This window comes from Priestia sp. 179-F W1.4 NHS (assembly GCF_045369295.1).
In the GTDB taxonomy this organism is placed as follows: Bacteria; Bacillota; Bacilli; order Bacillales; family Bacillaceae_H; genus Priestia; species Priestia zanthoxyli.
Genome location: NZ_JBIQFF010000006.1, coordinates 115343 through 172695, shown reverse-complemented (window position 1 = coordinate 172695; position 57353 = coordinate 115343). Strand labels below are relative to the sequence as shown.

Genomic DNA, 57353 nt, shown 5'->3' with positions numbered 1-57353 from the left:
CATTTTCAACGTGCCATCTTCAATCATTTGAGATACGCGAAGACTTTGAGCACCGGCGTACGAAAAATCAATTTTTTCAGCAATTCCTTTCTCAAATATGTCGAGGTGTTCCGGGCGTGAAATACTAGACATAATCATATGAAGACCGTTTATTTTATCAGCGCTTACTTCATTCAGCGCCTTTGATAAAAAAGATGCTTGCTTTTGATTGTCTCCTTCAAGCACTACTTTATCTCCGGGTGATATAAGCAATTCTAACGCTTCAATAATGTGTTCATTATCCAATAACTTTCCTTTAAGAAGTTGGTCTATTTTCGCAAGGCGAGCTGCTTTTTGATCTCGGCGGGTTGTCCATGATTTTGAAGTTTTTTTTATTCCACTCATGTTCTAGCTCCTTTCTTCTACTCCTAAATTAATGCGCTTACATTTTTTCTTTCTCCATTAAAATTAACACAGATTTCATAGTAGATTCGGCTGCAGAAATAGCCCTTGCTTCCGGAAAGCTCTTAGCAGTCAAATCCGTTAGTACTCTTCCTGGAGCCATTTCAATATATAATCTTGTACCCATTTCATACATAACTTCCGTCATATCATGCCAACGGACGGGCAGGGCAACACTCGCTGCCAGATCTTCCTTAATATCAGCAGCTTTCCATAATTTCCGAGCTTTACAATTACCTATAAAAGGAACGATCGGGTCTTTTCCTTTCACTTCCGTTATTATTTTTCGTAATTCGCTCGAAACTCCTTCCATAAGAGGACAGTGAGAAGGCACCGTTACATGAAGCAATTTGGTTTTCCTAGCCCCTTTTTTAGATGCTTTTTCAAGAACTTCCTCAATTGCTTTTAAGGTGCCAGAAAGCGTTATTTGATCAGGAGCATTTAGATTCGCTACGTAAACAGGAGCTGCATCGGTGGATATTTCATGTACAATAGAGAGAAGCTGATGTTCGCGCAGTCCCATTACGACCCCCATACCATAACCATCAGGATAGGCATTTCCCATCAGTTCCCCTCTTTTTCCCACAAGAAAAAGAGCTTCTTTAAAAGATAACACTTCAGATATAACTGCTGCTCCAAACGCCCCTATTGAATGCCCTCCTACCACGTCTGGCGAGTAACCTTTGTTTTTAAACGATCTAGCCGTAGCCACTCCTGCAATAAAAAGACATATCTGAACATTTTTATTATATTTTAATTTTTCTGACGAATCTAACGATAATACGTCTTGATTTAAAGCCTCACTTGCTTCTTCAAACGTAGTCGTTAATCCCCATTTATTTTTTATATCATGAAGCATACCAGCATATTGTGCACCTTGTCCTGGAAATAGAAATGCAACACTCATCGTGTTTCTCCTTTCGACTTTATATCACCCAAGGAGATAATGGATACTTTTATTATAAAGAACATAGAATCAATAACTCTAATACATATTTCTTATATATCCTATAACTTGAAATCTATATAAAAAGAGAGTTAGACATAACGAAATCAATGGAATCTGGAATCTAAAGATGAGCGAATTGGATAAATGAAAAAATCCGAACGATTCATCGTTCGGATTTTCCTTTAAGTAAACTGCTTTTGTCTCAGCCTCTTTTTGTTTGCTACATATGAGACGGGAAATGCGGAAGCACTTCTTCACCAAGCTCATGTATGACTTCTTCAGCCGGACGCTTACTATCAAAAAGAGCAAAAAAGAGATGGTTAACTCCTATTTCTTTATAAATAGAAAGAAGCTCAATTAATGTATTACGCCCTGCTCGAAATCCTAAACGAATTGGCGTTGGCATTTCATTTGGATCTTCTGCCAAATCTAGATGCATAGGTTGTGTAAAAGGTTTAAAAACGCCTGGATGATAGATATCAACCAGTTCTCTCCACTGTTTAATGGCTTCTGCTTGAAAATGCGGATGACGAGGATAATACATCCAGCCGTCTCCATGCTGTGCAAACCACTCCATATTTTGCTGGCTGTATCCCGTGATCATCGTTGGAATACGTTTCGTTGGCTTAGGAACAACATTTGCTCCTTGAATGGACCCCAAAGCAGACTGGATAGATGGAAATTCTTTATTTAACGCTTCTTCTAAATAATGAAAAGCCTCTGCAAATCGCTTTCCTCTTTCTTCATGAGGAATACCTAACCCTCGAAAATCTGCTTGACGGTCTCCAGAGGATACGCCCATAATCAAACGCTCAGGAAAAAGCTGATCAATGGTTGCCATTTCTTTAGCTACACGAAGCGGATGGCGTAAAGGCAGCACAATAGCAGATGTACTGAGAGCAATTTCTTTTGTTTGACTGGCAAGGTAAGTCAAATAAATAAGCATATCATAAATTTGACCCGTGGCTGGATCGCCAAATGATGGATCTTGAAGAAGGACATCACGGAACCATAAGCTTGTAAATCCATATTGTTCTGCAAGCTGCGTGAGCTCTACTTGTTTCTCCATCGTAGGCGTGGCATACTGATAATTTTCAAGCGGCATATGCAAACCTAACGTTAACTCATTCTCCTTGTACATACGACGATACGCCTTATGATATTGAAATGCAGTCATTTGCTTCCTCTCCTTTTATAGCTAAGAGATCATCGCAAAAGGCGATGATCTCTGTTTTATTTTGCTTTTGCTTCTATTGAGCGGCTCCATGCGGTTAATAAGACCGCTCCTAAAACCATCACTCCTCCAATCCAAGGAGTATGAACAAGACCAATGGAATCAACAATCAGGCCGCCTACAAAAGAACCAATAGCAATTCCAACGTTAAATGCAGCAATATTCAGCGCAGAGGCTACGTTTACTGCTGAAGGAACATACTTTTCAGCTAAGTTCACGACCAGCACTTGCAGTCCAGGTACGTTCATAAATGCCAATAAGCCCATAGCAAAAATTGTAATTGTTCCCGCTACTTTAAACGATGCAGTAAACGATAAAATAACTAAGATAACGGCTTGAATTAAAAACATCCAAAATAATGCTTTTAACGGATTTTTATTCGCAGCTTTTCCTCCAATCGTATTTCCGATGGCTACTGCTACGCCGTATACTAATAGCAAGATACTAACTGCGCTTGGTGCGTATCCTGTTAACTTTTCAAGAATAGGTGCTAAATACGTATAAGCTACAAACGTTCCGCCATAACCTAAAGCAGTAATAGCAAACGATAGTAAAAGCGGCCCGTTTTTCAAAATTTTTAATTGATCACTAAACTTTGCCGGCGGCGCTTCTTTTAAGTTTTTAGGCACTAAAAGAGCACTGGCAATAATGGCAATAACGCCAAGTAACGCTACCCCCCAAAATGTTGCTCTCCAGCCGAAAGCTTGTCCGATAAATGTACCAAGTGGAACACCTGTAACAGTTGCAACTGTCAAACCTGTAAACATTAAAGCAATGGCACTTGCCCGCTTATCTTCCGGCACCAAATCAGCAGCGATAGTCGCACCGATAGAAAAGAAAATCCCGTGTGAAAATGCAGTAATAATTCGTGCTATAAGCAGCAGCCCAAAGCTTGTTGATAAAGCTGCTACTGAGTTTCCTACGATAAAAATAACCATTAATAGCATCAGCAATGATTTTCTGCTCATTTTACTTGTTAATGCTGTTAATACGGGCGCTCCAAATGCAACTCCCATTGCGTACCCTGAAATTAATAACCCTGCTAGTGTAATAGAAATATTTAAATCCTCTGCAAGCGATGATAATAAACCTACTGGAACAAACTCTGTTGTCCCGATTCCAAAGGCGCTAATAGCTAGCGCTAATAGCGGCAAAGCACCGCTTTTTTTACTTTGTTGTGTTTGTGAAAGTGTATTCACTTCTTAACGCCTCCTGTTCGTTATAATAACTTTTTATAATAGCTTCTCTTACAGCTGATTAGCTTAGGTACCCTTCATATATTCGCTAACCGGCCATCAACAATTGTTATTATGAGCGATGTAAAACCAAAGAAAAAGTACGCACTTTCAAGTGATATAGGTACCCGGAGGTTACAATAAGCGTAAATACTAAAGTCATGAACTATTGGGTATTCTAAAAAAATGCTTACACCTAGAAAATTCTGCGCTATAGTGGTATGATAAACATCAGAAAAAATGCGAAACCATGCATTTAACCGTTATCTCTAGAACAAGGAGAGTTGTTAACGTGAAAAAATATAATATTCCAGTGGAAGCGGCACTAGAAGTCATTGGAGGCAAGTGGAAAGTCGTTATTCTTTGCCACTTAATTAAAGGGACAAAACGTCCTGGAGAATTAAAAAGAATTATGCCGCGCGTTACACAAAAAGTATTAACGCAGCAGCTTCGTGAGCTTGAAGCAGACGGCATCATTGTTAGAAAAATGTACAATGAAATGCCGCCTCGAGTAGAATATTCTTTAACAGATTACGGATGGTCTTTAAAAAGTATTCTTGATTCGCTATGCTCTTGGGGAGAACATCATATTGAAAAAACGTACCCTGATAAAGAAGCTGTACTTATGCAGCCTGTAGAAGAAGTCACTGTTTCTAATTAAAAAAAGCTGACTAGATAGTCAGCTTTTTCATTCCCTTACTTTCTTTGTTTTTTCAGACGATGTACGTATTCAGGAGGAACCTTTATGACAGAACAATCAAAAAAGAAAATTAGTCTTCAAGATGCTATTAAACAGCAGCTTGCTAATAAGAAAAACCAATCTTCAAATAAAGCTAAGAACAGCAGTACTAATCAAGCAACCAAAAAGCTGACAAGTCAACAAACAAAAAAAACGAATAATCAGCGAAAGAGAACAGGTGTATAATGAACGGACAAAATAGAAAAGACGTAGCTCCTGGAATTAAAGTCGACATTGTTTTAAAAGCAGATCAGCGCTCTGGAAAACTGACACATGGAACGGTCAAAGACATTCTGACCAATTCAAGCTTTCACCCTCACGGCATTAAAGTTCGTTTAACAGATGGACAAGTCGGACGTATAAAAGAAATTTACCCAAACTAAAAAAGCATGTATTTTACATGCTTTTTTAATTTATCCTTCAAATAAATCTACTTATCATTTCCTACTTTTGTTAAAATAAAGAAGCACTGTCGTCCCCTTTCTTTCCCTTGGGAATTCACGCAAGGAAAAAAAGGTGGTGGATAGTCTGAGACAAATCCTCAAGTCATTTTTCCTAGATGCTGAGAATGTTCAGCTCCTAACGGCTTACGTCGAGCTTTTAGGAGCCATAGTCGCTCTTATTTTGCTATTTTTCCAGTAGCAAAATAAGTAATCACCCATAAGTATCGTCTAAAGGGTTCTTCATCCATAAGGCTCGTGTGCTGATTGTCTTTAGGGAATGGTGTTTGGCGGCACTTCCCTATAGTAAAAAGACAGCTTCCTTGCAGAAATGGACAAGGTGTAATCAACTACGGCCGATTATGGGTGCAGGACCTTTTTCTTTATTAGTCTATGTCTTTTTTTTACTTCCCATACACAAAAATAAAAAAACCTCCGAGTTGGCGGTCTCGAAGGTTTTTTCTAGTGAATCGTTTTCAACAAATCCTCATCCGGGCTAACAAGGTTCAGATCTAATAAGATTATGTGATGAATTTCTTCACCTTACAAGTTAAACTTGTCAAAGCTAAGAATTCATTCGCTTGTTAAGAATAACTGAACGTGCGCTCCGGATTGTCACTTTTCCTAGCCTTAGTATATCATATTTGTTGAAAATAGGTAAAAAAAGTGTTCGACAAAGCTTGTCAGCAGCTCTTCACCTATTTCATATTTTTCAAAACAAAAAACATTTTACAAATATGAAGGAATTTCATACTATTAGATAAAAGATAGAAGATAGAAGTATTCTGACTTGGAGAGGATTTCAATGAAGCAACCACAGTTAGAAAAAGAAATTCGAGCCTTACAATCAGATATTTACCAATTAGCTAAGAAAACAAGCAGCTATTCTCACGGTGAGATCTTAAAATTAAGTCAAAAGCTAGATCAAAAAATTGTTCGTTACCAAAAGCTTTTTAACCATACCAAATAAGAGCCGCGTAGGACTTTCACTTGCTATCCCCCAAGTACCATAAACCTACAGATAAAACAGATGTGTTTTATTCGCAATAGGTACATCCCTGCTTCCCTAATTAATTAGGGAAGTTTTTCATTTAGAAAATAAGAACCTTCTCCTTTCCTTTGGTTAGTTGTCATACAAATTGGGTATTCAATCAGTAGGCCTTAAAACTTATTTAAGAAACTTAAAGGAGAGAATGCATGATGAGTAATGCTGATACTACCGAAACAAAAAAAGGCGCCGATTTACTAGTAGAAAGTTTGGCAAGTCAGAATGTGCCTTATATTTTTGGCATTCCAGGAGCCAAAATTGATGGCGTATTTGATGTTTTGAAAGAAAAAGGACCGGAAGTAATTGTTTGCCGCCACGAACAAAATGCTGCGTTTATGGCAGCTGCTATGGGAAGATTGACAGGTACGCCGGGCGTTTGCCTTGTCACATCAGGTCCAGGTGCCGCTAATTTAGCCACTGGCCTTGTCACTGCTACTTCTGAAGGTGATCCAGTGGTAGCCCTAGCAGGAGCCGTTCCAAGAGCAGATCGATTAAAAAAGACACATCAATCAATGGACAATGAAGGACTATTTAAATCTATCGCCAAATTCAGCGTTGAGGTAGAAGATGCTGCAAACGTTCCAGAAGTGATAACAGACGCCTTTCGTGAAGCTGTTTCTTCTCCTTCAGGAGCATCTTTTGTCAGCTTGCCGCAGGATGTAATGGATGGCGAAACATCAGCTTCCACTCTATCCTTTCTAAAAACTCCTACGATTGGCGCTGCTAATTTAGACGCTGTTGCCCAAGCTATACACACTATTCGCACAGCAAAACTACCTGTTTTACTTTTAGGTATGAGAGCAAGTAAATCTAAAGCAGTGGAATCAATCCGTCAACTCGTAGCAGAACATGACCTTCCTGTCGTAGAAACGTTCCAAGGTGCGGGAGCTGTTTCACGAGAGCTTGAAACTCACTTTTTTGGACGAGTAGGTCTTTTTCGCAATCAGCCTGGAGACGTCTTATTGAAGCATGCTGACGTCGTCTTAACAATCGGATATGACCCAATTGAATACCCTCCTTCTCTTTGGAACTCAGAAAGTCAAAGAAGCATTATTCATTTAGATGATGTACAAGCACAAGCTGACCACCATTATCAGCCGGAAATTGAGTTAGTAGGGGATATCCCAAGCACCCTCGACATATTAGCGGATAAACTCCCACCTTTAATACGTTCAACAGAAAGTGCTTCTTTTTTAAAAACGCTAAAAAGCAAACTTGAACAACCTGACGATCAGTACGAGTTTTCTAATGACACTCACCTTCATCCCCTACAGTTAATTGAAGCTCTGCAGGACTTTGTTGAAGATGATACTACCATTACATGTGACGTTGGTTCGCATTACATATGGATGGCTCGTTATTTTCGTTCCTATGAACCTCAGCATTTACTATTCAGCAACGGCATGCAAACGCTAGGTGTTGCTTTGCCTTGGGCTATTTCAGCTGCACTCGTTCGCCCCCATAAAAAAGTTCTGTCCATGTCTGGAGACGGCGGGTTTTTATTTTCAGCTATGGAGCTCGAGACAGCCATTCGGTTAAACTTACCAATTGTTCACATTATCTGGAACGATCAAACCTACGATATGGTTGGCTTTCAACAGCAGATTAAATATGGCCGAAAATCTGCAGTGGAGTTTGGCAGTGTAGACTTTGTTACATTTGCTGAAAGTTTTGGTGCCAAAGGATTTAGAGTGAACTCACCAGAAGAATTTTCGGACACTCTAGCAAACGCTTTTCGTGAACAAGGTCCCGTTATCATCGATGTTCCTGTAGATTATAAAGATAATGAAAAATTAAATACACAGCTACTGCCAGATCAAATTAACTGAAAGGACTGAGTAAAGAATGAGCAATAAAGAAAAATTAACGATTCACCAAACTTCCACTATGATTGCTTTATTAGACGGCGTGTTTGACGGTGTTGTCACATACAAGGAATTAGCTAAAAAAGGTGATTTCGGCATCGGTACTTTTAATCAATTGGACGGTGAAATGATTGCCTTTGACGGAGAGTTTTATCATATTGCTGATGGGAAAGCCGCACCTATTAGTGAAGATGCAAAAACACCTTTTGCCATTATGACAACCTTTTATGAAGATATCTCTTATCGTGTAGAAGAGGAAATGAACCGTGAACAACTAGAAACCTTAATGAACGAGCTTATTCCCAGTCCGAATTTATTCTATGCAGTTCGCATTGACGGGAAGTTTAAAGAAGTAAAAACTCGCACTGTTGCAAAGCAAGAGAAACCCTATCCTTCCATGGTAGATGCAGCTGCTGATCAGCCTACATTTACATCTTCAGATGTAAATGGAACACTAGCAGGTTTTTACACGCCGGAATATTCTTCAGGCATCGGTGTTCCCGGGTATCACCTGCACTTTATTGATGAATATAAAAAAGAAGGTGGACATGTTTTAGACGTCTCCGTTCAGGATGTTACCATTCAAATTTGCAAAAAAACGAAATTAAATCTCAATTTATCGGAAACAAGTGAATTTCTAAATGCTAATTTAGAAGACCATGATGTAGAAGAAGAAATTGCGACGGCTGAATAAGCAATGATACTTTTACTGATAAAAAAACTCTCATCGCTGCGCATGACGATGAGAGTTTTTTTATGAACACTTCGTGTATTTTTAAGTTTCCTCCCATTTCTACTAGTAATATAGGTCTCCCATAAAACCACGGTAGAAAGCCTAACACAGAATGATACATAAGAAAGAAAGCGTAGTATCATAATTACCATATTGCAACAGCTTTACGCTGTATATAAAAAAGGAGGTTTTTAAGCAATGTTTTCTAAACGGCCCTTATCTGTACTTCTTATCTCGACTTTATCTATGATTATTGCTTTTTCAGTATGGTCTGTCTTCGCGCCTATCGCCGCAGATATTCAAGTGATGTATTCATTAACCAACGCTGAAAAAAGTATCTTAATTGCCACTCCCGTCTTATTAGGTTCACTCATGCGGATTCCGATGGGAATTTTAACAGATCGCTTCGGCGGAAGAAAAGTGTATTCGTTAACAATGCTTGCTCTTTTACTCCCTACCATTTGTGCAGGCTTTACTCATTCTTACTCCATGCTGCTCTTTTGGGCATTTTTTATCGGCATGGCTGGAACAACATTTGCTATTTCCATTACATATGTCTCTAAATGGTATTCACCTCAAAAGCAAGGTTTTATTTTAGGAATTGCCGGGATGGGCAACTTAGGATCAGCGGTAGCAAGCTTTAGTATTCCACTTATCTTTTCTTCTTTTGGCTTGCCTTGGGTATTTTGGAGTTTAGCAATTGTGGTAGCTTTAATGGCTCTTTTATTATGGGTAGGAACTTCAGACCACCCCTCTGCAGCTTCTCCTAAAACGCTGCAGGAATCTTTATCGGTATTAAAATTTAGAGAAACGTGGTTTTTGTCCGTTTTCTATTTTTTAACATTCGGTGGATTTGTCACATTCAGCATCTATCTCCCTACCATTTTGCACGATCAATTTAATGCATCAACCGTAGACAGCGGGCTGAAAACAGCTATTTTTGTTGTATTAGCAACGTTTGTACGGCCTCTTGGAGGATATTTATCGGATGTATTCGGAGCAAAAAAAGTACTCACCTTTGTCTTTACCGGAATGCTGCTAATAGGATTATTTATCGCCTTTACCATCAGCTCCTTCGCGCTATTCAGCGCAGGTTGCTTACTTGCAGCCATTACCCTTGGTATCGGAAATGGAGCTGTTTTTAAAATGGTTCCATCTGTTTCAACAGGAAATATTGGAGCTGTTACGGGGATCGTAGGAGCATTCGGAGGAGTAGGCGGCTTTTTCCCTCCTATTGTGCTAGGCTTTATAAAAGATACAAGCGGAGATTACGTTGTCGGTTTTTCCTTACTAGCGCTTTTTGCTCTATTCTGTCTCTTACTGAATTATTCTGGATTCAAAAAACAAGATGTACGTATTAACCAAAAGCACCTTGCCTGATTCCACGTAAAAAGCCTCTTTTTGCAAGAGGCTTTTTGCATCAGCATTTTTAATAACTGCTTCTTTTTACAGAAGGGCTAATATTCACGGCACTTACTTTAAAGCCAGGCATCTTACAGGCGGGATCTAATTTCTCAGAAACAAGGTTATTAACATTTTGAGAATCCGCCCAGTGAAAAGGAACAAATACGGTATCTGGCCGAATGCCCTCTGAAAATTTGCTTCTTACCACAATCCTTCCATATGAAGATTCAATTTGTACTAATTCTTGATTCGATATTTCATATTTTTTCGCTGTTGAAGGGTGGATTTCCATAAAAGATTCGAAATTTCTAGCAGATAAAGATGCACTTTTTCGCGTTTGTACACCCGTTAAATAGTGTGACACCACTCTCCCTGTTGTTAAATAGAGAGGATATTTTTTCGTTATTTTTGCTTTAGGAACAATAGCTTGATTCGAGACAGGGACCATCATCGCCTTTCCATCACTATGAGCAAAACGTGTTTCAAACAGGCGCTCGGTTCCTTTATCCGTTAAGCTTCTGCATGGCCATAAAATTCCTTTTTCCGCTCGTAATCGTTCGTACGTAATACCGGAGTAATCCGCGATTCCTCCTTTACTTGCTATTCGCAGTTCATTAAATATTTCTTCAGCTGATGAAAACGAAAAATGTTCCTCTTTCCCTAAAACTTTAGCAATTTCACATAGTATTTCCCAGTCGTGTTTGATTTCGCCACGGCGCGGAAAGCTAGCTTCGCGCAATGTAACTCTTCCCTCTACATTTGTCATCGTTCCTTCATCTTCCAAATAAGAGGATGCTGGTAAAATTAAGTTTGCTAATTTTGCCGTTTCTGATTCAAACATATCTGCTACCACTAGAAATTCAAGCTTTTCAAAAGCCTTCTTAACAAAATTAGCGTTTGGATTTGAAACGGTTGGATTTGAACATACCAGAAACAGCCCTTTAATTTCACCATCATGAATTTTTTCAATCATTTCATATGCAGAAACACCTTTTCTAGGAAGATCTTTCTCCTCTATGTTCCAAACATCTGCTATGTACATACGATGCTCGTGATTTTCGATTGAACGATAGCCTGGAAGCTGATCTGCTTTTTGACCGTGTTCTCGGGCTCCTTGCCCATTTCCTTGACCAGTAATGGCTCCATATCCGCAGCAAGGTTTACCGATTTTCCCGACAGAAAGTAGAATATTCAAAAAGTTCTGCACAGCAGCACTCCCGTCTGTTTGCTGCTCTACCCCTCTAGCAGTAAAAATCATTCCTGTTTCTCTTTGACCAAACATACGGGCAGCTTGATACATTTTCTCAAGCGGCACTCCCGTTATTTCTTCAATGACACTAAATTCTAGAGACGCCACATATTGCATTACCTCTTCAAATCCATTAACACGTTCTTGTAGAAATCGTTCATCTAGATAATTTTCTTCTATAATGACCTTCAAGATTCCATTGGCTAATGCCGCGTCGCTCCCCGGTTTAAGCTTCAGGTGTAAATCAGCTATTTTAGTTGTACCTGTCTCTCTTGGATCAATAGCAATAATAAAAGCTCCGTTTTCTTTTGCTTTTTCAAAATAAGGCATAATCGTTGGCTGACATTCCGCAATATTTGTTCCAGCTAACATAATACATTCAGTAAACGGAATCTCTTGTAAGCTATTCGTAAATCCTCGGTCCATGCCAAATGTTTTACTAGCAGCAGAAGCAGCAGCTGACATACATAAGCGTCCATTGTAATCAATATACTTTGTTTTTAACGCAACTCGAGCAAATTTCCCTAATAAATAAGCTTCTTCATTTGTAATAGAGGCACTTCCATAAACACCTAGCGCATCTGCTCCATTCTTCTCTTGAATCTCTGTAACGTGCTCTTTAATATAGTCAAGAGCTTCCCTCCAAGAAATCTTTACAAACTCTCCGTTTACTTTTAACAAAGGATATTGAATCCGATCTTTATGCAAAGGATGCTGGTGCGCATTCATTCCTTTGATACATAATCTTCCTTGAGAAGTAGGGTTGTCTCTTCCAATTGTTTTATACGTTTTTCTTTTTACATGTGTTTGTTCAACTAACTGCATTTTGCACTGCATGCTGCAGTAAGGACACTGCGTATTATAGATACGCTCGGTTTCAACTTGCTTTTGCTGCTCACGAAAATATTTCAACAGCATCTCAGTCATCGTAGGTCACCCTTCTTTCCTATAATAAATATGTGATTGCACGAGAGCGTTCTGAGCTGAGCTGCTTCATTAAATACTCTCGATTGTCTGCCTCAAACAAAACTTCTCTGACATGAACAATTCCTACTCGCTCGATCCAGCTGCCGACAGCTTCTAAATAGTTCCCCGTTTCACGGTAATATTGAATCAAAGAACAGCTGATTTCTATCGCTTCTTCGTTCGTTTCGGCCACATAAAACAGCTCCCCGCTTCTGGCTTCTGTGCTGCTTCCGCCAGCATATATTTCCCAACCTCTGTCTATTCTTCTTAATCCTATATCACTTTTTGTGACATCCTCTGTAATGTGAAAACAAGAAGCAATACTGATTTTGATATCGCATGGGGTCTTTACGTATTCAAGCTGTTTGTCTAATTCATTTGATAAAGCAAGAGCAGGTTCATACTGACAAATACACGTTCCTTTTCCTATATAAACAGATACATTTTTAACTGTACGTTCATATAACTGCTGAAGTCCTCTATCTATTTCCTCACTTATCAACGAAAGATATTCTTTTTTCACTCCAATAAGTTGAATGCGCTGATCACTTGTTAAACGAATATTCGAGATGTTGTACCTTTCAGCTACATTTGCTATGTTCCTTAATTCCTGTACATTTGTCAGACCACCGTGAATTTGCGGTACCACTGCATAAGTACCGTCATGAAGCAAAACGGCCTGTTCATTCTCCGTAGTAAATAAAGAATGTCGATTATTTTCATAATGAGGATTCATCATATTTAAATAGTAATGAAGACCGCCTTCACATAACGAGCAGCCTTTCATGTCTTTAAACTTTAACATTTCTCTTACTTGCTGAACCGTTTCAAATTGATATTGCTGCATTTCTCTTACCAGCTCATCTTCTGATAGCTGTGTACAAGCACAAAAGGTTTTTTGTTCAATGTTTTCATCAAATTCATTGCTTTGAATATACGTTAAAAGATCTGTTACAAGGGGCTTGCATCCTCCGCATGAACCAGAAGCTTTCGTGCAATTTTTTATTTCTTCTACTGTCGTTAAATCATTTTTCTGTACTGCTTCAATAATAGCTCCCTTGGTTACACCGTTACAGTTACATACGATACCTGTAAGTGGCATAGAAGCTGCTGCATTTTCTTTTTCATATTGAGAAGGAAATAATTGTACTTTTTCCGCTTGCGACAAATCCTTTTTTTCACTAATCATTTGTGATAGCTTTATAGCCTCACTGGTATCCCCAAAAAGAACGGCTCCCACTATTCTCCCTTCGCGAAAAACTACTTTTTTGTATATACCATCTAACATATTCGAAATCGTAATAGCTTTTGCACCTTGATTTTCCTTAAACTCTCCGACCGAATAAACGTCTATTCCTGATATTTTTAACTGAGTGGAAAGAACGGACCCGCCATAACCCTCATTTTTCATTTTGCAAAGGTGTCGCGCTAAGACTTTTCCTTGTTCGTAAAGAGGAGCAACAAGGCCGTATGTCATCCCCCGATGTTCAGCGCATTCACCTACTGCATAGATATCCGGAATGCTCGTTTCTAAATAATCATTTACGATAATTGCTCTATTTGTTGCTATTCCGCTTTTTTTAGCGAGATTCACATTTGGCTTCACTCCTGTAGCCATTACAACTAAATCAGCTGCAACTTTGCTGTTATCGTTAAATCGGACGCCTTCTGCTCGATTTTCCCCTATAATCTCATCCGTATGTTTGTTTAATAGAAAACTCATGCCTTGCTTTTCCAATTCTTCTCTTAACATGGCAGATGCTGCTCTGTCTAGCTGTCGCTCCATTAAAAAACCCGAATGATGAATAACTTGAACATCCATCCCTAAATTTAATAGTCCTCTAGCAGCTTCCAGCCCTAACAGACCCCCTCCAATAACCGCTGCTTTTTTATACCGTTTAGAAATTTCAATCATTTTCCGGCAGTCTTCGATGGTACGAAAACCGAGGACCCCTTCTTTTTCAGCACCTTTAACGGGGAGCATATACGGGCTCGAACCGGTAGCAATAATAAGCTTGTCGTACATCGTCTCTCTGTTTTTATCTGTTTTTATTATTTTTCTCTTGGTGTCTATGTGCGTAACACTTTCTCCTTTAAATAAAGTGATATTATTTTCGTTATACCATGCAAACGAATGAATGTTAATATCTTCAAGCTTTGTACTGCCTTGTAAAACGGTTGATAATAAAATTCGATTATAGTTAACGTGAGGCTCACTTCCAAAAACAGTAATATCAAAACAATCTGGAGAATGAATAAGAATTTCTTCAATACAGCGCATTCCCGCCATTCCGTTTCCGATTACTATCAGCTTTTGTTTCGTCATATAAAAACCTCCAACACATAGATTCAGACCGTAAAATATACATTTTTTATTATTTCATAAACTTCTCTAAAAGAAATGAACCTTGTTATAACTTCTAACATTAAAATCTGTTTAAAGCGTATAAATACGCCGATACCTTTCGCTGAAAGCAGGCTTTTATATAGAAGATTAATCTGCTTTAAAAAGGGGTAGAAAAAAGGATGCTGTGCTTGCATTACCTTTCTCTATGCTTTATAAGTACTCTATATAAAATTTTGTTATCTTCTTTTTGCCTACTATTTATTTATTTTGAAATCAATTATGATAAAAGAAAGAGTCTGAATTGGAGGTTTAAAACATGTCAATAACCGTTCACGCCACTCAGTGGATTCATTTTCAAATTAAATTGTATAACCTTCATTCCAAAACGAGATCGCTTAAAGATCAAAAACTAGAATTACCTCTACCAGAATTCCATCAAAACCTGATCATATTTACATCAGCAGCACGTCATGGCCTTACGTTTGGATATCAAGCCATTCAATGGGATACACCCTATACTTCTTCTCCGATTTACATAGAGCATCAGTCTATTCCATGGTCCACTTTAGAACAACGTTCCCATAAGCGTATAACCGAACATATTACAGCTATTTTCTTAGAGACAATGTTTTATAGACAAAGTCAATTCAAACAATGTCAATTTTGTTTTGAATTTATCATTCCTGAGAGTCTTTTTGACCATACAACCTGCCAAAACTGCGCATCACGACATTTTGGAGTGGTGTATTAACAAACAAAAGCCTGAAGAAGTCAGAGTTTTTCTGACATCTTCAGGCTTTTATTACATGACTAGCTGAACAAAAAGTGGAATAACGGCAACTGTGACGACACCTACAATAACGACTGCAATACTTGCCATGGCTGCCTCTACTTCTCCCATTTCAATCCCTACGGCTACTCCTAGCGCATGCCCGGACGTTCCCAGCGCTAATCCTTTTGAAATTGGATTTTTCACTTTGAATACTTTTAAAAATAATGCGCCCAGCGCATATACAATGACTGCATTAAAAATAACGGCAAAGGAAGTAATAGCAGGAATCCCTCCAATATCTTGAGACAATGGCAGTGCAATCGCTGTTGTAGCTGCTTGTGGGAGCATTGATTTCATCACGACTTCATCCATATGAATACCTTTAGCAATCGCAAAAATAATCGCTACCGAACAAACTGATCCTACTGCAATAGAAGAAAGAATTTGCCACCAGTACTTTTTTAATTTATCGGCTTGCTTATATAAAGGGATGGCAAAAGCAATTGTTGCCGGTTCTAAAAAGAAGCTGATAATTTTTCCGCCGCTACTGTACTCCTCATAAGAAAAGTGACCAAGTTTCAAAAAAGCAATCCCGAGTACCATTGCCACAAATAAAGGAGTAAATAAGAAAAACCCTTTTGACTTTTTAAATAAATACGTTCCAATACCGTACGCAGCTAAAGAAACCACGATTCCAAAATACGGATTCATCTTTCCAACCACCTTGTCTCTTTATAATTGATATTACGCAATGCCCTGTTTTTTTGTTTTTTCACTCATATCTACATCTTTTATTTCTTCTTTTGCTTTATTATCTTTTGTCATGCCAAGTATAAGCTGTGAAAATAAGCCTGTAACGCCTAACAAAATAATCGTTGCCACGATGATAACTAAACAAATTTGAATGCCGTACTGCTGCATAACACCTAATGAATTCATAACAGAAATACCTGCTGGTACAAATAAAAATCCGATCAAAGAAGTTAAAGCCGTTCCCAGTGATTCAACTTGCTCTAGTTTAATAATCTTCAAGCAGAGTGCAAGAAATAACAGCACAAGTCCAATGACTGAAGCTGGCATTGGAAAAGGCAAATGCTCTGCAATAAAATCTGAAATCAACATAATTACGGAAAAAATAAATGCTTGTGTTAAAAAGCCATACACTTTTTTAGCACTCATTTCTTTCACCTCTCTCTGTTTGTTGACTTCATTATATAAAATGAAAACACATCAGAAAGCGTTTTCAAATCAAAGAGTCGAATATTTGTGCTCACTTACAAAAATCGAGCCTTGAAATGCAAAAAACAGCCTGCTAAAATGCATACGCAAGCTGTCTCTTACTTAAATTCCTAAACGCTTCTTCAATTCTTTAGCATATGTACGGCTGACAGGAACTCGCTTATCGTTTTTCATCACTAAATTATACGTGGAATTAAACCATGGCTGTACTTCGGAAATATGATGTACGTTGACGATATAACCCCGGTGCACACGAACAAACGACTGAGAAGGGAGCTTTTTTTCTAGCATAGCCAGCGTATCTGCAGTATGATAGGATTCGGTTATGGTCTGAATGGTAACTTCTCCTTCTATTAGCCCTACAAACAAGATATCCTCTATATTTACTAACACAATTGAATCGTCTACAGAAATCGCTAACTTTCCCGTTTGAGAAGAAGACTCTCCTATCGGTTCTTCTTCTTTAACAGCGTGATGAGGAACACGCATTTTTTTATATTTATGAATGGCCTGCACCACTCTTTCTTCATCAAAAGGCTTCAAAATATAGTCAATTGCATCTACTTCAAAGGCTTGTAAAGCGTACTGATCGTACGCAGTTGCAAATATAATAGCAGGCGGGGTTTTCATTTTTTTAAGTCTTTTCGCAATATCAAAACCGCTGTCATCTGACAATTGTATATCTAAGAATAATAAATCCGGCTTTTCATCCATCATTTTATCCAACGCCTCTTCGATACTTTCAGCTTCTTCAATGAAGTCTACTTCTTTCGTTCGGTGGAGTAAATATTTTAATTCATCTCGCGCTAACATTTCATCGTCTACTATTAGTACTCGCAGCATATTACATACCCTCGCTTTTTAATTCAATTGGTATAACAAACGAAACTGCTGTTCCTTCTGTTACGTCAAACTCCAGTGTCGTTTCTTTTCCAAACAATCCATGTAAACGTTGTTTAATATTGTAAAGAGCCGTCCCCGTTCCTTTTTCTGAAAAAACAGGCTCATTTCCAATAAGTTCCAATCGCTTTGTGTCTATACCTTGTCCATTGTCTTTTACCTTTACGTATACATATTTATCTTTTGTCTCAATATAAACTTCTACGCGACAGTGTTTTTGTTTGCGCGGAAACGCGTGCCGAATGGCATTTTCCACAAGTACTTGAAGAATAAACGGTGGAAGCAAGACATCATCTAGTCCTTCTTCAATATACATCTCAATTTCATATTTATTAGGGAATCTGGCTTGTTCAAGCGATAAATACGCGTGAACATGATCAAGCTCTTTTGATAACGGAATCAGCAGCTGCCTTGCACCTTGCAAATTGGAACGAAAATAAATGCTTAGCTGCAGTAGCAGTTTTCTAGCTTTTTCTACGTCCTGTCTGCAAAGCGCCGATATCGTATTAATGGCATTAAATAAAAAGTGAGGATTCACCTGTGCCTGTAAAGCTTTAATCTCCGCATCTTTTAGCAATTTACTTCGAAGCTCTGCTTCGCCGAGCTCTAGCTGAGTTGAAAAAAGTTTGGCCAATCCTTCTGCCAGCTCTTCCTCGACCCGACTTAACCCGCTTGCATCTTTAAAGTACATTTTTAGTGTTCCAATGGTAGTACCGTGAGAAGTAAGCGGCATTACAATTGCGGCATGAAGCGGGCAGTCTTTATGCTGACAATCAATTTGTTCTCTCGATTTTGCTTTCATAATTTTTCCCGTCTTCAGCACTTCGTGAGACAGCCCGGTAATTAAACTGTGCGAAGGAACATGGTGATCAATTCCTTCTCCCACATGAGCTAAAATTTTGTGCGTATCCGTTAACGAAACAGCGTCCGTACCTGTGAAGCGATGAATAATATTTGCAACATTTTCACATGATTCACTAGTGAGACCCTGCCGAAAATGCGGAAGAGTTTGATCTGCGATTAATAATACTTTGTGTGTCTGAAGCGCTCTCATTTGTTCTTCTTGCCGTAAAATGGACTGAATAATAGATAAGAAAATATAGCTTCCCGTACCATTTACAATAATCATTGGAATAGCAATAATACTCACTAGCGTCCATGCCGAATCAAACGGTTTAGCAAATAATAAAATAATCAGCATCTGAAGCGTTTCCATCGCTATGCCTACAAGTGCAGCAAAGCGCGGTGTAATCGTTCGATGTTTTTTCCGGTAGGCATAACCGATATATCCAGTTAACACTCCTGCCAAAACGGATGAAACAGCGCAGCTAAATGCCGTACTCCCACCTAACATAAAGCGATGAACGCCGGCAAGTAGTCCTACTCCTAAACCAACAAAAGGACCGCCAAGCAGACCGCCCATTTCCACACCCATAATTCGCGTATTTGCAATCGAGCTTGATGGATCTACTTTTAATAATAAATCTTCATTTCGAATAATCGTTCCTTGAATTTCAATTCCCGTGTAGTTACTAATAATGCTAAAAAGAGAAAAAATAAAAATAAGTACAGCTTTTCCTTTATAACCTTGCTGTTTACGGAGAAATTGCCGAAAAACTTTTGTATGTGCTAGCAAAAAACCTATAATGACAATAACTCCAACTCGTTCTACCATCATAATTAATAAATGAATCATTTCTAGCCACCCTTTGCTGTCTGTTTCTATTTTATATTGTTACATTGATGGTGTCAGAAATCTAGCTGTATAAACAGAAAAAGCTGTTCGAATACGTACTGTATTCGAACAGCTTGACTTTAAGCTTGAACCGTTTTAAAAAATTGAGGCAAGTAATCTTTATGAGCTTCTAACATCTCATCGACAATTTGTTTAGCTAGTTTATCAGAAGCAACAAGAGGATTAATGGTTAATGCTAAAATAGCTTTGTCATAATCTCCTGTCACTGCTGCTTCAGCTGCAATCCGCTCAAATGACTTAATGGTTTGAACAAGACCGCGGACAGGTACGGGAAGATCGCCGACTGAAATTGGCTTTGGACCATCTTTTGTAATGATACAGCTTACTTCTACAGCAGAATCAGCTGGAATGCTTGCAATAGCGCCATTGTTCACTGTGTTTACAGGTTGAATATCGCCTTTATCCGTATAAATGGATGTAATCAATCGAACCGCTGCATCACTATAATAAGCACCTCCGCGCTGTTCTAATTGAGGCGGTTTAATGTCTAGGTTAGGATCTTTGTACAGTTCAAACAGCTCTTTTTCCAACTGTTTCACGACTTCTGCTCTGGTTTCACCTTTTTCATAATTAACAAGCTCTTTTTCTACCATTTCACGCGTTTTGTAATAGTACATGTGATATGGACACGTTAACGCATTTAGCGCTTTTGTGAATTCTGGCTCCCATCCAAGTCCTGCTACATTTTTCACAAAGCTGCTGTTAGTTGGATCACTCAATAAATCAATAACTTGATCTTTGACACTTATACCATCTACATATACATCTAATCCGTAGACCATGTGATTTAAACCAGCAAAATCAATTCGAATGCGAGAGTGGTCTACATCAAGCAGCTTAGCAATCCCCATTTCCATTCCGATTGGCACATTACAAAGTCCTACAATCTTTTTAATGTTACTATAGCGAAGCACAGCTTCTGTTACCATGCCAGCAGGATTTGTGAAGTTAATCAGCCAAGCTTCTGGACATAACTCTTCAATGTCACGGCAGATATCTAAAATAACAGGAATGGTGCGAAGTCCTTTAAATAATCCCCCCGGTCCGTTTGTTTCTTGACCGAGCACCCCGTATTTAAGCGGGATTCTTTCATCTTTCGCTCGTGCATCTAACAAGCCAACGCGAAATTGAGTTGTTACGAAATCCGCATCTTTTAGTGCTTCTCTTCGATTTAACGTTAAATGAACCTCGATTGGCAAACCTGATTTTTTCACCATTCTCTTCGCTAAATTTCCAACAATCTCTAATTTTTCTTTTCCTTCTTCCACGTCTACTAGCCACAGTTCTCGAACTGGAAGTTCATCATATCGTTTAATAAACCCTTCTATTAGTTCAGGCGTATAGCTTGAACCTCCGCCAATCGTTACAATTTTAATACCTTTTGTCATAATGTAATCCCCCCAGAAATTTTGATTGCTTCATATAAATCTACAAATTCAGTAGCCATTTCTTTTACCGTCATCGCATTCATTAAATGATCTTGAGCATGAATCATGAGCAGAGAAATTTCTGTGCTATCCCCTCTAATTTCTCCTTGAATTAACGACGTTTGGATATGATGAGCAGCATTTAATTCTTCCCCAGCTTGTGTAAGCTTTTCACGCGCTTCTGAAAAATCTCCCTTTTTGGCAGCCGCTATCGCTTCCATTGCTGAACTTCTGCCGTTTCCACCGTGTAAGATTAATTTAAAAATATATTCTTGAACGCTTTCCATTCTTTATCCCTCCTCACACAATATCTTTCTGTGTATCACTTGGTACCCCTTCAACTGCAGGTTGTATACCATGTTCTTCAGTGAATTTTTGTTTATCCCACATTCTAAAGAAAGGATAATAAATGCAAACAGAAATGCCGATGTTAATAGCTTGCATAACTGCACCCGATAATTTTCCTCCTGTGGCCAAATAGCCAGAAATAATCGGAGGCATGGTCCAAGGAACCGCAATACCTGCTGGTTTTGCTACCAGTCCTGTCGACATGGCAATATAGGTTGCTACTACCGTCACAAGAGGGGTAATAATAAACGGAATAAGCATCATTGGATTCATCACCATCGGAAGTCCAAAGATAATCGGCTCATTGATATTAAAAAGAGCTGGCCCTATTCCTAATTTACCAAGCTGCTTCATTTGTTGACTGCGCGCTTTTAAAATCATGGCAACGACTAGAGCTAGTGTCGCTCCGCTGCCTCCGATATTAATCCAAATGTCAAAGAACTGCTGTGTGAAAATATTGGGTAATGCTTCATGGTTAGCAAATGCAACTCTGTTTTCATCCATAGCTCCATACCAAATTGGAGCCATAATTCCACCGACAATATTCGCTCCATGAAGTCCACAAGACCACATGAGCATAATAACAAGCTCGGCAACTAGCGTACCCCCTAAACTGCCGCCTAACACACCTAAAGGCTTTCCAAGCAATTCTCCAACGATATTATGCAGACTTCCAAAATGCGTTTGTTCTACTAACAAACGTAAAATCCAAATAAATGCTATTACCGTGAAGCCAGGAATAAGAGCGGCAAACGATTTTCCAACAGCGGGTGGAACTCCATCAGGCATCTTGATGACAATATCTTTTTGAATAAACCATCTGTAAATTTCCGTAGAGAGAATCGCGACAATCATTGCTACGAAAAGTCCTTTACTTCCCATTAAAGCGGTTGGAATTCCGCCGTCTACTAAAATAGCTTCTTTAGCGCCGCTTGGGAGAAACGACACTTTATACGGCGTAGCAAGTAAAAAGGCAGCAAGTGAAATAGCACCTGCGGACAAAGCGTCTACTCCATATTTTTCAGCTAATCGATAGGCTATTCCGAAACAAGCAAGCAGCGCCATAATATCGAATGTAGCTCCAACTGGATACGCCATTTTTGTGGCCCACTCTTTTCCAAAAATCCCTGCCATAAAGTCGTTGTAACCTGGTATCGGTAAATTCGATAGTATTAAAAATACGGAACCGATAATAATGAGCGGCATTGTCAGAACAATACCGTCTCGAAGTGCTTGTAAATGGCGTTGACCTGCCATTTTTCCGGCGATAGGCATTACTTTGCTTTCAAGCATACTATTAAATTTGCTCATGTAGTCCACACTCCTATTTTGAAACTAGTTGAGCTGCAAATTTTAACACTTGTTCTCCATTACACGTTCCGTAGTGAACAGGATTTATAACGTCAACTGGCACTCCTTTTTCTTCACCTAGCTTCTTAAGCTGCGGCAGCAAGTAGCGCACTTGAGGTCCTAATAACAGTACATCTGCTTGATCAATATGGTTGCGAACAGAGTCACCAGGAACTGCCCAAATTTTATACTCCGTGCTTTGGTCCTGAGCACTTTTTTCCATTTTTGTTACTAGTAAACTTGTAGACATTCCAGCTGCACAACATAATAGAATATTCATCTGTCATTCCCCCATTTTTTTATTTTGCTATCTGTTTTGTTGATAGTTTTATCTTAAAATAAAAGCGCTTACATTTATACACAACCTTTTTCCGTTAGTAACGGAAAAATTATGTTTGAACATTCAGATAAAGGAAGAAGCCCCTCTCTTGGACTTCTTTTATCTAATATTTTTCGTAAATACCTCTATAAACTCCTCATAATCCTTGCACTTTACTAAGCGCTGCACGACCTGCTTGTCATCCACAACGCGAACCAACAAACTGTACATCTTCTGCAAATCGCCTTGATTATTCGCTTTTACACTTAAAAGACAAATAAATTGCACAAGATTTCCTTCCCACATAATCGGTTTTTTTAACGTGCAAATAGCCCAAAACGTCGTATCCGTTTGAGGAACCATAGGATGCGGAATCGCAACGAGATTGCCAAAACTTGTTGGGGATGCAGCTTCTCTTTCAAAAACAGATTCTATAAATTGAAAAGGAACTAGTCCTAGATGAGTTAATTTCTCTCCTAAAAAATGAAGCACTTCTTCTCTTGTTTGAAATTCTTGCTGTAAATATACTAATTCTTTTTTCGTGTATTCTAACGAAGACTGCGGTTTATTCTTCATTAAACATTCAATTTTTTTAAAATCATTGTTTCCTAGAATTGTACTTACTTGTACTACAGGAACAGGAAGATCCTCTGGAATTGGAATGGTACTAACAATAAAATCTAAAGAGTGCAGCGACATTTGGTGAAGCTTATAATACTGAGTTGTTCCTAAAATAGTAAGATTTAATCCAAACGTAGCCTGCAGCTTATATGATAATAGCTTGGCACTCCCTACTCCCGATGCGCATACAATCAAACAGCGCTTAGGCTGATTGATAATTTTCCGACGTTCAATGGCCCCTCCAATATGTAAAGCTAAATAGCCAATTTCCGTTTCATGCATGTCAATTTCAAGGCGATTTTTTAAAACCTTCCCGGCAATAATTCCAGCTTCAAAAGCAAGAGGGTAATGACTCTTAATTCCTTCAAGCATCGGGTTTCGCAGATTCATCCCATATTTATAGCGGTTGATAGCCGGTTTCAAATGCAAACTCATGCCAAGAATCAGCTCTGAATCTTCACTAATTCCTAAATGAAGCTCTTTTTCAATTGCTTCTAATATAGCCGCTGTTAATTCATAAATATCTGCGGCAATAAACTGCTTCACTTCTTTGTCTTCATGATTGCTACTGTTGAGCATTTTTGTACCTAGCAAATGAATGGCAATATACGCTGTTTCTGATTTGGGAAAACGAATCTTGAAGGCCTTTTCAATTTCCCTTACAATTTCAGCTGCTACTTCATATTCTTTATGCTCCATAATTTCAAGCAAGTCTTCTGAATACAAAGAGATAAAATTTTCTTCTTGTATTCGCTTACAAGCTATTGCTAAATGAATGATTAAATTGTTTAATCCAATATCTGAAACCATAATATTGTATCGTTTTATTTGATTTAAAATGTGGGCTTTAATCGTTAAGATTGATTCTTGGGGCAGGATGGATATTTCATTGTATACCATATCTACTTCTTTATCTTTTCGGTTAAATATGTACTCAGACATACAAAATCTCATTTTCATTTCGTCCCCTTTAGCTTTCAAGCCGTAGTTAGGACGTTTTTCTAAAAGAACATCATACTTACACAGCTGTTTTTTTACATCTCTTAAATCGTTTTGAACCGTTGATTTGCTAATATACAACTCGTCTGCTAAATCTTCGAGCTTCAAATATTCGTCTGCTAGCAGCAGTCTTTTAATTAAATAATGCACGCGGTCATCAGGAACGGTTGGAATAGAAGTTGAATCAAATAATTGATTAGCCGAAAGTTCTTTTAATAGCTGATGAAATTGTTTTTCATCTAAAACGCTAAGTTCATATCCCGTCCCTCGAGCTGATTTAATTTTGGCCCCGTACTGAGACAAAATGTCATCTAACTGTTTTATATCCGTTCGAATAGTTCGAGAAGATACCTGATTTACTGTTGCTAAATATTCGCTCGTAACGGTTGATAATGTAGACTGTACGGACATTAGTTCTCTTAATATGACGATCATTCTTGAATTAAGCATGTTTGTTTCTCTCCATTCTCAGAAGATTTCCCCTTTATAAAATAAATTAAAAGAGCTGGTTATTTTAAACAAAAGCAAAAAATACCTAAACAGCAACAAACAGAAACTACCTTTTCTGTCCTTGCAGCTTAGGTTTTGCCTGCTTCATCAGTAACAACCCTAAAACAATAGGAATAAATGTCTTTATTTGTAATCTATCATTCTTTCTGTTTTTTTTCAATTTCCATTAAAGCGTTAGGCTTAGTGGCATTAATGAAATTTATGGGGTCTGTTCATACCGGTGTAGCCCCAATACAAACGTACGAATTAAAAAATCTAGTGTCTCATCAGTACTCAACGGCATGTCAAATCCCCCTTTTTGCTCCAAAGAAGAAAACCCATGTAAAATGCTGCGGAGACTTCTAACAGCATGGAGGGCTTCATTTTCCGGAAGGTGATACGGTTTTAACACCTCCAGCACTAAAAACACGATGTTATCAGATGCTTTTTGTACTTCTTCATCCTGTATCCTTGGTGCTACCGTTGCCGTTGCTTCGTATATTCCGGGAGACTTTCTTACAAATGAAACATAAGATTTACTTAGCTGATAAACAGCGTCTTCTGCAGAAGCATGTTCAACAGCACTTTTTAGAAGATAGTGTAGCTGCTGCAGTCCGCTTAAAGCCATTTCTTTGCGCAGCTCTTCTAACCCTTTTATATGGTTATACAAAGACGGAGGGCGAACATCTAATTCCTTGGCTAATGAAGCAATTGTAACAGCATAAAACCCTTCACGATTGGCCAAATTTTCACCTGTTTGAATAACCTTTTTGAAATCTAGTCCTTGTCGTGGCGACATCCCTTCATCTCCTCTTTTCTATTTTTACTTTTGCTTGTTGTATTGCTTTTCCCATCAATTTTAGCGGTTGAGAAAGCATTCTTCCGTGTCCAACAGCAAGAAGTGACGGGTTTAATTCATATAGCTTTTCTGCACTTTTAAGCGCTAGCTCTTTGCTCCATGTTCCAAAGGCAGGAAACGGAAACAGCGGTTTTAACTGACCTGATACGGCAACTCCTCCCCGCACTTGGAAAGAATCTCCCGCAATTAATGCGTTTGTTCTCTGGTCTAAAAAAGACATAGACCCAGGTGTATGTCCAGGTGTAAAAATAGGAGCAAGTGAGCCTATATAAGACTCTTCTTCGATGAAATGATCAATTTTAGTTGAAATCTTTCCTAGTTTTGGTATTCCTCCACGGATTGGGTTTTGAGGTTCTTCAGAATTTAGTGTGAAGTCTCCTGAAAATAATCGATAATCTCTTTGCGACATATAAACAGAAGCATTCGGCAAACTTTTCTTCAAATTATCAATCGCTCCGATGTGATCTTCATGAGTATGAGTAAAAACAATTCGAGTAATCGGTTTTCCAATTTGATCTGCAGCTTTCAAAATACCTGACGCGCTGTAAGGAAGAGCCGCATCAATTAACGTAAGACTGTCTTTCTCTTCGACTAAATAACAATTCACTGGAAAAAATCGAGGCAAAAACGTCAATTGATACAACATTTTCTCACGAACTATTCTCATTTCCTCATCCCCTATTATCAAAATAAAAACTAATGGTATTAGTTTTTATTTTAACTAATGTCATTAGTTTTATCAATCATATATTGGGAAAAACAAAAAAGAGTGTGAGACATAACGAAATAGAGTGAATTTAAAGACGAACAAATGGAATAAAGGAGCTCGTATAGATCACTTGTTACACCGTCCCCACAAAAAAATCCGAACGCGGCTGATTCTTGATAGAGAATCAACCGCGTTCGGATCTTACTTTAACTAAACTACTTTTGCCCTAATTAAACATCTTTTCTTTCTCCCGTAGCAGCCACTACAATCGCACTGCCTTTCTTTAACTCTTCTTCATATTTTTTAGTTTCGTCTTTTGATAAGCCTAGCGAAGCCATTTTTGTTCGAAGCTCATCTTCTCTTGTTAAAAATAAACTCGCTGCTGAATGTAAAGGACCTTCTTCAGACAGTCGAATAATATTTGTATCCGTTACTTCAGTTAAATTTTTAGAATTTTCCTTGTCATAGGTAAACACGTATACTTCATTTTTCTCAAAACCTTTATCTGCAAATTGATTAACTGCTTCGTTAATATTCGCTCCGTTTTCTACTACTTCAACATGTTTCATTATTTATAACCTCCTGTTTCTATCGCACATCTTTCTTTTATACTTAGCAAAAGAATGAACTTCTTACTACTATATATACCCGTTTTCAGAAAGGAAAACCCGCATTTAGCGCTTTACGGAGAGTTTGAATATCATTCCATATTATCCTTTAATCGGATGTACATCTCTTTTGATTAACGTATCTAAAACAATCATTCAGCTTATTTTCAGCTACCATTCATAAAAAATTCATCTGCATTGCTTATTATAATAAAGATAAAAGGCGCTAATCAGGTACTTTCTACGCATAATGAATGTCTGTGTCACAGTAAACCGGATATGAATGCAACCATTCATATCCGGTTTTTTATATGAAAGAACTTCTAACAACATCCTGTCCTTGCACCTTATAACATACTATAATTCTCCGTATTAACTAAAAATTCAGGTTATATAGGGGGTTACAAATGAACAGCCATCCACAGCCACAGTTAAAAAAAGAGTTAAAGATCCGGCATATCACCATGATTTCTCTTGGAGGAATTATTGGCGCTGGATTGTTTATTGGAAGCGGATCACTCATTAACACCGCTGGACCCGGCTCTATTTTTTCGTACGCATTTGCTGGTTTACTCGTTATTTTAGTCATGCGAATGCTTGGAGAAATGTCTACTGCAAATCCTTCCAGCGGTTCGTTTTCCACTTATGCAAAAGAGGCATTAGGCCCTTGGGCCGGCTACACAATTGGCTGGCTCTACTGGTTTTTCTGGGTTATCGTTATTGCTGTTGAAGCCATTGCAGGTGCAAATATTATTCAATACTGGTTCCCGTCTTTACCGTCTTGGGGAGTTAGTCTGACTCTTACTTTTTTATTAACGATGACCAATCTGTACTCTGTTAAATCTTTCGGAGAATTTGAATATTGGTTTTCTCTCATTAAAGTTGTCAGTATCGTTCTTTTTTTACTTTTAGGTATTGCTATTATTTGTGGACTCATTCCAGGAATTGATTCTCCCGGCACTTCCAATCTTTTGCATAAAGGCGGCTTTTTACCGAATGGAATTAGCTCTGTATTTTTAGGAATCGCCCTTGTCATGTTCTCCTTTATGGGAACAGAAATTGTTGCAACCGCGGCAGGTGAATCTTCTCAACCTGAAAAAGCCATTACCATTGCGACCAATACCGTTATTTATCGTATTTTGTTTTTCTATTTAGGATCTATTTTTATTTTAGTAACCGTTCTTCCGTGGAATTCATCAAGCCTAATGAAAAGCCCATTTGTCTCTATTCTTGAATTAGTAAACATACCGGCCGCCGCTCAAATTATGAACTTTATTATTTTAACAGCTGTCCTTTCTTGTCTGAATTCTGGTTTGTATACAAGCTCTCGTATGCTGTTTTCCATGTCTCAAAATGGTAATGCGCCAAAAAGCTTTTCAAAATTAAATAAAAAAGGCGTACCGGTTAGCGCGATATTAGCATGTACAGTTATTTCGTACATCAGCGTCATCTTTAACTATATTTCGCCAGATAAAATCTTTTTGTTCTTAGTGAATGCATCAGGCGGCGTAGCCCTTCTTGTGTACCTCGTTATTGCATTTTCACAAATTAAAATGAGAAAAAAATATGAAAAAGAAAACCCTGAAGCATTAAAAATTAAAATGTGGTTGTTTCCTTACTTAACTTACGCTACAATCCTTGCCATCACTAGTATCTTTATTGCCATGGCATTTATTGATTCATTGCGTTCACAGTTCTTTTTAACTCTTTTAATTGCTGTACTCGTCGTAGGTTCGTTTTTCTTTCAGCGTACCAAAATGACGAGCGGCTTAGCAGCAAAAGAAAACACATCAAAATAAAAGAGGTTGAGACATAACGAAATGAATCCAACCTAAAGATGAACAAGGGAGATAGATGAGCTAGACTGCTTATGACACCGCAGTTGATTTCCATGCAAAGCTTCGCTTTGCCCTCCAATCACCTGCTAGAAGGAACCAAACACATAAAACTATATTTACCATCACAAAAAAACGAACCACCAATCAAACATGTTGATTAGTGGTTCGTTTTTCACTTTGACTAACATACTTTTGTCCCAGCCTCTTTTTATTTAATCCCATAAATCTCCTACAATTTTTGTTCCGTGTAATTCAGTCGCCTGTGTGTCTTTTATAACCCAATCTGCGTTGCCTTCATGAATTCCTCCGCCGGGCAAAATAATAAGACGGTCATTGGCGTATGTGATCAGTTCTCGGATCACCTGCAAGTTTTGCAAAGCAGACCCTTTCCCACCTTTGGTCAAAATGCGGTCTGCTCCCATTTCACTAAGTATATCAATGGCTTTGTATTTATCATTAATCTCATCAAATGCCATATGAAACGTAACGCTTAAAGGACGAGCTTCTGCTATTAATTCCTTAGTGCGTCCGTGATCGATTTCATTTTTTTCTGTCAATATGCCGAATACTACTCCGTTTACTCCAAGGTCTTTACATGCTTTAACGTCTTTTTTCATAATTTGAAATTCTGCTTCCGAATATACAAAGTTCCCGCTTCTTGGGCGAATAATCACGTTGATATCTGTATCAAGATGTTCACTTGCATGTTGAATGGTGCCGTAACTTGGCGTAGTGCCTCCTTGACTGAGATTGTCACATAATTCAATGCGGTCTGCTCCTAGCTTTTCCGCTTTTTTTGCCTGCTCATACCCTTCTACACACGCTTCTTTTATGTACTTCATACTCTCAACTCCTTTATTGGCTGTATAAATAAAGCCCATCTTTAAAAAGATGGACTTCCCTTTATTATTTAATCGCTTTATGAACTTTTAATTTCTTTCCTTTAATTGTTTTGTTTTTCATTGCTTGCAACACTTTGGGACCTTTTCCATTCAGAATCTCTACATACGAGACATTTTCTTGAATCGTAATAATTCCAATATCGTCTGCGGTTACTCCGTCTAATTTTGCGATTGTTCCTACAAAATCGACCGCTCGAATTTTCTTTTTCTTTCCTCCGTTAAAATACAGCTTCATAATGTCTTTATTTAATGACTCGCTTTTATCTTTTTTAACTTCTGGACGCTCATTAATTTTTTCATTAAAAGCGAATGCTGCCTGCTGTACTTCTTCTTTAGAAGGAGGAGTAGATACTGGAATCGAAAAACCAATATATTCTTCAATTTCCGATAGCATTCTCTCTTCATAAGGCGTTACAAATGTGATAGCCTTCCCTTTTTTACCGGCACGTCCCGTTCTTCCCGTACGGTGAACGTAGCTTTCTTTTTCCAACGGAAGGTCATAGTTAATAACGTGCGTGATATTATCAATATCAATTCCTCTCGCAGCTACATCTGTTGCTACTAAATAGCGGAATTTCCCTTTTTTGAAATCATTCATAACCTCAAAACGGTCTTCTTGCACCATTGCCCCGTGAATTTTATCACAAGGATATCCAAGATCATCTAAATCATCTAACAGCGTATTTACCTGCTCTTGCGTGCGGCAAAAAATGATGCAGCTGTCCGGATTTTCTACTGTAATTACGTCTTTCAGCAGTTCGAATTTACGTTCATTTTGTACTGTTATAACAGAATGGTCAATCGTGCTTGTTGTTAATCCGTTCGCTTTGATTTCAACATCAACCGGCTTCTTCATATATTTGCGAGACAGTTCTTCAATATCTTCCGGAAGCGTAGCCGAGAAAAGCATCGTTACACGCTCACTAGGAAGATGTTGAATAATCGCTTCCACTTGGTCAATAAAACCCATATTTAGCATTTCATCTGCCTCATCAATAACCAAATAACGAATTTTCTCTAATGCCAGCGTTTCTTTTTCTATATGATCAAGCACTCGTCCAGGCGTACCTACAACAATATGTGTTTTTTGCTTTAATTCTACTTTTTGCTTGGCAAACGGTGATTTTCCGTAAACAGCTGCTGCTTTAATTCGCTTAAAACGGCCGATATTTGTAATATCTTCTTTTACCTGCGCAGCCAGCTCTCGTGTAGGTGTTAACACTAAGGCTTGGGGCTTATTTTCTTCCCAGTTAACTAATTCACACAGTGGAATGCCGAAGGAAGCCGTTTTTCCACTTCCTGTTTGAGACTTCACGACCACATCTCTTTCTTCTAGCGCAATGGGAAGCACCTTGCTTTGTACTTCCGTAGGATGATTGTATTGCAGGCTAGAAAGCGCCTTAGCTACCTTGTCACTAAGACCATATTGACTAAAACTTCTTTGATTCATTTTGTACCCTCATTTATTTTAAATTAGTGATTATCTTTATCATGACCTGATGCACTATGTTTCATTATACTTTAATTCTTCTATGCGCGCTCAAGATTTAATATAGCATTGGTTTGTTAAGCCAAAGAGAAAAGCCGCTCTCTTATTAATAAGAAAACGGCTTTGGTATGAGCGATGAGGGATTCGAACCCCCGACCCCATCCCTGTCAAGGATGTATTCTCCCACTGAACTAATCGCTCGTGATATGTATTGACTATATTATAGAAAGAGTTATCCAATTTTGTCAACTATTTTTCCACAGTCCCCAAGTTGGAAGAACCGTCTTTACTTTTGATAAACTAAAAACATGCCATAAAGGAACATGACGGGATGAAAGCACACGCTGAATTTTATTTTGATTTTGTCTGTCCACTATGTTTTCTAGCCACTAATCCTTTAAAAGAAGTCAGTAAAGAACAAAAAGCTGAGATTGAAAGAATTTGCTTCCAAAGAACCATTGAAAAAACGCTGTTACATGAATATTCTGCTAAGCTTAAAGACAAAGAGAAATGATTCACTAAGAGGTGTATTTGATGAATATTAATTATTATTTTAGTCGGTTTTTAGCTAAGAAACCGGATAGTCCAACGTATGAAAACTTAGCTGCTTTACAGAACAAGCATATGCTTCATGTTCCGTTTGAGAACTTAGACGTTTTGTCTCAAACTCCTATTATCATTGATTTAGAACGGATCTTTCAAAAAGTAATTGTAAATTTGCGCGGAGGATTTTGCTACGAATTAAACGGTTTATTTGGCTGGCTGTTAAAAGAAAGCGGTTATGAAGTCTCGTACGTTTCAGCTACCGTCAAAAAACCCGATGGCACGTGGACCATTGAAGGAAGTCACGCTACAAACCTTGTGACGGTTGAAAATCAGTCTTACATCGTAGACGTTGGATTTGGAGATTCTGTTCGCAAGCCAATGCCTTTAAATGGCGAAGTAGTAAGAGATGTAAGCGGCTCTTATCGTATGACAAACGTTGCTGAGCATATGTATGATTTGCAGCGATGGGAAGATGATGTATGGAAAACGCTGTACCGTGTGTCTACGCTTCCTAAGAAACTGACAGACTTTACTCCCATGTGTGAGTTCAATCAAACGTCAGCTGATTCTCCGTTTGTACACAAACGCCTTGTTACGATCGCAACACCTACAGGGCGAATTACCCTCTCTGGTGAAACACTAACTGTAACAGACAGCGGAAAAAAGACGAAAAGAAACGTTTCAGAAGAAGAAGTTCCTGATATTTTGCAAAATCATTTTTATATTATTAAAGGGTTTTATTAATATGTCCTTACACAAAAAACCGGCCTCTTATGGGGTCGGTTTTTGTATAGGAGTAATCATCCTGTTTTCTACAGGCGACTTTAAAATAATTGAGGTATTCACATTTCCATAAGGAATCAGTTCATCCACGAGCATTCTAAGTCCATCCATTCCAGACACGGCTGCTTTGATAAAATAAGAAACCGGTCCCGTTACGCGATGACATTCAAGCACATCTTCATTTTGCTCAATAAAGTCTTCAAATTCCTCTGGTTTTCTTTTTAATTCGCTTACTTGAATAAACAGCTGTGTATCTCTCCCTAAAGCTTTCGGAGACACCGTAGCGCTGAAACGCTGTATCACTCCTCGTTCCTGAAGGCGCTGCAGCCTTTCTGATACGCTCGGACGGCTAAGAGCCAGCTTTTTTGATAAATCACTAATCGTCATACGCCCGTCTCTTTGCAAAATAGACAATAATTGTGCATCGATTTGATCCATACAAGCCTTTCCTTTCAAAATGAATATAATAAATAAAATCTTTATTCAAGTTGATAACAGAACAAGTATTATTTCCTTCATTTATACATGTGTTTTCTTTATTTAATATCCTATCATTAAAGTAGATAATTGAAAATGAAAATTCCGAAAAAACAAACAAAGGGGTTTATTTATGAAAAAAGTTTTATGGATTATTCTTGGATGTACGATTGCAAGTATTGGTGTTCTTATCTTGCGGCACTCTCACGTAGTGACGGGGGGAACAGCTGGTCTGTCTCTTAGCTTGTCATATGCCCTTCCTTTGTCGTTTGCGGTGATTTTTTTTCTCATTAATATTCCTTTTTATCTCTTTTCCTTCTTTCAAATGGGATGGAAATTTACCGTCACAACTATAGGATCAGTGTCTTTGCTATCACTTCTCACTTCACTCGATCACTTGCTTCCTGCTTTTACACTTCCCAGCCTGATGGGTGCTGTTACGGGCGGACTAATTGCCGGTCTTGGCTTATCCATTTTATTTATGAACGGAGCTTCTCTTGGGGGTGCTAATATTCTAGCGTTATTCGCGCAGCGAAAATTCGGTTGGGATCCTGGAAAAGTGAATTTTTCATTTGATTTCCTCGTCGTGCTGTCGAGCATGTATTCAATTGGATTTTCAAAAGGAATTTTCTCTGTTATGTCCATTGCGATTACAGGGTTTGTCATCAGCTATTTCAAACAAAAAATTGCTTTACACAATCAATCGACACCCACTGCTGCCACACAGCCTTTAGATAATGTAATCTCTAAATAAAAAACACGATTTAGCTGTGACTAAATCGTGTTTTTCGTTTAAAGCTTTTCTACTTTTATAAAATCAAATTGGGCCTCATATCCTTCTCCTTGAGGACTACAAGCGTAAATCCCAACTTGAACAGGTTCTTTGGATGAGTGCAATAAGTGAGCGAGTCGGAGCTGAGTCCAGGAATCTCCATCACTTGAATAACAAACGGTGTAATCGTCATTTTTGCGCTGAATTTTAAAATAAAGCGCTGATTTGTTTTGAGTAAAATTTTGACTGGACCAATCTGAGAAGCCCTGGTTGGTTACGACTGCTCCTAATTGGTTAGGGCCATCGGGATTGTATTCAACTGACGTTTTGATCCACGTATCTTTTGATACACGAATCATGAGACCTGCTTGATCGTAGCGATTAACTGGATATGTATACACCTTTGTCATGATTTCAAAGTCGCCTTCTACTTCACGGTAAAGAAAGTGTCCATTGTCCGCTTCAAAGCCATAATGAGTACGCTGCCAAAAATCTGTTTTAGCGTCTGTTTTAATCACTAATCGATTCGTTTCCGTATCAATTTGAAATTGAGCTGGTGGACAATACCAAGAAACGTCTGAATCTAATTTTCCTTCTGAAAAGTTTGTGAAAAATACTAGTTGATTACTCACTCTCTGTCATTCCCTTCTTAGAAGCTATTGTTCTTCTATTTCTATTTTGCCATAATTTAACGAATAAATAAAATATTTTGATTATTTTTCTAGTAAATTCTTTTCTTTCATAAAAAATAAGACTCTTTTACATAGAGTAAAAGAGTCTTATTTTTAGATTATTGCATTTAGAATAAGTGCTCCTGCAAAAGCAATAAAGGATAGAAGCGTTTCCAGAACAGTCCATGTTTTGAACGTTTCTTTTACTGTTAATCCTAAATACTCCTTCACCATCCAGAATCCAGCATCATTAACGTGAGAGAACATTAGTGAACCCGCGCCCGTAACGATAACCAGAAGTTCTAAATTAACACCAGACATGTGCTCAATGATCGGTGAAACAATACCCGCCGCTGTTGTTAATGCAACTGTTGCTGAACCCGTAGCGATACGGATTAATCCAGCAATTAAAAATGCAAGTACAAGTGGTGATAGAGATAGATGTTCAGACATTTGACCAATCGTTGTACCTACTCCACTATCGATTAATACTTGTTTGAAGCCACCGCCTGCACCAATAATCAAGACAATAGATCCTACAGGAAGCAAACATTCTTCCGTTAGTTTTTTAATCACATCTTTTGTCATACCTTGACGTTTTCCAAGCAGGTAAAACGCTGCAAAACAAGAAATTAAAAGTGCAATTAATGGACTTCCTATTAATTCTACAAACTTCACTACGCCGCTTGGCAATCCGTTAATAATAGGCGCTATTGCTGCTAAAACCATTAATAAAACAGGAAGTAAAATAACAAAGAATGAAACGCCTGTACCAGGAAGATTTTTAGATGTTGTCGTGATACGAATTAAATCCGGCTCTCCTTCTGGAATTACTCGTTTGTTAACCCATTTTGCAAAAACTGGTCCAGCGATAACTGCTGCTGGAATTGAAATGATTAACGCGTATAAAAGCACTTTCCCCGTATTTGCTCCGTAAATACTAATAGCTGCCATCGCTCCCGGATGAGGAGGAACGAGACCGTGAACAATTGATAATCCTGCAATAACTGGCAGAGCAATCAATAATATATTTTGTTTTGTTGTTTTATGAATCGAAATAACTAAAGGCAGTAAGATTAAAATTCCTACTTCGAAGAAAACAGGAATACCAATAATGAAACCTGCTACTAGCATTGCCCACGGCAATCTTTTCACACCGAATATTCTTACAAAATAATCCGCTACCTGCATGCCAGCGCCTGAATCAGCCATCAGCTTACCTAAAATTGTTCCCAGTGCTAAAATTCCTACTAAGTGTCCTAAAACACCGCCCACTCCCGTTTCGTAAGCGGCAACAATTTTATCCATTGATAACCCAGAAGCAATTGCTAAAAACAAACTCGCAACCGTTAAACTGATAAACGCATGCCATTTAAAAACTGAAACACCTACAATAACAATAACAATTGCGACAACCGTAATAGCTAATAAGTATGCATCCATCTTGCTTTCCACCTTCCCCTTAAGTAAACGCTTTCTTTATGTAGCAAAAAAGCTCTAAACCTGTTAATTTTTTAAAAAATACGTTTTAATTATCGAAATCGTTTACATTAATTAAATCAGAAAACGATTTCATCTTTTTATTACTTAAATTATATGAAAAAAAAATTCTTAAATCAATAAAAAAACTCAAAAAAATTTTATCAATTTTCTTCCAGAGATTTTCAACGCATAAAAAAATCCAATCATGTTAATGATTGGATTTATCTTATTTATTTAGTGATGGTGGGATCAGCGGTTTGACTGTCGATAATTGGTTTTTCGCTTGTTTTTAACGTTATTTCTTCATATTCTCCCGGCGCTAATACACTTTTATCTCCTCTCATGAGATACGTATAGGCGATGATAGAAATGAATAGACCAAATGTCCAGGCATTATCCCATAAAAAGCGCAGTCCAGGAATCAGTAAGCCTAAAACAGGTATGGCCACGCCAATTACTAATGCATAAATACCGTTTTTATTAAAACCAGTTGAATAACTATAGCGACCGTTTACCTCGTATAAATCCTTTAATGCCATCTGTCTCCTTCTTACAAGCCAGTAGTCAGCAATGGCGATGCCGTCTATAGGACCAAGCAGCGCTCCGTATGTTCCAAGCCATCCAAAGATATAATTCCCGAAATTAGACATGATGTACCATGGCTGAAGCAAAATAGCAAAGATACCAGTTACTAGCGCTCCCATCGCAAACGTGATTTTCTTTGGATTCAGATTCTCAATTGCACGGGCCGGCGCCACAATATTTGCTCCCACATTAATCGTTAAAGAAGAAAGCACGATAACGATTGTTCCTAAGAAAATGATAAACGGAGGGAATTTAGCTACTAACGCCACTGGATCCCAAATAGCTTCTCCGAATATAACGATGGTTGCCGAGGTAACAGCAATTCCAATAAATGAAAAAACACTCATCGTCAACGGCAAGGAGAAGGTTTGCGCAACCATTTGGGATTTCTGGCTTCTAGCATATCGACAAAAATCCGGAATGTTCAAAGCGAGCGTCGCCCAAAATGCAATGACTCCGGTTAAAGCAGGGAAAAATACAGCTAGAAATTCTCCGGTGGATGTAAATTTAGAAGGCGTAGATAAAATGGGTCCCCACCCTCCTGAGTTTGTATAAGCCCATATAAAAAGAATAATAGCTGAAATACCAATAACCGGAGCAGCAATCGCTCCTAACACTTTAATTGCTTGCGGTCCTTTATACGCCACTCCTACATTTAAAAGCCAAAAGAGAGCAAATACAATGGCTGTATGACCAGCTAAACCATTCCAAGATGAAAATGAAGCGCTTAGCAGTGTATCAATTGCTTCCGTTCCAATCCATGTATTAATTCCAAACCATCCAGCAGCCACAATAGCCCTAGCCAGTGCTGGGATATGTGCTCCTTTATCTCCAAACCACAGGCGGGCAAATACCGGATAAGGAATGCCAAACTTGGTTCCAGCGTGAGAATTAAGCAAAATAGGAATAAGAACAATTACATTTCCTAAAAAGATTGTACCAATTGCCTGCCACCAGTTCATTCCAAGCGTCATCATTCCGCTCGCCATTGTGTAAGCTGGAATACACAGACACATCCCAATCCAAAGCGTGGCAAAGTTAACTCCTTTCCAAGAATGTTCTTTCATCGTAGTAGGACGTAAATCTTCATTCCAAAGATCGCTGCCGCTCAGCTGATTGTGCGTCTCATCTGTGAGCGTCACAATTCCATCTTGCTCGATTTGTGTTTTCATCCATAAAACCCCTTTTCATAAAATAAGTTCATTTCAAAAAACAAATTTTATTTGAATTTTCTGAAATATAAAGGCGTTTGTGACGATTCCTTCTAGTATGTGATAAATACTAACGTTATTCCTTATTATATTTAATGCGAAACAGGGATACACTGGACAAATTGTAACATTATTTGAGGGAACTTTTATATATTGTGTAGTGTTAACTCTTTTGGTTGTTAGATAACCTAACACACAAAAAATCATCGCCTGAAAGCTTCAAGCGATGATTTTTGAACTTAATGTACGTATTTTTTTTGAAAAGCCGTAATGCTTTCGTATTCTTCTTTAAATAAACGAGCCAAACGAATATAGATAGTCGTTAACTCTTTATATACTTCACTGTTTTCTTTGATTGGATAATGATGATTAGTCGCTCCAACCATATCGGAAACAACGTTTAATGAGTCGACTTCGCCAAGGCTATATAAGCCAAGAATAACTGCTCCTAGACATGAACTTTCAAAGCTTTCCGGCACGGATACTTCTTGGTTAAAAATATCTGCCATCATTTGGCGCCAAAGTGCGGAACGTGCAAATCCGCCTGTTGCCTGAATTTTCGTAGGTTCTCCAATTAACTCTTCAAGTGCCAATAATACCGTATACAAGTTAAAAATAACGCCTTCTAATACGGCGCGAATCATATGTTCTTTTTTATGATGCAAACCTAGGCCAAAGAACGAACCTTTAGCATTTGCATCCCAAAGCGGCGCACGCTCTCCTGACAGGTATGGATGAAACAATAAGCCGTCTGCTCCAGGTTTCACTAAAGCCGCAATATCCGTTAATACTTCATATGGATCTTTTCCAAGACGTTTAGCTGTTTCGACTTCCGACGCTCCAAATTGATCACGAGCCCATCTAAAAATCATGCCTCCGTTATTTACAGGGCCGCCAATTACCCAGTGGTCTTCTGTCAACGCATAACAGAAAATACGACCTTTAGGATCGACTACTGGCTTGTCAGTGACTGCTCGAATAGCTCCGCTTGTCCCAATTGTTACTGCAACAACGCCTGGTTCAATCGCATTTACACCTAAGTTTGATAATACGCCATCGCTTGCACCTACAATAAAGGGCGTATCCGGCAGTAAGTGCATCTCAACTGCAAGCTCTGTGTTTAGCCCTTTCACTTGATGCATAGTTGAAACAGGAGTGGATAGCTGATCTGTCGTCACACCTGCTACTTTTAATGCTTCTTCATCCCACGCAAGATTTTTCAGATTAAATAAACCTGTTGCTGATGCAATCGAATAGTCGATCACATATTCGTTAAACAACTTAAAGAATACATATTCTTTAATTGAAATAAACTTATGTGTTCCCTTCACTAATTCAGGCTGTTCATTAGAAAGCCATGTTAGCTTGGAAAGTGGCGACATCGGGTGAATAGGCGTGCCTGTACGTAAATAAATCTCATGGCCGTTGTATTCATTTTTAATTTTTTCCGTCCATTCTGCACTTCTATTATCGGCCCACGTAATACATTTTGTCAGCGGCTTTCCCTGCTGATCAACGGCAATAACACTGTGCATAGCTGAGCTGAATGAAACGCATAAAATATCCTCAGGTTTTACATCGCTTGTTTTTACAACCGTTTGAATGGTACGTACAACTGCTTGAAAAATTTCTTCAGGATCTTGCTCAGCCATCGCGGGCGTAGGCGAGTATAGTGGATACTCAATCCCATGGTTAGCAATGACTGTACCGTCTACTGAAAATAATACAGACTTTGTACTCGTTGTTCCGATATCTACACCTATTGCATATTTTTTGCTCATGCTGCTGTCCCCCTACTTTACTACTTTACTTATTTACAACACCGTGACCGCCGAATTCATTTCGAAGTGCTGCTACAACTTTTCCTGTAAATGTATCTTCCTCTAATGAACGATAGCGCATCATTAGCGATAAAGCAATAACAGGAGTTGCCGTTTGAAGATCAAGAGCAGTCTCTACGGTCCATTTCCCTTCACCAGAAGACTGCATGACTCCTTTAATACTATCTAGTTTAGGATCTTTTGAAAACGCATTTTCCGTTAGTTCCATTAACCAAGAGCGAACGACAGATCCGTTATTCCAAACGCGCGCTACGGCTTCATAGTCGAAATCAAACTGACTTTTTTCCAGAACTTCAAATCCTTCAGCAATGGATTGCATCATTCCATATTCTACACCATTATGAACCATTTTTAAAAAGTGACCGCTTCCGCTTTTGCCTGCGTACATAAATCCATTTTCTACACAAATATCACTAAAAATTGGTTCAATTGTACGGAATGCTTCTGCATCTCCGCCAATCATTGTACACGCTCCGTTTCTTGCACCTTCCATTCCGCCGCTTGTCCCTACATCAAAGAAGTAAATACCTTTTTCCTGAAGATCCTGAGCACGTCGAACAGATTCTTTATAATTAGAGTTTCCTCCATCTATTACAATATCTCCTTCTGACAGAAGTTCTTTTAGTTCTGTAATCACATTTTCCGTTACTTCTCCAGCCGGAACCATAACCCATACAACTTTAGGTGAAGCAGGCAGTTCGTTGACTAACTCTTCAATAGTAAAGGCACCAGCTGCTCCTTCATTTGAAAGTTTTTCTACCGCTTCTTTATTCACATCATAAGCTACAACTTCATGATGATTGTCCATTAAATTTAATGATAAATTATATCCCATTTTTCCTAAACCGATTAATCCAATTTTCATTTTACAAACTCCCTTTGAAAAAAAATTTCACATTACCTCCATTATACGAATTATTTTTCATTTTGCAATCGTTTACAAGAAAATTTTTTTCACACATATTTTTGTGCTATACTCTTTTTACTACTAAATTCGTGGAAAGGAACATCAGTTATGACGCAAAATTGTTTAGGAAAAATTCGTTCTCACTATGCTAGATTCAGTGAAAAAGAGAAAAAAATTGCAAATTATATTTTAGAACAGCCGGAACAAATTATTCACAGTACCATTAACGAAGTAGCAGACGATTTAAATGTAGCTGATGCAACAGTCTTTCGCTTTTGTAAACGAATTGGCTTCAAGGGCTATCAGGCGATGAAAATAGCGCTGGCTGCTGAAATTATGACGCCTATTCAGCAGATTCACGAGGAAATTGCTGAAACGGATAATGAAAAAACGATTGCTGAAAAAATCTTTCGCTCCAACGTGCGAACGCTTGAGAATACATTACAAATACTAGAGGGCAATGCTATTGAAAAAGCCGTCAAACTTTTAATGAAGGCCGATAAAGTTCAATTTTATGGCACGGGAGGCTCTTCAGTCGTGGCTATGGATGCTTTTCATAAATTTGTGCGAACAGGAATTAAAACGTTTGCATTTATCGATTCCCATTTCCAGCTTATGTCCGCTTCTCAATTGACGAAACAAGATGTAGCGGTAGTGATTTCTCATTCTGGAACAAATAAAGACACGATGAACATTTTAAATACAGCAAAAGCGAACGGTGCCAAAACGATCGGGATCACGGGTTTTCCTAAATCTCCATTAAGTCAAAACGTTGACGTTTCTCTTTATACAAGTTCAGAAGAAACCGAATATCGATCTGAAGCTCTCGCCTCGAGAATTGGACAGCTAAGCCTCATTGATGCTTTGTATGTTAATGTAATGATTGCGAATAAAGACACCTCTAAACACTCGCTTGAAAAAGTACGCGATGCTATTGCTGAAACTAGAATTTAATGTTTCGCCCTTATATATTCTTCAACTACAATATCAAACAGAGCATAAAATATATGCTCTGTTTAGTGCGGTTCTTCACTTAAAATTTTCAGGTTTTCATTCTCATTTAACATTTTCTAAGTTGCTACATATGATAAAGCACAACTTTTAAAAAGTAGGTGAAGTGTGTATGGATATTATCTATCGCACTGCAAAACTAGATGATTATACAGAAGTAAATAAAATATTAGGGGAATCACTAGAACTCCACGCAAATGCGCTTCCTTCTATGTTTGATAACCAAATGGCTGTTTTATCTCCAGAACAATATCAAGCTACCCTTTATTATGCAACCATTGATATTCTTGTAGCTCAATATCGAAATCAAATTATTGGAGCGTCTGTTGTTGAATTAAAATATAACCCTCCCACCACGTTAGCTCCGCTTTCCTACACAGCATACATCCAATATTTTGGTGTAAAAAAAGGCTTTCAAAATTATGGAGTAGGAAAAGGTCTTTTTTCTGCTACAAAACAGTGGGCTGTACAAAAAGGAGCAAATGACCTCCAGCTTACCGTATGGGCATTTAACGAAAAAGCACGTGCTTTTTATGAAAGTCTTGGACTGGAAAACTTAAGCTATCTTATGACTACTTCACTACAGCCATAAATCGTTCCATTAACGGAGGCTAGGCACGTATCTCCTACGTGCCTAGCCTCCGTTATTCAAATAAAAGACTAAATCATTTTAACGCGTTAATTTACGCAGCTTATATACATACTAAAAGAAGTTTATTACGTAGCCGGATTGCCTTCTTGCAGCTGTTCTTGTTCATCACGCTGACGGTGAGCCAAACGACTTGCCGCACTAGAAGCTACGCTCGCTACCAAATCATCTAAAAAGGTATTAACTCCTTTTTCTTTTTTACAGTCCAGCTTTTCAATAATACCTACTTTTACTTTATCTAAATAGCCAAAGGTCGTAACAGCGATACTGCCATAGGTTAAAACGGCACCTAAAGCAATCGTTTCGTCAACGCCAAACAACCCTTCGTCTTGTTCTACAATACTTTGAAGAGGTTCTGATAATTTATTTTGCTCAGCTAACTTATCAAGTTCGATTCCAACTAGAAGGGCATGCTGAATTTCTCGCTTTTGCAGTACTCTCTCTACGCTTTCAGCGCATTCCTGAATGGTTAGAGCTGGATGATAAGGAAGCTGTAAATCATACACAATTTCAGCAATATCCAAAACTGTTACGCCACGCTCTTCCAGCAAATTAAATGTTGCCTTTGCTACTTCTTTGCTCGTTGGGATTTTTTTCGCTGTCATGTCTCTCTCTCCTTTTCAAGTTGTTGTCTCTCTTTATACTAAATTCGATGAGAGCCGCTAAAAACCTTTTTTGTTCATCCGCCTGAGTTCATAAACTCGTCACATATCTCTTTAGGCGCTCATTACATTTACTTGCTATAATAAAATTATCGAATCAGGAGGTTTGTCTACTGTGGAAGAAAAACAAAGTAAATTTAGCAGAGGCTTATTATTATTTTTCATTGGCGCAACAGCCCTTTTCTTTATCATCTTAATCGTTCTGTTTCTCATGTCTACTTTTGGAAAAAGCGAAAAAGAAGCTGTGGCTCTGCTCGCAGGAAATCACTATGCTATCGTTAAAGAAGAGAATTCATATACTCTTTATGATCAAAAAGAAAACAAGCCTATTTTGAAAGATGTAAACGGCTATTTCGGTGCTCGCAATATCCGAAGTTATGTAAAGAATGACACAGAATTGGTTTCGATTGATGAAAAAGAAGAGGAATATACGAAAAAACCGCTAGAAAAAGCCACTCAAGCAGAAAAAGATATGTTTAAAAAGATGAAAAAATTAGATTAACAAAAAAACGAATCATCAATCAAACTGTTTGATTGATGATTCGTTTTTTTCGTTAAAGTGGACGCAGATTTTATCTGTTTCATTCCTTCTATCAGTTGGTTGGAGGGCAAGGCGAAGATTCCTGCGGAAACATGGGAACAGGTGAGACCCCGCAGGAGCACAAGCGACGAGGAGGCTCACCTGCCGCCCGCGGAAAGCGGAGTCTTGCACGGAAATCAACTGCGGCCGAGCAAGCTGCCCAGATTATATATCCAGATTGTTTATGTTTGGATGAAATTCATTTCGTTACGTCCCAACCTCTTTTTTTAGCAACGCATGCCTCTTTCTCGTCATTCGCTAAAAAATTCGTTACAATAAAATAAAGAACGATTTTTAGAAAATGTGTTACAATAAAGGTAACGCTTTCATTCAAATGCATAGGAGTCGATTATTCATGTCAGAAAGTAAGCGGAAGTTAGAAGAAATTTCTTTTTATAGTGACGCACTGCAAGAAGATGTCACGTTACTAGTCTATTTGCCGTCAAACTATTCTACGCTCTATAAGTATTCTCTACTTATCGCCCAAGACGGAAAAGATTATGTTATGTACGGACGTACACCTCGTTTAATCGATGATTTAATGAACGAGTCAGAAATCGATCGTACTATTTTTGTTGGAATTCCATATAAAAGCGTGGAAGACAGACGCAATAAGTATCATCCAGAAGGAAAGCAGGTAGATGCTTACATTCGCTTTTTAGCACATGAACTTGTGCCATTTTTGGATAAAACATATCCTACATATCAAATGGGAAAATCGCGTGTTCTAATTGGTGATTCGCTTGCTGCTACAGTTTCACTGCTGACGGCTATTGCGTATCCTCACACGTTCGGGAAAGTAATTATGCATTCTCCTTTCGTGAACGATGCTGTGTTACAAACGGTCAACTCATTTGCTTCTCCTTCACTTCTGGATTTGTATCATGTTATTGGAACGGAAGAAACGGACGTCAAAACAACACAAGACGGTATATTGAACTTTATTGAGCCTAACCGCCTGTTGCACGAACAAATGAAGCAGCGTGGATATTCTGTTTTCTACGAAGAATTTAATGGAAATCATACGTGGAAATACTGGCAAAAAGACGTAAAGCGGTCGCTTCAATATATGTTGAAGTAGAAAGATATCATATTTTTTGAAAATTTGTTATAATAAGCTCGCTTTATACATATTTTATGATCTTACTTTGGAGGGATTTTTTATGAAATTTGGCGTTGTACTTTTTCCATCTAAAAAATTGCAAGATGTAGCGAATTCTTATCGAAAGCGCTATGATTCTCACTATTCATTAATTCCGCCTCATCTTACATTAAAAGAAGTCTTTGAAGCTACAGAAGACCAAATTGATGAAATTGCGGCTAATTTGCGTAAAATTGCCGAAGAAACAAATCCATTTACATTAAATGTAACGAAAATAAGCTCATTTTCACCAGCCAATAACGTTATTTACTTAAAAGTGGAACAAAAGCCAGAACTGACGTCACTTTACAATAAACTTCATGAAGGCAATCTCGAACAGCCAACTGAGTATTCATTTATTCCACATATTACAATTGGTCAACGACTTTCAGATGATGAGCACTTAGATGTGTATAGCCAGTTGAAGCTTGTAGATGTCGCTCATGAAGAAACAGTTGATCGCTTTCATTTAATGTACCAGCTTGAAAATGAAACATGGACTGTGTTTGAAACATTTCGTCTTGGAAAGGGATAAGATACGTGAACATCAAAGTACTAACGAACAAACAAGATCCTTCTGATGCTTACTTCGTACGTCAAAAAGTATTTGTAGAAGAACAGCAGGTTGATGTAGAGCAAGAAATCGATGAATACGATTCCGAAGCCCTGCATTTAGTTGTATACAAAGGAACTGCACCAATTGGGGCAGGACGCTTCCGTATGGTAGAGGACTATGGAAAAGCCGAACGAATCTGCGTTCTTTCTTCTTATCGAAAAGACGGTGTAGGAAAGCTTTTGATGGATAAGTTAGAAGAGATCGCAGCAGAGCATGAGATTGAAAAGATTAAGCTGCATGCTCAAGCGCATGCGGAAGGATTTTATAAAAAGCTAGGCTACGTAACGGTTTCAGGTGAATTTATGGATGCTGGAATTCCACATGTAGAGATGGTAAAGAAACTAAGTAAAAAACACTAGGAATTGAACCTGGTGTTTTTGCTTTTTTAAAGGATAAGAACCTTTGCTTTGCTTATACTAATACCTAATCATGTGAATTAGGTGAAAATATGGATGAACTTATCGGAATTGCACTAGAACTCTTTATCGGATTTATCTGCTTGTTTATCTTAACTAAATTTTTAGGCAGAGCGACGATCACTCAGCTTACCACTTTTGATTTTATCTCTGCTCTTGTATTAGGAGAGTTAGTAGGAAATGCGTTATATGACTCAGAAGTAGGCATAGGCAAAATTTTATTTGCTGTTATCTTTTGGGGAGCGCTTATTTATGTCACCGAAGTTATTACTCAAAAAAATATTCGCCTGCGCTTGTTTTTAGAAGGACGGCCATCTATTATTATTCGAAAAGGGAAAATTTCGTACAAAGAACTTAGCAAAAATCGATTAGATATCGATCAGCTTCTTCATATGCTGCGTTCAAAAGACATATTTTCTATTCGTGAAGTTGAATATGCAATTTTAGAAACAGATGGCTCGCTAAGCGTACTGCCAAAATCTGATTATGCTAAACCAACAAGAAGCGATCTGCAGCTGCCTCCTTCTGAACCTGTTTTATCTATCGCCTTCGTCAGTGATGGACGTTTGCTTTTGAAAAACTTAATTCAGTCAGGCTTTGATGAAGACTGGCTAAAGAAACAGTTGAAAAAACAGGGATTTACCGATTATAAACAGGTGCTTTATGCTGAATGGCAGCAGGGCCGTACACTTTTTATTGAATCTTACTAAGGTGTTTTTTACTTGTTCATTACTTTGTTAAAAATCGTGAGCGCATTCATTCTGCTGCGTTCACGATTTTTTCTATTATACCCGTGTATTAATCACTAGGCCCTTATTTGTTAGCTTGCTGTATACACGCTCTGCTGCTTGAAGCTTTTTTCGCTTTTGTACGGAACTTGGCGTCAATTCCGATGAGTGAGAACGCGATTCAAACTCTTCGTCAAAGCTTTTTTTCTGGACAGGCCAAATACGATTTGAAAAAGAAGCATTATTTTTTTGAAAGCGATTTGCATATTGAATAGATTGATAAGGTGTGACGGGCAGTATATATCCCATATGAACCCTCCTCTTTTTCAAGATACCTTCTACTCCCGGACCTCAGTATTTTTCGCAAGAAGTATCGACATTGAAACAGCTCACTTACGCCCTCTTCTAGACTTGTTCAAAACAGATAGCACTTTGTATCTATACCGCCTTTTTTTGAACATATGTGATCTCTTACTCAATATATACCCTTTTTTACATCGTATCCCTCCAAAAATATCCGTACTCTTTTTAAAAAAAGATGATTTTGATATGATAGACTTTGATTATAGAATAAAAACTGTGCGTATATACACATCTATATCGATGTAGAACAAGAGCGGCTTCTTGCTTTAACTCCCTCTTATTTACTATTGATTGTTCATGTTTTACAAAGGAGGCCATGTTTTTTGCAACGTGCACTTTATCAAAAACAGATACTTAATCTTGCTATAACGGCTAGAGACCGATTTCAATATTTATATGAAGCTAGTCTCCGAGGAGAAATAACATGTGCTCACTGCGGAGAACCAGTTAAATTATACCTGGGGATTGAACATTCTCCTTACTTTTATCATGCTCAAGTTCCTCATGAAAGAGAAGAGTGTTCAGACACACTATCAGAAACAACAGCTGTACAACAAATAAAAGAAACTCCGGCTGAATACAGAGAAACCAATGGATTTCGTATTCCTAAAGGACGAGCTATTGGTGAGAAAAATTCAACTGTAAAAGAGAAAGCGACATGGAGGTCTTCCGCGCCTTTTTCAAGTGTTCCTGCTTTTCGCTCAAAACCACCTGTTCCTAAACACTCTGACTCTCCTTATTTAAATGAATTTAAAGAGAGCGGTATTGAATTAGATTCGAACCAATGGAAAGCTGTTACACATTCAGAAGGACCTCTTCTTATTCTAGCCGGTGCAGGAAGCGGAAAAACGCGTGTGTTAACAGCTCGCACCGCATATATGATACAAGAAAAACAAATTGATCCAAAATCCATTATGCTGGTGACTTTCACGGCTAAATCAGCTAAAGAAATGAAAGAACGATTGGCTACATATCCAAAGATGTCCGGCTTACATCTTCGTCAAATGCTAGTTGGAACTTTTCACAGCATTTTCTTACGTATGATTGTTCATCACAATCCTCAAGCGTGGCAAATGGATCGCCTGCTGAAATGGGATTGGCAAAAAGAACAGATCGTGAAAGAAGCAGCAAGAGAGCTCCACGTGGATGAAAAAGATTTCCCGTTTGATCAGGCACTTCAGCAAATCGGCTATTGGAAAAACACGCTTGTTGGCGTGAAAGATGTTCGCCCAAAAGACAAATGGGAACAAGATGTGCACTTTTTATATCGTCGCTATGAAGAAGTCAAAAAGCAAAAACAGCTATTCGATTTTGATGACATGCTGTATGGATGTTATGAAATGCTAAAACAAAATCCCGATTTGCTAACTCGTTATCAAAAAAGATTTCGCTATTTTTTAATTGACGAATTTCAAGATATCAATAAAGTTCAATATAAAATTATGAAAATGCTAAGTGAAGACTCTAAAAACTTGTGTGTCGTAGGAGATGATGATCAATCAATTTACGCTTTCCGCGGAAGCGATCCTTCGTTCATCTTAAACTTTGAAAAAGATTTTGCTCATACAACTGTTATTACGTTAAACCAAAATTATCGTTCAGCTCACGCCATCGTTTCTTCCGCTAATAAAGTGATTGCACGAAATACAGCGCGCCGACAAAAAGAAATGGCTGCCCAGTTTGATAATGAGTTAAGACCTACCTTCTTCTTTCCATACGACGAAGAAGAAGAAGCAACAATGATTGTAACGGATATGAAAGAAAAGATTAAGCAAGGAGCTTCTCCAACTGACTTCGCGGTCTTGTACCGAACTCACGCTTCTTCACGCGCCATCTTTGAACGTTTATCGCAGTCAAACCTGCCATTTTCAATCGAACAAGATGCGGATTCGTTTTATAAAAGAAGAATGGTTCGAAGTTTACTTTCATTTCTACGCTTGAGCGTGAATCCAAATGACGCAAGTTCGCTACAAGATTTAGTAAACGCACTCTTTTTAAAGAAAACAGCAGTCAATGACTTAAAAGCAGCAAGTATTCTTCATGACGGTACATTTATTGATGCGCTTGAATATCTTCAAGATTTAAAACCGTTTCAGCAAAAAAAGCTCAAGAAAGTAATTCCTTTATTCAAGTCGCTAAAATCAATGTCTCCTTCTTTGGCACTTGAGACGATTTCTAAGGATATGGGATTCGATGATTTTGTCAAAAAACGCGGAAATGAAGGAAATATGATGGAAAAAGGTTCGGATGACGTGCGGGATTTAAAAGTTGTAGCACGTAAATTCAAAACCGTACCTGAACTGTTAGAGCATGTGGATCATATGATTGCCATGAACACAGAGATGAAAGTTTTAAGCAAGCAATTTAATGAAAGTATTCAGCTAACCACCATTCACCGAGCAAAGGGTCTTGAATATAAGCATGTATACGTACTGAGCAGCGTAGACGGAGGATTGCCTCATGATTATGCACTCGAAGCTTATCGAGGCGGAGATGATGTGCCGCTTCAAGAAGAACGCCGCCTTTTATATGTAGCCATGACGCGTGCACAGAATTCACTTTACTTATCTGTTCCGCAAACTAGAAGAGGTAAAACCGCTTATCCTTCAAGATTTCTGAAGTCTTTTATAAAAAAAGTATAAAGCAAAAAAGGCTGGGACAAAAGTATTTTAGTCAAATTGAAGTACGAACGGTTAATCAAAATTATTGATTAACCGTTCGTACTTTTTATTGTCATGTACATGTAGAGTTAATATATTTAGTTGCTTCTAGCTGTTGATTGGATTGATTTCGCTACGTTTCAACCTCTATTATTAACCAAATATTCCACTAAGAGGTAGATATTCATAAGTAGATGCGTTACACTACGTTATGTACTGCATTACTATATTTTAGGAGGTTCCATTATTGAACGCAAAGCTTATTCATGAAAATGAAAAGATTTTTTTCATTTTGTGTATGGTTATCAGCTTATTAACCTATTTGTTTTTAATTATTTCACTCGTCGGCATTCTCTACATTGCAATCGGTTTTTTCATTACATTTATGCTACACGGTTTCTCTATTGCTCAAATTCGCAATAATGGAGTTAGATTGACAGAGAAGCAGTTCCCGCACACTTATCATCAGGCAAAACATTTATCTTCAGAGCTGGATTTAGAGCTGCCCGATATTTATATTGTTCAATCAGGCGGCTTATTAAACGCGTTTGCTACACGTTTTTTTGGACGTCACTTTGTCGTTTTATACTCCGACATTGTTGAAATGATTGAAGATAATCAAGAAAAAGAACTTTCTTTTATCATTGCCCACGAATTAGTTCATATCAAACGTAAGCACACACTCTACCACTCACTTATTCTACCTGCTCTTTGGGTTCCTTTTTTAGGAAAAGCTTACTCTAGGGCCTGTGAATATACATGTGATCGCATAGCTTCCGTTGCGATTGGTGATGCAAAAGCTGCCACTCAAGCACTCACTATACTTGCGGTTGGTCATTGTCTAAATAAAAAAGTAAATCAGGAAGAATTTGTTCATACGCACTCACAGGAAAAAGGTTTTTTTATGTGGTTGCATCAAGCTACTTCAACTCACCCTCCTATCGCTCATCGTATTAAAGAAATTAATTACTTAGCACAGCATCCAGAACTGTTTGATCTTGATTCTAACGCATTTCAAACAAATGAAATTACATAAATAGAAAAAAGCCCTGACACCTCAGGGCTTTATATAAAAATATTAAATTATTTTTTCTCATTTAGCATTTTAGCGATGGTCGCAAAATCAATGGATTGATTATTGTTTGCAATCGCCTTAACAATTTGTTCTTCTTTTTGTTTTGAAATTGGCTTATTCGCAATTTGTGCTACTCGCTTCACAATATTACGCACCGTTTGCTCATCTTTAAAATTAGCATTTTGTACAGAATTCGCAAGTTCAAAAATATCCTTCATATTAACGCCTGTTTTCTTTTCTATATTTTTAAACATATTATTATCCACTTTGCATGACCTCCTTTATTTATACTTCATCGTATGCACCATGTGCCTAGATGGTGCCCTTTACATTTAATAAAAAAATAAAGTGCGAGTGAAACTTCACCCGCACTTTTCGGTGCCTTATTCATAGAAGGGATTAATTGTAAAAACAAACACAACCAACAATAATTAATAGAATGAATAATACAACGATTAACGCAAAACCACCGCCGTAGCCACCACCGTAACCACAACCACCGTAGCCAAATCCGCAGCCCATAATATTACACCCCCTCTGTTTTACTCTCTATACTGTATGTTCACTCAAATGATTTTGTATGGGCTTTTCAACTGTGTACATTAAATTTCATTGTCCAAACGGATCTTCAGCATCTTGCTCATCAAGTCTTTTTACATTCTGCTGCAGTTTCCTCTCTTGCTGTTCCATCTGATTTTCTGCTTTTTCTACTTCTTTCATTCTCTTTCGATGTTCTCCCATCATATGCTGTTCAAAAAAACGTTCAAATTCATCAAAAAAATCTGGCATCTCTACACCTCTCTCCACTCCATGTAAAAAAGCATTGTCCGAGTGACAATGCTTCTATTGCTTATCGCTTTGGTAACTTTGAACCGCAGCCGCAACCACCTTGTTTTGGAGAAGGGTACTGGACTGGCTTAGGAATAGCCTGCCCTTTCTTCACCGATTGTTGTGTCATGGGTTGTGGATGATAAGTCAGGGGCTGAGGGTATTGATTAGGATTATAATTATAATACATCATGTTTCCCTCCTTTTCACAGCATCCTATCTATAACATTATATTCAGGACTAAAGAAAGACGTTCTATCTTATTTGTCCATTTTGCGCTGTAGGGACAAAAATAAATCCGTGCTGTTTTTTGGTTTCCTCACTCTCGGTCTTTCTCCTCCCTTTTGCTCTGTCACTTCACGCAGCCGATTTTGCAGTTCTTGAATTGTCCCTTGAGCTTGATGATTGTACTGTACAATAGACTGTTCGGTTTTTGATTTTTGTTCATTGACGCATGCTTTAAGCCAATCTATTTTTTCCTCTAGCTTCTTTTTTTCTTCTTCATGCTTTTGCTGTAATTCCAATAACTCTTCCTTCATATCTTCATATTCAAATTCTTGGTGCTTGAATTTTTGATATTCTTCTTTATAAAAAGCCAACTCCGACTTCAATGAAGCAATATATTGTTTTGTTTTTTCCTCGCTCATGCCCTTCACTCCTCCATTATAAATAACCCACAGCTTCTAAAAAATCAGTTAAAGATGAATAACACTTTTTATTAACATGAATATGCTGTAATTGAGTTTATTATTTCCTTCATTTTTTATGCTCGCTCCAACTAGGATTTATTCCGATAAATTCCGCTTTTACTAAGGAACATAAAAGCAGGTCATTCATACACTATAGTAGTCCGATACCTAGTAACGAAAAGCGTAAAGGAAGGACAATTACAATTAGGAGGTTTAAAAATGGCAGAACTTTTTGAATCATTATGTATCCGCGTACCTAAAGTGTACGACTGGGTTAGACGTCAAGTTGTTTTACCACAAATCTTTACGAACGATACTTCATTATTTGAAGAAGAAGCACTTAAAGATTTAGGCCATGACGTAGAAGTGGAAATTGTTTTAACAGATAGTGAAGGTCACCCTGTAGATCCTTCAGATGAAGACGCACTTGATAACGTGATTGAGCTTGTGCCGCACGGTGGTCGCAGACCTAAAAAAATTGTGTTACCAGATGGAGAAGTTGTTGTTCTTCATGAAGTAAAATTATCAATTAGCGGCTTTTACCGAGTTAAGTTAATTGAATTGAATGGACATCACAAACACGATGAGGTTGAATCTAGCGTTATTCCTTGGAAAATACATCAAACATTCTATTTATGCGCCCCGGAAGGAACAGAACCTGTTGTCCACCTTGAATCTTTTGAAGGAACTGACGGTTCTCTCAGATTATCAGATTGTCACTTACAGCAATTAAGCTTTGATCTTATGTTATGCCTAAGTGTTCAAATTGAAAAAGATGTTAAAGTTGAAGTAGAAGGAAGCTTCTGCTACCCTCGCCCTGAAATCATTTCTACAAGCAGCTGCTCACCTATTGAATATCCACCTCAATGTGATGCTATTTTCCCTGGAAGACCACATCACGATGATTTTGATGGAGACGATGTAGAGTCAGGCTTCGACCATCACGAATTTGATTAACAAGATAAAAAGCCAGAGGAGAATATTTCTCCTCTTTTTTCATCCTTTACGCGCTTTCTGCATACATATAAATAAAACTGCTATGGGCAGCTCTAACGACCAGGTTAATTTATAGCTCAGCAGGAAAGGAGACTACTAGATGAGTCGTAACTCCCCTTCCCCTAAAGATGATCTAACTCAATTAAAACAAAAGCTCATACACTATAAATCAGAAATTCGAAACGTGCAAAACCAACTAAAAAGCTATGAACGAGCTTTAGAGCGAGAAAAAGAAAATACATCGTTTTGGAAAAAGAAACACGCTGAGACGCTTTCTACATCTGAAAAAGAAGTAGAAATTGAAGAATTAGAAAAAGAACTGGATCTACTGAGAAACGAGCTTTCCGAACAAAAAATTATTGCCGAAGCGTTTCGAGAAAAAGCTTCAAGGAAACAGCCCGTTATTGAAGAAAAAATCGTGGAGAAAGTAATTGAAAAGATTGTAGAAAAACCCATAGAAAGGTTCGAAAAAAGCGATATCCTCTGTTTCTTCCAACATTCCATACTGCTGCCAGAACAAGATGAAAGCGAGCTGATGATGTTCGGCAACGTAATTATTCAAAATCAAACGAGCAGTACTTTATACTCTCCAACACTTTGCTTAAAAATGAAGCCTACTGCTTCTGCTATGTTAAGCGGGAAGATCATTGATGAAAAAGATATTGAAGCTTCTAGTATCCCCTCTTCTTCTTTAGAATGGCGCTACGCTCATCCAAAATGGAACGAAAAAATTCAAAATGACGGTGAATATTGGATTAAACCCATTAAGCAAACAGTATTAAAGCCCAAAGGCAAATTACTATTTGACTCTTTTCAAGTAGTCATTCCTCTCTCCACTGATACGACTTCGTTTATTCTAGAAGGCTTTTTCTATAGTGAAGAGTGGCAGGAAGGTATTCCTTTTTTAAATAAAGTTGTGCTAAATTTCCCTTAATCATTAAAAGACATATTGACGATCAATATGTCTTTTAACTCGTCCATTTATTTCATAAAAGATTCTATAATTCCTGCACACCCTGCAATAGCTAAGATCGTAATAATGGGAATAGCAATATGTGGAACCGCTACATAACTAAAATAAATCCCTACTGCACACCATATGCCTGTACACCAATAGCAGCTGAGCAGTTCTCCAATCCACCTTTGCAGCCCCTTCCCTTTTATCTCTAGGTACGTTACTGTATTTCCTTGTTCATCTTGATCTTCTACAATTTTGTGAAACGGCTTCCGAATAAAAGCCGTAATTTTATCAAAAACAATTAGACGAGTAAGTCGAAACGTTGCAAAGATAAATAGCGTTAGATAAATCCATGTCATCTTCATTCCTCCGTACATTCACAAACTTATGAAAATAAAAGCTAACGTGCTTTTTCACTGTTAGCTTTTAAAATTACTTAAATTTTAACGATAGATATGGTTTGAATATCATGAAATGTCAATACTGTTTTCTCTTTATTAGGAGGAACGCTTACGTATAAACTTCCTTCTTTTAATTCTAAAATTGTTCCTATATATTTTTGATTTTGGCACGTAATTTCACAAATTGGCTGAGACATATGAGGCGGGAAGCTGCATAGAAATTCAACTTTTTCTTTAATCGTCATAGACTGAAACATTTTATTTGGCTTTTTATTCTCTGATTGCGGTATATCCACGGGAACAATTGAACGCTCTTCCTTTTTTTCATTCTTAATCTCTTCCAATTTTTCTACGTCAGGCTCTTTGACTTCTTGAATAGAAGAAAAGCTGGGCTCTTCTTTTAACACATGCTCTTTCTCTATTCCTTTATTGTCTTGCTGTTTTGAACTAAAATAATATTGCATAGAACGCTGGTTTTGCGTAGCGTTTGGCTGGATAATGTACATTAGCGGCTCATTTTCTTCTGACTTAGATTTTGAGTTAGTCATGAAGCATACCTCCAATTGCTTGTTATCGTTCTTTTAAAAATGTATGCTTGCACACGGAAAAACTTGTTTATTTTTTTGCAGTAGCCTTTTTAGAAATAAAAGCAGCACTATACTTTTTTATATAATTTAGGAAAATACCACAAAAGAAGTTGAGATATAACTAAATTAATTCAATCTAAAGACGCATAAATAGGATACATGAGCTGCCCGCTTGTTACACCGCCGTTGATTTCCGTGCAAGACTTCGCTTTCCGCGGGCGGCCAATGAGCCTCCTCGTCGCTTGCGCTCCTGCGGGGTCTCATCTGTTCCGCTTTTCCCGCAGGAGTCTTCGTCTTGCCCTCCAATCAACTGCTAGAAAGAGCTAAACAGATGAAACTTATTTTCAAAACAACAAAAAAAACGAACCACTAATCAAACATGTTGATCAGTGGTTCGTTTTTCACTTGAGCTAAAATACTTTTGTCTCAGTCTCTTCCTCTCATTCATTCAGGTAGAAAACTAAATCCATCTAAATACCTTTATCTAATTTTATACTCAAGAAGCATACGCAATTCATTCACATACGAACGAGACCCCGTTACAATCAAACGATCATCAAATTCAAGCTCTGTATCGCCATGAGGTACAATAGAATCTTTACCTCTGAAGATTCGAACAAAAATCACATCTCCTGTAAACGGGAACTTACGAAGCTCTACCCCCTCGTATTTAGGGTTACGCATATTAATTTGATAAAGTGCTGTTTCTTGATTCGTTAAGATATTTAAAATATTTGGCGATTCGATTAAAGCTTTTAGCAATGCCGTTGTAGATAACAGCACAGAAAAAACTTCAATGTTATTTTCTTTCATCTTTTCATCTAAGACAGGACTTTCTACGCGGGCAATCACCCGTTCTGTACCATACTCTTTTGCAAATAGAGCAATGTCGCTATTTCTTTCTTCTTCCCCTGTTGTTACAACTAATACATCCGCATCTAAAATCCCCATACTTCTTAACGTTTCCTTACTATATCCATCGATGTCGACGATATTAAAAATGGAATCCGACGTACGGTTTTCAATTTTGTCCTGAGTAGGATGATAAATCGTCACATCATATAAATCAAGATCCATTTCTCGAATAACCGGGAGTGTAAATTGATTTGCACCAAGCATATTAACCTTCAGCTTTCTATCACTGATTTCTGGCTTTGGAAACAGCTTTCTAAAGATAATAGGTGTAATAATACATGTAATAATCGCCACCAAAATCAGCGCACCGGACATTTGTGAATCAATCACACCAATATTTTCACCAACCGTTGCTGCCGCAATAACGAGTGATAAAGTCGATGTTAAAAGAAAACCCGATGCCAAAACGGTTTTCATATCATACCATTTTCTTAAGATTAACGCTGGAACTAGCTTGGATATTAATAATGCAATGAATAATAAAGGCATTAAAATCAGCACTTTTTTATCACTAAACAATGACCAAACGTCAAGCTTCACTCCTACCATCACAAAAAAGATAGGAATTAAAAAACCGTAGCCAAACGAATCTAATTTATGAACTAAGTTTTTATTAGGCGCAAGAAGCGAAACGAGTGATCCCGCTAAAAAAGCGCCTAAAATGTTTTCAACACCAATTGACTCCGAAAGGCCCACTAGAATGATAATGAGTGCAAATACGGCGCGCGTGTCGATTTGAATTGTACCTTTAGACATTGTCTCAAGAAACGATCGGTTTTTAAACTGCTTCCCTATGAAGTATAAAATCACTCCTACTCCAAATAAAATTAAAATCAACCATGTATTGCTATTTCCTGATTTATCATAGACGGAAGCAAATACGGCTAGTAAAATCATCGTGACTAAGTCCGCAATAACCGCAATCAATAAAATGGTTTGTCCAATTGGCTTTTTCATAATCTGTGCATCTTTTAAAGTCGGCACTACTACTCCTAGTGAAATGGTAGAAATAATAAGCGTCATCAAAAAGGCATTATCAATAAAACCGGTCCATACAAAAACATAGGACAAAAATAGTGAAACCGCAAAGATAGCTGCAAACACTAGTATAGAAATGGAAAAAGCATTTGGCACCTTCGCTCCTGATGCCTTTTTGTCTTTTGAATTTCCTCCAGCAAAAGCAGAAAAATCAATTTCCAAACCACTTAAAAACATCAAAAAGATAAAGCCTAAAGTGGAAAGTGTTTCAAGCCACATATCCTGCTCCACAAGGTCAAAACCACTTTTCCCTATAATTAATCCCATAATAATTTCAGCTACGACTACAGGTATAATGTTGAGTTTAAACCGATGCAACAGTATAGGCGTTAAAAAGGCCAAACTAATGACGATAACAAGTGATGTAAAGGACGCGTGCTGTTCCATTAGATTCCCCTCCTTTTACCTTCGCTATTTATAAAACGAAGACGTTAGTATTCAAAATTAAAGGTTAATCATAAAAGCTTGAAGGTTCTCTGTCAACTATATG

61 protein-coding genes and 1 tRNA gene (1 of these 62 cut by a window edge) are annotated in these 57353 nt (G+C 38.0%); 24 read left to right on the top strand and 38 right to left on the bottom strand.

What is annotated here, in order from left to right; all coding sequences use genetic code 11:
• The 4 genes from mdcA to ACH0CI_RS22805 form a co-directional block, all read right to left on the bottom strand.
• Nucleotides 1–384, bottom strand: partial view of a malonate decarboxylase subunit alpha gene (gene mdcA / locus ACH0CI_RS22820; protein WP_406902308.1) — the start only. Its footprint begins 1269 nt before the window's first position; only the first 384 of its 1653 coding nucleotides appear in the window; it begins with the start codon at nucleotides 382–384; its stop codon lies off the left edge, out of view.
• Between the two features lie 37 nt (nucleotides 385–421).
• Entirely contained in the window at nucleotides 422–1348 is a 927-nt protein-coding gene (locus tag ACH0CI_RS22815) for an ACP S-malonyltransferase (protein ID WP_406902307.1), read from the bottom strand.
• A 262-nt stretch (nucleotides 1349–1610) separates the two neighbouring features.
• Nucleotides 1611–2567, bottom strand: coding sequence for an LLM class oxidoreductase (locus ACH0CI_RS22810; RefSeq protein ID WP_033578094.1), 957 nt, complete (start codon nucleotides 2565–2567; stop codon nucleotides 1611–1613).
• 56 nt (nucleotides 2568–2623) lie between these two features.
• Nucleotides 2624–3823 (bottom strand): MFS transporter, encoded by a 1200-nt coding sequence (locus tag ACH0CI_RS22805; protein WP_406902306.1) that lies wholly within the window; start codon nucleotides 3821–3823, stop codon nucleotides 2624–2626.
• Nucleotides 3824–4151: 328 nt separating this feature from the next.
• On the opposite strand from ACH0CI_RS22805, the gene ACH0CI_RS22800 reads away from it, so the two are divergent.
• The 7 genes from ACH0CI_RS22800 (at nucleotide 4152) to ACH0CI_RS22770 (ending at nucleotide 10064) form a co-directional block, all read left to right on the top strand.
• On the top strand, nucleotides 4152–4520 hold the full coding sequence (locus ACH0CI_RS22800; RefSeq protein WP_013055500.1) for a winged helix-turn-helix transcriptional regulator: 369 nt from the start codon (nucleotides 4152–4154) through the stop codon (nucleotides 4518–4520).
• A gap of 84 nt (nucleotides 4521–4604) precedes the next feature.
• Nucleotides 4605–4784, top strand: a complete 180-nt coding sequence (locus tag ACH0CI_RS22795; protein ID WP_060744848.1) for a hypothetical protein — start codon at nucleotides 4605–4607, stop codon at nucleotides 4782–4784.
• Nucleotides 4784–4981 (top strand): YwbE family protein, encoded by a 198-nt coding sequence (locus ACH0CI_RS22790; RefSeq protein ID WP_028407531.1) that lies wholly within the window; start codon nucleotides 4784–4786, stop codon nucleotides 4979–4981. The genes ACH0CI_RS22795 and ACH0CI_RS22790 overlap by 1 nt, the downstream gene beginning before the upstream one ends.
• 862 nt (nucleotides 4982–5843) lie before the next feature.
• Complete coding sequence (locus ACH0CI_RS22785; RefSeq protein WP_080754377.1) at nucleotides 5844–6008, top strand: aspartyl-phosphate phosphatase Spo0E family protein; 165 nt, start codon at nucleotides 5844–5846, stop codon at nucleotides 6006–6008.
• A gap of 227 nt (nucleotides 6009–6235) precedes the next feature.
• On the top strand, nucleotides 6236–7915 hold the full coding sequence (alsS, locus tag ACH0CI_RS22780; protein WP_406902305.1) for an acetolactate synthase AlsS: 1680 nt from the start codon (nucleotides 6236–6238) through the stop codon (nucleotides 7913–7915).
• A gap of 16 nt (nucleotides 7916–7931) precedes the next feature.
• Nucleotides 7932–8645, top strand: coding sequence for an acetolactate decarboxylase (gene budA, locus ACH0CI_RS22775; RefSeq protein WP_335707101.1), 714 nt, complete (start codon nucleotides 7932–7934; stop codon nucleotides 8643–8645).
• Nucleotides 8646–8882: 237 nt separating this feature from the next.
• A complete protein-coding gene (locus ACH0CI_RS22770) occupies nucleotides 8883–10064 on the top strand; it encodes an MFS transporter (protein ID WP_335707100.1) in 1182 nt (393 codons plus the stop codon).
• 49 nt (nucleotides 10065–10113) lie between these two features.
• On the opposite strand, the gene nasC is transcribed toward ACH0CI_RS22770, so the two are convergent.
• Nucleotides 10114–12264, bottom strand: a complete 2151-nt coding sequence (gene nasC / locus ACH0CI_RS22765) for an assimilatory nitrate reductase catalytic subunit NasC (protein ID WP_406902304.1) — start codon at nucleotides 12262–12264, stop codon at nucleotides 10114–10116.
• Between the two features lie 19 nt (nucleotides 12265–12283).
• Nucleotides 12284–14629, bottom strand: coding sequence for a nitrite reductase large subunit NirB (gene nirB, locus ACH0CI_RS22760; protein ID WP_406902303.1), 2346 nt, complete (start codon nucleotides 14627–14629; stop codon nucleotides 12284–12286).
• A gap of 337 nt (nucleotides 14630–14966) precedes the next feature.
• Here nirB and ACH0CI_RS22755 point away from each other — a divergent pair, with 337 nt between their 5' ends.
• Nucleotides 14967–15401: a hypothetical protein gene (locus ACH0CI_RS22755; protein WP_033578088.1), complete on the top strand. Its 435-nt coding sequence runs from the start codon at nucleotides 14967–14969 to the stop codon at nucleotides 15399–15401.
• 51 nt (nucleotides 15402–15452) lie between these two features.
• On the opposite strand, the gene lrgB is transcribed toward ACH0CI_RS22755, so the two are convergent.
• The 12 genes from lrgB to ACH0CI_RS22695 form a co-directional block, all read right to left on the bottom strand.
• Entirely contained in the window at nucleotides 15453–16133 is a 681-nt protein-coding gene (gene lrgB, locus ACH0CI_RS22750; protein WP_028412309.1) for an antiholin-like protein LrgB, read from the bottom strand.
• Between the two features lie 33 nt (nucleotides 16134–16166).
• Nucleotides 16167–16601, bottom strand: coding sequence for an antiholin-like murein hydrolase modulator LrgA (gene lrgA / locus ACH0CI_RS22745; protein WP_028412310.1), 435 nt, complete (start codon nucleotides 16599–16601; stop codon nucleotides 16167–16169).
• Nucleotides 16602–16763: 162 nt separating this feature from the next.
• Nucleotides 16764–17504 carry a LytR/AlgR family response regulator transcription factor gene (locus tag ACH0CI_RS22740; RefSeq protein WP_406902302.1) on the bottom strand — a complete coding sequence of 247 codons (741 nt, stop codon included), beginning with the start codon at nucleotides 17502–17504 and terminating at the stop codon, nucleotides 16764–16766.
• Nucleotide 17505: 1 nt separating this feature from the next.
• Nucleotides 17506–19257 (bottom strand): LytS/YhcK type 5TM receptor domain-containing protein, encoded by a 1752-nt coding sequence (locus ACH0CI_RS22735; protein WP_335707096.1) that lies wholly within the window; start codon nucleotides 19255–19257, stop codon nucleotides 17506–17508.
• A gap of 119 nt (nucleotides 19258–19376) precedes the next feature.
• Complete coding sequence (locus tag ACH0CI_RS22730) at nucleotides 19377–20705, bottom strand: 6-phospho-beta-glucosidase (RefSeq protein ID WP_335707095.1); 1329 nt, start codon at nucleotides 20703–20705, stop codon at nucleotides 19377–19379.
• A complete protein-coding gene (locus tag ACH0CI_RS22725) occupies nucleotides 20702–21031 on the bottom strand; it encodes a PTS lactose/cellobiose transporter subunit IIA (protein ID WP_028412316.1) in 330 nt (109 codons plus the stop codon). The genes ACH0CI_RS22730 and ACH0CI_RS22725 overlap by 4 nt, the downstream gene beginning before the upstream one ends.
• Before the next feature lie 13 nt (nucleotides 21032–21044).
• Nucleotides 21045–22403 (bottom strand): PTS cellobiose transporter subunit IIC, encoded by a 1359-nt coding sequence (gene celB, locus ACH0CI_RS22720; protein WP_048020047.1) that lies wholly within the window; start codon nucleotides 22401–22403, stop codon nucleotides 21045–21047.
• A 13-nt stretch (nucleotides 22404–22416) separates the two neighbouring features.
• The gene (locus tag ACH0CI_RS22715) at nucleotides 22417–22722 is read right to left on the bottom strand and encodes a PTS sugar transporter subunit IIB (protein WP_028412318.1); all 306 of its coding nucleotides are present in this window, start codon (nucleotides 22720–22722) and stop codon (nucleotides 22417–22419) included.
• Between the two features lie 159 nt (nucleotides 22723–22881).
• On the bottom strand, nucleotides 22882–24831 hold the full coding sequence (locus ACH0CI_RS22710) for a BglG family transcription antiterminator (RefSeq protein WP_406902301.1): 1950 nt from the start codon (nucleotides 24829–24831) through the stop codon (nucleotides 22882–22884).
• A 259-nt stretch (nucleotides 24832–25090) separates the two neighbouring features.
• Nucleotides 25091–25669 (bottom strand): TetR/AcrR family transcriptional regulator, encoded by a 579-nt coding sequence (locus ACH0CI_RS22705; RefSeq protein ID WP_406902300.1) that lies wholly within the window; start codon nucleotides 25667–25669, stop codon nucleotides 25091–25093.
• Nucleotides 25670–25673: 4 nt separating this feature from the next.
• Entirely contained in the window at nucleotides 25674–26396 is a 723-nt protein-coding gene (locus ACH0CI_RS22700; RefSeq protein ID WP_406902299.1) for an MBL fold metallo-hydrolase, read from the bottom strand.
• A 272-nt stretch (nucleotides 26397–26668) separates the two neighbouring features.
• A complete protein-coding gene (locus tag ACH0CI_RS22695; protein WP_028412322.1) occupies nucleotides 26669–27007 on the bottom strand; it encodes a YflT domain-containing protein in 339 nt (112 codons plus the stop codon).
• A 446-nt stretch (nucleotides 27008–27453) separates the two neighbouring features.
• Between ACH0CI_RS22695 and ACH0CI_RS22690 the strand changes: the two genes are divergently transcribed.
• Complete coding sequence (locus ACH0CI_RS22690; RefSeq protein WP_406902298.1) at nucleotides 27454–28845, top strand: amino acid permease; 1392 nt, start codon at nucleotides 27454–27456, stop codon at nucleotides 28843–28845.
• A 251-nt stretch (nucleotides 28846–29096) separates the two neighbouring features.
• Here ACH0CI_RS22690 and ACH0CI_RS22685 read toward each other — a convergent pair whose 3' ends face one another.
• The 3 genes from ACH0CI_RS22685 to ACH0CI_RS22675 form a co-directional block, all read right to left on the bottom strand.
• Complete coding sequence (locus ACH0CI_RS22685; protein ID WP_335707092.1) at nucleotides 29097–29726, bottom strand: copper homeostasis protein CutC; 630 nt, start codon at nucleotides 29724–29726, stop codon at nucleotides 29097–29099.
• Nucleotides 29727–29790: 64 nt separating this feature from the next.
• A complete protein-coding gene (locus ACH0CI_RS22680) occupies nucleotides 29791–31236 on the bottom strand; it encodes a DEAD/DEAH box helicase (RefSeq protein ID WP_335707091.1) in 1446 nt (481 codons plus the stop codon).
• Nucleotides 31237–31404: 168 nt separating this feature from the next.
• Nucleotides 31405–31476: transfer RNA gene (locus ACH0CI_RS22675), tRNA-Val, on the bottom strand.
• Between the two features lie 130 nt (nucleotides 31477–31606).
• Here ACH0CI_RS22675 and ACH0CI_RS22670 point away from each other — a divergent pair.
• Nucleotides 31607–31789 carry a DsbA family protein gene (locus ACH0CI_RS22670; protein ID WP_335707090.1) on the top strand — a complete coding sequence of 61 codons (183 nt, stop codon included), beginning with the start codon at nucleotides 31607–31609 and terminating at the stop codon, nucleotides 31787–31789.
• A gap of 20 nt (nucleotides 31790–31809) precedes the next feature.
• On the top strand, nucleotides 31810–32565 hold the full coding sequence (locus tag ACH0CI_RS22665; protein ID WP_224979838.1) for an arylamine N-acetyltransferase family protein: 756 nt from the start codon (nucleotides 31810–31812) through the stop codon (nucleotides 32563–32565).
• Between the two features lie 27 nt (nucleotides 32566–32592).
• On the opposite strand, the gene ACH0CI_RS22660 is transcribed toward ACH0CI_RS22665, so the two are convergent.
• Entirely contained in the window at nucleotides 32593–33042 is a 450-nt protein-coding gene (locus tag ACH0CI_RS22660) for an Lrp/AsnC family transcriptional regulator (protein ID WP_034269385.1), read from the bottom strand.
• Between the two features lie 172 nt (nucleotides 33043–33214).
• Here ACH0CI_RS22660 and ACH0CI_RS22655 point away from each other — a divergent pair, with 172 nt between their 5' ends.
• Nucleotides 33215–33835: a YitT family protein gene (locus ACH0CI_RS22655; RefSeq protein WP_335707089.1), complete on the top strand. Its 621-nt coding sequence runs from the start codon at nucleotides 33215–33217 to the stop codon at nucleotides 33833–33835.
• Between the two features lie 38 nt (nucleotides 33836–33873).
• Here ACH0CI_RS22655 and ACH0CI_RS22650 read toward each other — a convergent pair whose 3' ends face one another.
• From ACH0CI_RS22650 to gnd, 5 genes are all read right to left on the bottom strand, one after another.
• Entirely contained in the window at nucleotides 33874–34485 is a 612-nt protein-coding gene (locus tag ACH0CI_RS22650) for a DUF1349 domain-containing protein (protein ID WP_335707088.1), read from the bottom strand.
• Between the two features lie 153 nt (nucleotides 34486–34638).
• The gene (locus tag ACH0CI_RS22645; protein ID WP_047751641.1) at nucleotides 34639–35967 is read right to left on the bottom strand and encodes a GntT/GntP/DsdX family permease; all 1329 of its coding nucleotides are present in this window, start codon (nucleotides 35965–35967) and stop codon (nucleotides 34639–34641) included.
• A 269-nt stretch (nucleotides 35968–36236) separates the two neighbouring features.
• Nucleotides 36237–37763: an NCS1 family nucleobase:cation symporter-1 gene (locus ACH0CI_RS22640; protein ID WP_033578068.1), complete on the bottom strand. Its 1527-nt coding sequence runs from the start codon at nucleotides 37761–37763 to the stop codon at nucleotides 36237–36239.
• A gap of 278 nt (nucleotides 37764–38041) precedes the next feature.
• Nucleotides 38042–39583, bottom strand: a complete 1542-nt coding sequence (gene gntK / locus ACH0CI_RS22635) for a gluconokinase (RefSeq protein WP_028412332.1) — start codon at nucleotides 39581–39583, stop codon at nucleotides 38042–38044.
• Nucleotides 39584–39608: 25 nt separating this feature from the next.
• On the bottom strand, nucleotides 39609–40508 hold the full coding sequence (gene gnd, locus ACH0CI_RS22630) for a phosphogluconate dehydrogenase (NAD(+)-dependent, decarboxylating) (protein ID WP_034269374.1): 900 nt from the start codon (nucleotides 40506–40508) through the stop codon (nucleotides 39609–39611).
• Between the two features lie 150 nt (nucleotides 40509–40658).
• On the opposite strand from gnd, the gene ACH0CI_RS22625 reads away from it, so the two are divergent.
• Complete coding sequence (locus tag ACH0CI_RS22625; protein WP_014461544.1) at nucleotides 40659–41504, top strand: MurR/RpiR family transcriptional regulator; 846 nt, start codon at nucleotides 40659–40661, stop codon at nucleotides 41502–41504.
• A gap of 169 nt (nucleotides 41505–41673) precedes the next feature.
• On the top strand, nucleotides 41674–42153 hold the full coding sequence (locus ACH0CI_RS22620; RefSeq protein ID WP_028412334.1) for a GNAT family N-acetyltransferase: 480 nt from the start codon (nucleotides 41674–41676) through the stop codon (nucleotides 42151–42153).
• 125 nt (nucleotides 42154–42278) lie between these two features.
• On the opposite strand, the gene ACH0CI_RS22615 is transcribed toward ACH0CI_RS22620, so the two are convergent.
• Nucleotides 42279–42815 (bottom strand): phosphatidylglycerophosphatase A family protein, encoded by a 537-nt coding sequence (locus ACH0CI_RS22615; protein ID WP_028412335.1) that lies wholly within the window; start codon nucleotides 42813–42815, stop codon nucleotides 42279–42281.
• Between the two features lie 172 nt (nucleotides 42816–42987).
• Between ACH0CI_RS22615 and ACH0CI_RS22610 the strand changes: the two genes are divergently transcribed.
• The 6 genes from ACH0CI_RS22610 to ACH0CI_RS22585 all read left to right on the top strand — a co-directional run bounded on the left by ACH0CI_RS22610 (nucleotide 42988) and on the right by ACH0CI_RS22585 (nucleotide 46335).
• A complete protein-coding gene (locus ACH0CI_RS22610) occupies nucleotides 42988–43374 on the top strand; it encodes a hypothetical protein (RefSeq protein WP_028412336.1) in 387 nt (128 codons plus the stop codon).
• Between the two features lie 95 nt (nucleotides 43375–43469).
• Nucleotides 43470–43736 carry a hypothetical protein gene (locus ACH0CI_RS22605; protein WP_406902297.1) on the top strand — a complete coding sequence of 89 codons (267 nt, stop codon included), beginning with the start codon at nucleotides 43470–43472 and terminating at the stop codon, nucleotides 43734–43736.
• Nucleotides 43737–43807: 71 nt separating this feature from the next.
• A complete protein-coding gene (locus ACH0CI_RS22600) occupies nucleotides 43808–44533 on the top strand; it encodes an alpha/beta hydrolase (protein WP_335387613.1) in 726 nt (241 codons plus the stop codon).
• Between the two features lie 82 nt (nucleotides 44534–44615).
• The gene (locus tag ACH0CI_RS22595; RefSeq protein WP_406902296.1) at nucleotides 44616–45128 is read left to right on the top strand and encodes a YjcG family protein; all 513 of its coding nucleotides are present in this window, start codon (nucleotides 44616–44618) and stop codon (nucleotides 45126–45128) included.
• A 5-nt stretch (nucleotides 45129–45133) separates the two neighbouring features.
• A complete protein-coding gene (locus ACH0CI_RS22590) occupies nucleotides 45134–45568 on the top strand; it encodes a GNAT family N-acetyltransferase (RefSeq protein WP_034267615.1) in 435 nt (144 codons plus the stop codon).
• Between the two features lie 89 nt (nucleotides 45569–45657).
• Nucleotides 45658–46335: a DUF421 domain-containing protein gene (locus ACH0CI_RS22585; RefSeq protein WP_028412339.1), complete on the top strand. Its 678-nt coding sequence runs from the start codon at nucleotides 45658–45660 to the stop codon at nucleotides 46333–46335.
• 75 nt (nucleotides 46336–46410) lie between these two features.
• Here ACH0CI_RS22585 and ACH0CI_RS22580 read toward each other — a convergent pair whose 3' ends face one another.
• Nucleotides 46411–46662 carry a hypothetical protein gene (locus ACH0CI_RS22580; RefSeq protein ID WP_406902295.1) on the bottom strand — a complete coding sequence of 84 codons (252 nt, stop codon included), beginning with the start codon at nucleotides 46660–46662 and terminating at the stop codon, nucleotides 46411–46413.
• A gap of 377 nt (nucleotides 46663–47039) precedes the next feature.
• Here ACH0CI_RS22580 and ACH0CI_RS22575 point away from each other — a divergent pair, with 377 nt between their 5' ends.
• Together ACH0CI_RS22575 and ACH0CI_RS22570 are read left to right on the top strand one after the other, a co-directional pair.
• Nucleotides 47040–49358: an ATP-dependent helicase gene (locus ACH0CI_RS22575; RefSeq protein WP_406902294.1), complete on the top strand. Its 2319-nt coding sequence runs from the start codon at nucleotides 47040–47042 to the stop codon at nucleotides 49356–49358.
• A gap of 265 nt (nucleotides 49359–49623) precedes the next feature.
• Complete coding sequence (locus tag ACH0CI_RS22570) at nucleotides 49624–50412, top strand: M48 family metallopeptidase (RefSeq protein WP_406902293.1); 789 nt, start codon at nucleotides 49624–49626, stop codon at nucleotides 50410–50412.
• Nucleotides 50413–50459: 47 nt separating this feature from the next.
• On the opposite strand, the gene spoVIF is transcribed toward ACH0CI_RS22570, so the two are convergent.
• The 5 genes from spoVIF to ACH0CI_RS22545 all read right to left on the bottom strand — a co-directional run bounded on the left by spoVIF (nucleotide 50460) and on the right by ACH0CI_RS22545 (nucleotide 51926).
• Nucleotides 50460–50717, bottom strand: coding sequence for a sporulation-specific transcription regulator SpoVIF (spoVIF, locus tag ACH0CI_RS22565; protein WP_013055449.1), 258 nt, complete (start codon nucleotides 50715–50717; stop codon nucleotides 50460–50462).
• Nucleotides 50718–50850: 133 nt separating this feature from the next.
• On the bottom strand, nucleotides 50851–50973 hold the full coding sequence (locus tag ACH0CI_RS22560) for a YjcZ family sporulation protein (RefSeq protein WP_013055448.1): 123 nt from the start codon (nucleotides 50971–50973) through the stop codon (nucleotides 50851–50853).
• A gap of 87 nt (nucleotides 50974–51060) precedes the next feature.
• A complete protein-coding gene (locus ACH0CI_RS22555; RefSeq protein WP_014461555.1) occupies nucleotides 51061–51240 on the bottom strand; it encodes a hypothetical protein in 180 nt (59 codons plus the stop codon).
• A gap of 61 nt (nucleotides 51241–51301) precedes the next feature.
• Nucleotides 51302–51472 (bottom strand): hypothetical protein, encoded by a 171-nt coding sequence (locus ACH0CI_RS22550; RefSeq protein WP_406902292.1) that lies wholly within the window; start codon nucleotides 51470–51472, stop codon nucleotides 51302–51304.
• 67 nt (nucleotides 51473–51539) lie between these two features.
• Nucleotides 51540–51926 (bottom strand): hypothetical protein, encoded by a 387-nt coding sequence (locus ACH0CI_RS22545; protein ID WP_098625915.1) that lies wholly within the window; start codon nucleotides 51924–51926, stop codon nucleotides 51540–51542.
• Nucleotides 51927–52187: 261 nt separating this feature from the next.
• Between ACH0CI_RS22545 and ACH0CI_RS22540 the strand changes: the two genes are divergently transcribed.
• The gene (locus ACH0CI_RS22540; RefSeq protein WP_028412344.1) at nucleotides 52188–52925 is read left to right on the top strand and encodes a BMQ_0737 family morphogenetic spore coat protein; all 738 of its coding nucleotides are present in this window, start codon (nucleotides 52188–52190) and stop codon (nucleotides 52923–52925) included.
• A 139-nt stretch (nucleotides 52926–53064) separates the two neighbouring features.
• Nucleotides 53065–53898, top strand: coding sequence for a hypothetical protein (locus tag ACH0CI_RS22535; RefSeq protein WP_115653073.1), 834 nt, complete (start codon nucleotides 53065–53067; stop codon nucleotides 53896–53898).
• 47 nt (nucleotides 53899–53945) lie between these two features.
• Here ACH0CI_RS22535 and ACH0CI_RS22530 read toward each other — a convergent pair whose 3' ends face one another.
• From ACH0CI_RS22530 to ACH0CI_RS22515, 4 genes are all read right to left on the bottom strand, one after another.
• Nucleotides 53946–54281 (bottom strand): DUF1360 domain-containing protein, encoded by a 336-nt coding sequence (locus tag ACH0CI_RS22530; protein WP_033578057.1) that lies wholly within the window; start codon nucleotides 54279–54281, stop codon nucleotides 53946–53948.
• Between the two features lie 77 nt (nucleotides 54282–54358).
• The gene (locus ACH0CI_RS22525) at nucleotides 54359–54871 is read right to left on the bottom strand and encodes a CotO family spore coat protein (protein WP_406902291.1); all 513 of its coding nucleotides are present in this window, start codon (nucleotides 54869–54871) and stop codon (nucleotides 54359–54361) included.
• A gap of 214 nt (nucleotides 54872–55085) precedes the next feature.
• Nucleotides 55086–55220, bottom strand: a complete 135-nt coding sequence (locus tag ACH0CI_RS22520) for a hypothetical protein (RefSeq protein WP_255219837.1) — start codon at nucleotides 55218–55220, stop codon at nucleotides 55086–55088.
• A 170-nt stretch (nucleotides 55221–55390) separates the two neighbouring features.
• On the bottom strand, nucleotides 55391–57250 hold the full coding sequence (locus ACH0CI_RS22515; protein WP_028412348.1) for a monovalent cation:proton antiporter family protein: 1860 nt from the start codon (nucleotides 57248–57250) through the stop codon (nucleotides 55391–55393).
• Nucleotides 57251–57353 lie beyond the last annotated feature (103 nt).

What these genes read in the sequence shown, in the direction of transcription:
- gntK (WP_028412332.1), bottom strand. Translation starts at nt 39,583, where the DNA reads ATGAGCAAAAAATATGCAATAGGTGTAGATATCGGAACAACGAGTACA.
- ACH0CI_RS22530 (WP_033578057.1), bottom strand. Translation starts at nt 54,281, where the DNA reads ATGACATGGATTTATCTAACGCTATTTATCTTTGCAACGTTTCGACTT.
- gnd (WP_034269374.1), bottom strand. Translation starts at nt 40,508, where the DNA reads ATGAAAATTGGATTAATCGGTTTAGGAAAAATGGGATATAATTTATCA.
- ACH0CI_RS22680 (WP_335707091.1), bottom strand. Translation starts at nt 31,236, where the DNA reads ATGAATCAAAGAAGTTTTAGTCAATATGGTCTTAGTGACAAGGTAGCT.
- ACH0CI_RS22555 (WP_014461555.1), bottom strand. Translation starts at nt 51,240, where the DNA reads ATGCCAGATTTTTTTGATGAATTTGAACGTTTTTTTGAACAGCATATG.
- ACH0CI_RS22790 (WP_028407531.1), top strand. Translation starts at nt 4,784, where the DNA reads ATGAACGGACAAAATAGAAAAGACGTAGCTCCTGGAATTAAAGTCGAC.
- ACH0CI_RS22740 (WP_406902302.1), bottom strand. Translation starts at nt 17,504, where the DNA reads ATGCTGCGAGTACTAATAGTAGACGATGAAATGTTAGCGCGAGATGAA.
- ACH0CI_RS22725 (WP_028412316.1), bottom strand. Translation starts at nt 21,031, where the DNA reads ATGGAAAGCGTTCAAGAATATATTTTTAAATTAATCTTACACGGTGGA.
- ACH0CI_RS22550 (WP_406902292.1), bottom strand. Translation starts at nt 51,472, where the DNA reads ATGATGTATTATAATTATAATCCTAATCAATACCCTCAGCCCCTGACT.
- ACH0CI_RS22620 (WP_028412334.1), top strand. Translation starts at nt 41,674, where the DNA reads ATGGATATTATCTATCGCACTGCAAAACTAGATGATTATACAGAAGTA.
- ACH0CI_RS22700 (WP_406902299.1), bottom strand. Translation starts at nt 26,396, where the DNA reads ATGAGAATAGTTCGTGAGAAAATGTTGTATCAATTGACGTTTTTGCCT.
- alsS (WP_406902305.1), top strand. Translation starts at nt 6,236, where the DNA reads ATGATGAGTAATGCTGATACTACCGAAACAAAAAAAGGCGCCGATTTA.
- ACH0CI_RS22580 (WP_406902295.1), bottom strand. Translation starts at nt 46,662, where the DNA reads ATGGGATATATACTGCCCGTCACACCTTATCAATCTATTCAATATGCA.
- ACH0CI_RS22540 (WP_028412344.1), top strand. Translation starts at nt 52,188, where the DNA reads ATGGCAGAACTTTTTGAATCATTATGTATCCGCGTACCTAAAGTGTAC.
- nasC (WP_406902304.1), bottom strand. Translation starts at nt 12,264, where the DNA reads ATGACTGAGATGCTGTTGAAATATTTTCGTGAGCAGCAAAAGCAAGTT.
- ACH0CI_RS22815 (WP_406902307.1), bottom strand. Translation starts at nt 1,348, where the DNA reads ATGAGTGTTGCATTTCTATTTCCAGGACAAGGTGCACAATATGCTGGT.
- ACH0CI_RS22730 (WP_335707095.1), bottom strand. Translation starts at nt 20,705, where the DNA reads ATGACAAAAGGTATTAAAATTGTAACGATTGGCGGAGGTTCAAGCTAT.
- ACH0CI_RS22665 (WP_224979838.1), top strand. Translation starts at nt 31,810, where the DNA reads ATGAATATTAATTATTATTTTAGTCGGTTTTTAGCTAAGAAACCGGAT.
- ACH0CI_RS22600 (WP_335387613.1), top strand. Translation starts at nt 43,808, where the DNA reads ATGTCAGAAAGTAAGCGGAAGTTAGAAGAAATTTCTTTTTATAGTGAC.
- ACH0CI_RS22585 (WP_028412339.1), top strand. Translation starts at nt 45,658, where the DNA reads ATGGATGAACTTATCGGAATTGCACTAGAACTCTTTATCGGATTTATC.
- ACH0CI_RS22525 (WP_406902291.1), bottom strand. Translation starts at nt 54,871, where the DNA reads ATGACTAACTCAAAATCTAAGTCAGAAGAAAATGAGCCGCTAATGTAC.
- ACH0CI_RS22625 (WP_014461544.1), top strand. Translation starts at nt 40,659, where the DNA reads ATGACGCAAAATTGTTTAGGAAAAATTCGTTCTCACTATGCTAGATTC.
- ACH0CI_RS22640 (WP_033578068.1), bottom strand. Translation starts at nt 37,763, where the DNA reads ATGAAAACACAAATCGAGCAAGATGGAATTGTGACGCTCACAGATGAG.
- ACH0CI_RS22560 (WP_013055448.1), bottom strand. Translation starts at nt 50,973, where the DNA reads ATGGGCTGCGGATTTGGCTACGGTGGTTGTGGTTACGGTGGTGGCTAC.
- lrgB (WP_028412309.1), bottom strand. Translation starts at nt 16,133, where the DNA reads ATGAATCCGTATTTTGGAATCGTGGTTTCTTTAGCTGCGTACGGTATT.
- ACH0CI_RS22810 (WP_033578094.1), bottom strand. Translation starts at nt 2,567, where the DNA reads ATGACTGCATTTCAATATCATAAGGCGTATCGTCGTATGTACAAGGAG.
- ACH0CI_RS22690 (WP_406902298.1), top strand. Translation starts at nt 27,454, where the DNA reads ATGAACAGCCATCCACAGCCACAGTTAAAAAAAGAGTTAAAGATCCGG.
- ACH0CI_RS22655 (WP_335707089.1), top strand. Translation starts at nt 33,215, where the DNA reads ATGAAAAAAGTTTTATGGATTATTCTTGGATGTACGATTGCAAGTATT.
- ACH0CI_RS22515 (WP_028412348.1), bottom strand. Translation starts at nt 57,250, where the DNA reads ATGGAACAGCACGCGTCCTTTACATCACTTGTTATCGTCATTAGTTTG.
- lrgA (WP_028412310.1), bottom strand. Translation starts at nt 16,601, where the DNA reads ATGAGTGCTAAAAAAGTGTATGGCTTTTTAACACAAGCATTTATTTTT.
- ACH0CI_RS22795 (WP_060744848.1), top strand. Translation starts at nt 4,605, where the DNA reads ATGACAGAACAATCAAAAAAGAAAATTAGTCTTCAAGATGCTATTAAA.
- ACH0CI_RS22705 (WP_406902300.1), bottom strand. Translation starts at nt 25,669, where the DNA reads ATGTCGCCACGACAAGGACTAGATTTCAAAAAGGTTATTCAAACAGGT.
- ACH0CI_RS22535 (WP_115653073.1), top strand. Translation starts at nt 53,065, where the DNA reads ATGAGTCGTAACTCCCCTTCCCCTAAAGATGATCTAACTCAATTAAAA.
- nirB (WP_406902303.1), bottom strand. Translation starts at nt 14,629, where the DNA reads ATGACGAAACAAAAGCTGATAGTAATCGGAAACGGAATGGCGGGAATG.
- ACH0CI_RS22615 (WP_028412335.1), bottom strand. Translation starts at nt 42,815, where the DNA reads ATGACAGCGAAAAAAATCCCAACGAGCAAAGAAGTAGCAAAGGCAACA.
- ACH0CI_RS22645 (WP_047751641.1), bottom strand. Translation starts at nt 35,967, where the DNA reads ATGGATGCATACTTATTAGCTATTACGGTTGTCGCAATTGTTATTGTT.
- ACH0CI_RS22695 (WP_028412322.1), bottom strand. Translation starts at nt 27,007, where the DNA reads ATGAAACATGTTGAAGTAGTAGAAAACGGAGCGAATATTAACGAAGCA.
- ACH0CI_RS22670 (WP_335707090.1), top strand. Translation starts at nt 31,607, where the DNA reads ATGAAAGCACACGCTGAATTTTATTTTGATTTTGTCTGTCCACTATGT.
- ACH0CI_RS22595 (WP_406902296.1), top strand. Translation starts at nt 44,616, where the DNA reads ATGAAATTTGGCGTTGTACTTTTTCCATCTAAAAAATTGCAAGATGTA.
- budA (WP_335707101.1), top strand. Translation starts at nt 7,932, where the DNA reads ATGAGCAATAAAGAAAAATTAACGATTCACCAAACTTCCACTATGATT.
- ACH0CI_RS22715 (WP_028412318.1), bottom strand. Translation starts at nt 22,722, where the DNA reads ATGAATATTCTATTATGTTGTGCAGCTGGAATGTCTACAAGTTTACTA.
- ACH0CI_RS22660 (WP_034269385.1), bottom strand. Translation starts at nt 33,042, where the DNA reads ATGGATCAAATCGATGCACAATTATTGTCTATTTTGCAAAGAGACGGG.
- ACH0CI_RS22545 (WP_098625915.1), bottom strand. Translation starts at nt 51,926, where the DNA reads ATGAGCGAGGAAAAAACAAAACAATATATTGCTTCATTGAAGTCGGAG.
- ACH0CI_RS22735 (WP_335707096.1), bottom strand. Translation starts at nt 19,257, where the DNA reads ATGATTCATTTATTAATTATGATGGTAGAACGAGTTGGAGTTATTGTC.
- ACH0CI_RS22685 (WP_335707092.1), bottom strand. Translation starts at nt 29,726, where the DNA reads ATGAAGTACATAAAAGAAGCGTGTGTAGAAGGGTATGAGCAGGCAAAA.
- ACH0CI_RS22770 (WP_335707100.1), top strand. Translation starts at nt 8,883, where the DNA reads ATGTTTTCTAAACGGCCCTTATCTGTACTTCTTATCTCGACTTTATCT.
- ACH0CI_RS22785 (WP_080754377.1), top strand. Translation starts at nt 5,844, where the DNA reads ATGAAGCAACCACAGTTAGAAAAAGAAATTCGAGCCTTACAATCAGAT.
- ACH0CI_RS22755 (WP_033578088.1), top strand. Translation starts at nt 14,967, where the DNA reads ATGTCAATAACCGTTCACGCCACTCAGTGGATTCATTTTCAAATTAAA.
- ACH0CI_RS22710 (WP_406902301.1), bottom strand. Translation starts at nt 24,831, where the DNA reads ATGCTTAATTCAAGAATGATCGTCATATTAAGAGAACTAATGTCCGTA.
- celB (WP_048020047.1), bottom strand. Translation starts at nt 22,403, where the DNA reads ATGAGCAAATTTAATAGTATGCTTGAAAGCAAAGTAATGCCTATCGCC.